The sequence below is a fragment of the Streptomyces sp. NPDC060049 genome (assembly GCF_042736715.1).
In the GTDB taxonomy this organism is placed as follows: domain Bacteria; phylum Actinomycetota; class Actinomycetes; order Streptomycetales; family Streptomycetaceae; genus Streptomyces.
In genome coordinates, this window is sequence record NZ_JBHWVV010000023.1 from 1 (window position 1) to 57,671 (window position 57,671).

General features: G+C 68.7%; 43 protein-coding genes and 9 pseudogenes. 30 read left to right on the top strand and 22 right to left on the bottom strand.

Annotated elements, in window-relative coordinates; translation table 11 throughout:
- Nucleotides 1-1,029 precede the first annotated feature (1,029 nt).
- Nucleotides 1,030-1,299, bottom strand: a complete 270-nt coding sequence (locus tag ACFWBY_RS31990; RefSeq protein WP_385344620.1) for a DUF6233 domain-containing protein — start codon at nt 1,297-1,299, stop codon at nt 1,030-1,032.
- Nucleotides 1,300-1,515: 216 nt separating this feature from the next.
- Here ACFWBY_RS31990 and ACFWBY_RS31995 point away from each other — a divergent pair, with 216 nt between their 5' ends.
- Entirely contained in the window at nt 1,516-1,809 is a 294-nt protein-coding gene (locus ACFWBY_RS31995; protein ID WP_385344623.1) for a hypothetical protein, read from the top strand.
- Nucleotides 1,810-1,828: 19 nt separating this feature from the next.
- Here ACFWBY_RS31995 and ACFWBY_RS32000 read toward each other — a convergent pair whose 3' ends face one another.
- Together ACFWBY_RS32000 and ACFWBY_RS32005 are read right to left on the bottom strand one after the other, a co-directional pair.
- Nucleotides 1,829-2,947, bottom strand: a complete 1,119-nt coding sequence (locus ACFWBY_RS32000) for an IS630 family transposase (protein ID WP_385344626.1) — start codon at nt 2,945-2,947, stop codon at nt 1,829-1,831.
- A gap of 143 nt (nt 2,948-3,090) precedes the next feature.
- Nucleotides 3,091-3,588: a hypothetical protein gene (locus ACFWBY_RS32005; protein ID WP_385344629.1), complete on the bottom strand. Its 498-nt coding sequence runs from the start codon at nt 3,586-3,588 to the stop codon at nt 3,091-3,093.
- 1,288 nt (nt 3,589-4,876) lie between these two features.
- Between ACFWBY_RS32005 and ACFWBY_RS32010 the strand changes: the two genes are divergently transcribed.
- Complete coding sequence (locus tag ACFWBY_RS32010) at nt 4,877-5,110, top strand: hypothetical protein (RefSeq protein WP_385344647.1); 234 nt, start codon at nt 4,877-4,879, stop codon at nt 5,108-5,110.
- Nucleotides 5,111-5,485: 375 nt separating this feature from the next.
- Here the strand turns inward: ACFWBY_RS32010 and ACFWBY_RS32015 are convergent.
- The 3 genes and pseudogenes from ACFWBY_RS32015 to ACFWBY_RS32025 form a co-directional block, all read right to left on the bottom strand.
- Nucleotides 5,486-5,755: pseudogene (locus ACFWBY_RS32015) on the bottom strand (transposase); the annotation flags it as partial.
- An 81-nt stretch (nt 5,756-5,836) separates the two neighbouring features.
- Nucleotides 5,837-6,268, bottom strand: a complete 432-nt coding sequence (locus ACFWBY_RS32020; protein ID WP_385344631.1) for a hypothetical protein — start codon at nt 6,266-6,268, stop codon at nt 5,837-5,839.
- A 452-nt stretch (nt 6,269-6,720) separates the two neighbouring features.
- Nucleotides 6,721-7,710, bottom strand: a complete 990-nt coding sequence (locus tag ACFWBY_RS32025) for an NAD(P)H-dependent oxidoreductase (RefSeq protein WP_385344633.1) — start codon at nt 7,708-7,710, stop codon at nt 6,721-6,723.
- Between the two features lie 169 nt (nt 7,711-7,879).
- On the opposite strand from ACFWBY_RS32025, the gene sigJ reads away from it, so the two are divergent.
- Nucleotides 7,880-8,827, top strand: coding sequence for an RNA polymerase sigma factor SigJ (gene sigJ / locus ACFWBY_RS32030; RefSeq protein ID WP_385344636.1), 948 nt, complete (start codon nt 7,880-7,882; stop codon nt 8,825-8,827).
- A 379-nt stretch (nt 8,828-9,206) separates the two neighbouring features.
- Here the strand turns inward: sigJ and ACFWBY_RS32035 are convergent, their stop codons facing one another.
- Complete coding sequence (locus tag ACFWBY_RS32035) at nt 9,207-9,380, bottom strand: CsbD family protein (RefSeq protein ID WP_385344639.1); 174 nt, start codon at nt 9,378-9,380, stop codon at nt 9,207-9,209.
- 323 nt (nt 9,381-9,703) lie between these two features.
- Between ACFWBY_RS32035 and ACFWBY_RS32040 the strand changes: the two genes are divergently transcribed.
- Together ACFWBY_RS32040 and ACFWBY_RS32045 are read left to right on the top strand one after the other, a co-directional pair.
- On the top strand, nt 9,704-9,889 hold the full coding sequence (locus ACFWBY_RS32040) for a hydrophobic protein (RefSeq protein WP_385344644.1): 186 nt from the start codon (nt 9,704-9,706) through the stop codon (nt 9,887-9,889).
- A 374-nt stretch (nt 9,890-10,263) separates the two neighbouring features.
- On the top strand, nt 10,264-10,617 hold the full coding sequence (locus ACFWBY_RS32045; protein ID WP_385409733.1) for a PRC-barrel domain-containing protein: 354 nt from the start codon (nt 10,264-10,266) through the stop codon (nt 10,615-10,617).
- Nucleotides 10,618-10,818: 201 nt separating this feature from the next.
- Here ACFWBY_RS32045 and ACFWBY_RS32050 read toward each other — a convergent pair whose 3' ends face one another.
- Together ACFWBY_RS32050 and ACFWBY_RS32055 are read right to left on the bottom strand one after the other, a co-directional pair.
- Nucleotides 10,819-11,190, bottom strand: coding sequence for an STAS domain-containing protein (locus tag ACFWBY_RS32050; RefSeq protein ID WP_385334113.1), 372 nt, complete (start codon nt 11,188-11,190; stop codon nt 10,819-10,821).
- Entirely contained in the window at nt 11,187-12,536 is a 1,350-nt protein-coding gene (locus ACFWBY_RS32055) for a PP2C family protein-serine/threonine phosphatase (RefSeq protein WP_385334115.1), read from the bottom strand. The genes ACFWBY_RS32050 and ACFWBY_RS32055 overlap by 4 nt, the downstream gene beginning before the upstream one ends.
- Nucleotides 12,537-12,774: 238 nt before the next feature.
- Here ACFWBY_RS32055 and ACFWBY_RS32060 point away from each other — a divergent pair.
- Nucleotides 12,775-12,873 (top strand): annotated as a pseudogene (locus ACFWBY_RS32060) (FKBP-type peptidyl-prolyl cis-trans isomerase); the annotation flags it as partial.
- Nucleotides 12,874-12,997: 124 nt separating this feature from the next.
- Here ACFWBY_RS32060 and ACFWBY_RS32065 read toward each other — a convergent pair.
- Together ACFWBY_RS32065 and ACFWBY_RS32070 are read right to left on the bottom strand one after the other, a co-directional pair.
- Nucleotides 12,998-13,207, bottom strand: coding sequence for a three-helix bundle dimerization domain-containing protein (locus tag ACFWBY_RS32065; protein ID WP_385334117.1), 210 nt, complete (start codon nt 13,205-13,207; stop codon nt 12,998-13,000).
- 733 nt (nt 13,208-13,940) lie between these two features.
- Nucleotides 13,941-14,313, bottom strand: a pseudogene (locus ACFWBY_RS32070) (ATP-binding protein).
- Between the two features lie 2,486 nt (nt 14,314-16,799).
- On the opposite strand from ACFWBY_RS32070, the gene ACFWBY_RS32075 reads away from it, so the two are divergent.
- Together ACFWBY_RS32075 and ACFWBY_RS32080 are read left to right on the top strand one after the other, a co-directional pair.
- Nucleotides 16,800-17,216: a hypothetical protein gene (locus tag ACFWBY_RS32075; RefSeq protein WP_385334119.1), complete on the top strand. Its 417-nt coding sequence runs from the start codon at nt 16,800-16,802 to the stop codon at nt 17,214-17,216.
- A 41-nt stretch (nt 17,217-17,257) separates the two neighbouring features.
- Nucleotides 17,258-18,007 (top strand): hypothetical protein, encoded by a 750-nt coding sequence (locus ACFWBY_RS32080; RefSeq protein WP_385334268.1) that lies wholly within the window; start codon nt 17,258-17,260, stop codon nt 18,005-18,007.
- A 149-nt stretch (nt 18,008-18,156) separates the two neighbouring features.
- Here ACFWBY_RS32080 and ACFWBY_RS32085 read toward each other — a convergent pair.
- Nucleotides 18,157-18,318 (bottom strand): annotated as a pseudogene (locus ACFWBY_RS32085) (DUF4259 domain-containing protein); the annotation flags it as partial.
- A gap of 229 nt (nt 18,319-18,547) precedes the next feature.
- Here ACFWBY_RS32085 and ACFWBY_RS32090 point away from each other — a divergent pair.
- The 6 genes and pseudogenes from ACFWBY_RS32090 to ACFWBY_RS32115 all read left to right on the top strand — a co-directional run bounded on the left by ACFWBY_RS32090 (nt 18,548) and on the right by ACFWBY_RS32115 (nt 21,943).
- Nucleotides 18,548-19,102, top strand: a complete 555-nt coding sequence (locus ACFWBY_RS32090; protein WP_385334121.1) for a hypothetical protein — start codon at nt 18,548-18,550, stop codon at nt 19,100-19,102.
- 39 nt (nt 19,103-19,141) lie between these two features.
- A complete protein-coding gene (locus ACFWBY_RS32095) occupies nt 19,142-19,351 on the top strand; it encodes a hypothetical protein (RefSeq protein WP_385334123.1) in 210 nt (69 codons plus the stop codon).
- A 257-nt stretch (nt 19,352-19,608) separates the two neighbouring features.
- Nucleotides 19,609-19,794 (top strand): annotated as a pseudogene (locus ACFWBY_RS32100) (DUF1206 domain-containing protein); the annotation flags it as partial.
- 50 nt (nt 19,795-19,844) lie between these two features.
- Nucleotides 19,845-20,579: an ArsR/SmtB family transcription factor gene (locus tag ACFWBY_RS32105; RefSeq protein WP_385334125.1), complete on the top strand. Its 735-nt coding sequence runs from the start codon at nt 19,845-19,847 to the stop codon at nt 20,577-20,579.
- A gap of 80 nt (nt 20,580-20,659) precedes the next feature.
- Entirely contained in the window at nt 20,660-21,601 is a 942-nt protein-coding gene (locus ACFWBY_RS32110; protein WP_385334127.1) for a DMT family transporter, read from the top strand.
- Between the two features lie 75 nt (nt 21,602-21,676).
- Nucleotides 21,677-21,943 (top strand): hypothetical protein, encoded by a 267-nt coding sequence (locus ACFWBY_RS32115; RefSeq protein WP_385334129.1) that lies wholly within the window; start codon nt 21,677-21,679, stop codon nt 21,941-21,943.
- Nucleotides 21,944-22,073: 130 nt separating this feature from the next.
- On the opposite strand, the gene ACFWBY_RS32120 is transcribed toward ACFWBY_RS32115, so the two are convergent.
- Complete coding sequence (locus tag ACFWBY_RS32120) at nt 22,074-22,253, bottom strand: hypothetical protein (RefSeq protein WP_037893985.1); 180 nt, start codon at nt 22,251-22,253, stop codon at nt 22,074-22,076.
- Nucleotides 22,254-22,632: 379 nt separating this feature from the next.
- On the opposite strand from ACFWBY_RS32120, the pseudogene ACFWBY_RS32125 reads away from it, so the two are divergent.
- From ACFWBY_RS32125 to ACFWBY_RS32145, 5 genes and pseudogenes are all read left to right on the top strand, one after another.
- A pseudogene (locus ACFWBY_RS32125) lies at nt 22,633-22,797 on the top strand (helicase associated domain-containing protein); the annotation flags it as partial.
- Between the two features lie 224 nt (nt 22,798-23,021).
- Nucleotides 23,022-23,960 (top strand): acyl-ACP desaturase, encoded by a 939-nt coding sequence (locus ACFWBY_RS32130; protein WP_385334131.1) that lies wholly within the window; start codon nt 23,022-23,024, stop codon nt 23,958-23,960.
- Between the two features lie 62 nt (nt 23,961-24,022).
- Entirely contained in the window at nt 24,023-24,280 is a 258-nt protein-coding gene (locus ACFWBY_RS32135; RefSeq protein ID WP_385334133.1) for a phosphopantetheine-binding protein, read from the top strand.
- On the top strand, nt 24,270-25,493 hold the full coding sequence (locus ACFWBY_RS32140; protein ID WP_385334135.1) for a beta-ketoacyl-[acyl-carrier-protein] synthase family protein: 1,224 nt from the start codon (nt 24,270-24,272) through the stop codon (nt 25,491-25,493). Before ACFWBY_RS32135 ends, ACFWBY_RS32140 begins: the two co-directional genes overlap by 11 nt.
- Nucleotides 25,494-25,725: 232 nt before the next feature.
- Nucleotides 25,726-26,676 carry an acyl-ACP desaturase gene (locus ACFWBY_RS32145; protein WP_385334137.1) on the top strand — a complete coding sequence of 317 codons (951 nt, stop codon included), beginning with the start codon at nt 25,726-25,728 and terminating at the stop codon, nt 26,674-26,676.
- 614 nt (nt 26,677-27,290) lie between these two features.
- On the opposite strand, the gene ACFWBY_RS32150 is transcribed toward ACFWBY_RS32145, so the two are convergent.
- On the bottom strand, nt 27,291-28,625 hold the full coding sequence (locus tag ACFWBY_RS32150; protein ID WP_385334139.1) for a WS/DGAT domain-containing protein: 1,335 nt from the start codon (nt 28,623-28,625) through the stop codon (nt 27,291-27,293).
- 175 nt (nt 28,626-28,800) lie between these two features.
- Entirely contained in the window at nt 28,801-30,279 is a 1,479-nt protein-coding gene (locus tag ACFWBY_RS32155; RefSeq protein WP_385334141.1) for a pyridoxal-dependent decarboxylase, read from the bottom strand.
- Between the two features lie 32 nt (nt 30,280-30,311).
- On the opposite strand from ACFWBY_RS32155, the gene ACFWBY_RS32160 reads away from it, so the two are divergent.
- Nucleotides 30,312-31,238, top strand: a complete 927-nt coding sequence (locus ACFWBY_RS32160) for a hypothetical protein (RefSeq protein WP_385334143.1) — start codon at nt 30,312-30,314, stop codon at nt 31,236-31,238.
- Nucleotides 31,239-31,355: 117 nt separating this feature from the next.
- A complete protein-coding gene (locus ACFWBY_RS32165) occupies nt 31,356-33,527 on the top strand; it encodes an MMPL family transporter (protein WP_385334145.1) in 2,172 nt (723 codons plus the stop codon).
- Nucleotides 33,528-34,504: 977 nt separating this feature from the next.
- On the opposite strand, the pseudogene ACFWBY_RS32170 reads toward ACFWBY_RS32165, so the two are convergent.
- The 3 genes and pseudogenes from ACFWBY_RS32170 to ACFWBY_RS32180 form a co-directional block, all read right to left on the bottom strand.
- A pseudogene (locus tag ACFWBY_RS32170) lies at nt 34,505-34,696 on the bottom strand (hypothetical protein); the annotation flags it as partial.
- A gap of 34 nt (nt 34,697-34,730) precedes the next feature.
- Nucleotides 34,731-35,542, bottom strand: a pseudogene (locus ACFWBY_RS32175) (IS5 family transposase); the annotation flags it as partial.
- Between the two features lie 234 nt (nt 35,543-35,776).
- Nucleotides 35,777-36,967 carry an IS701 family transposase gene (locus ACFWBY_RS32180; protein WP_385334262.1) on the bottom strand — a complete coding sequence of 397 codons (1,191 nt, stop codon included), beginning with the start codon at nt 36,965-36,967 and terminating at the stop codon, nt 35,777-35,779.
- Between the two features lie 754 nt (nt 36,968-37,721).
- On the opposite strand from ACFWBY_RS32180, the gene ACFWBY_RS32185 reads away from it, so the two are divergent.
- On the top strand, nt 37,722-39,260 hold the full coding sequence (locus ACFWBY_RS32185; RefSeq protein WP_385334148.1) for an RICIN domain-containing protein: 1,539 nt from the start codon (nt 37,722-37,724) through the stop codon (nt 39,258-39,260).
- A 52-nt stretch (nt 39,261-39,312) separates the two neighbouring features.
- Here the strand turns inward: ACFWBY_RS32185 and ACFWBY_RS32190 are convergent, their stop codons facing one another.
- Together ACFWBY_RS32190 and ACFWBY_RS32195 are read right to left on the bottom strand one after the other, a co-directional pair.
- Entirely contained in the window at nt 39,313-39,843 is a 531-nt protein-coding gene (locus ACFWBY_RS32190; RefSeq protein ID WP_385334150.1) for a hypothetical protein, read from the bottom strand.
- A 33-nt stretch (nt 39,844-39,876) separates the two neighbouring features.
- Nucleotides 39,877-40,974, bottom strand: a complete 1,098-nt coding sequence (locus tag ACFWBY_RS32195) for a hypothetical protein (protein ID WP_385334152.1) — start codon at nt 40,972-40,974, stop codon at nt 39,877-39,879.
- A gap of 352 nt (nt 40,975-41,326) precedes the next feature.
- On the opposite strand from ACFWBY_RS32195, the gene ACFWBY_RS32200 reads away from it, so the two are divergent.
- Both ACFWBY_RS32200 and ACFWBY_RS32205 read left to right on the top strand, forming a co-directional pair.
- Nucleotides 41,327-42,046, top strand: a complete 720-nt coding sequence (locus ACFWBY_RS32200) for a hypothetical protein (protein ID WP_385334154.1) — start codon at nt 41,327-41,329, stop codon at nt 42,044-42,046.
- A gap of 61 nt (nt 42,047-42,107) precedes the next feature.
- Nucleotides 42,108-43,793: an FG-GAP-like repeat-containing protein gene (locus ACFWBY_RS32205; protein WP_385334155.1), complete on the top strand. Its 1,686-nt coding sequence runs from the start codon at nt 42,108-42,110 to the stop codon at nt 43,791-43,793.
- A 198-nt stretch (nt 43,794-43,991) separates the two neighbouring features.
- On the opposite strand, the pseudogene ACFWBY_RS32210 reads toward ACFWBY_RS32205, so the two are convergent.
- Together ACFWBY_RS32210 and ACFWBY_RS32215 are read right to left on the bottom strand one after the other, a co-directional pair.
- Nucleotides 43,992-44,312 (bottom strand): annotated as a pseudogene (locus ACFWBY_RS32210) (hypothetical protein); the annotation flags it as partial.
- 183 nt (nt 44,313-44,495) lie between these two features.
- Entirely contained in the window at nt 44,496-45,623 is a 1,128-nt protein-coding gene (locus tag ACFWBY_RS32215; protein WP_385334157.1) for a hypothetical protein, read from the bottom strand.
- 487 nt (nt 45,624-46,110) lie between these two features.
- Here ACFWBY_RS32215 and ACFWBY_RS32220 point away from each other — a divergent pair, with 487 nt between their 5' ends.
- The 6 genes from ACFWBY_RS32220 to ACFWBY_RS32245 all read left to right on the top strand — a co-directional run bounded on the left by ACFWBY_RS32220 (nt 46,111) and on the right by ACFWBY_RS32245 (nt 57,658).
- Nucleotides 46,111-47,583: a tyrosine-type recombinase/integrase gene (locus ACFWBY_RS32220; protein WP_385334159.1), complete on the top strand. Its 1,473-nt coding sequence runs from the start codon at nt 46,111-46,113 to the stop codon at nt 47,581-47,583.
- On the top strand, nt 47,580-49,394 hold the full coding sequence (locus ACFWBY_RS32225; RefSeq protein WP_385334161.1) for a hypothetical protein: 1,815 nt from the start codon (nt 47,580-47,582) through the stop codon (nt 49,392-49,394). The genes ACFWBY_RS32220 and ACFWBY_RS32225 overlap by 4 nt, the downstream gene beginning before the upstream one ends.
- Entirely contained in the window at nt 49,391-51,547 is a 2,157-nt protein-coding gene (locus ACFWBY_RS32230) for a hypothetical protein (RefSeq protein WP_385334162.1), read from the top strand. Before ACFWBY_RS32225 ends, ACFWBY_RS32230 begins: the two co-directional genes overlap by 4 nt.
- Nucleotides 51,544-52,029: a hypothetical protein gene (locus tag ACFWBY_RS32235; RefSeq protein WP_385334165.1), complete on the top strand. Its 486-nt coding sequence runs from the start codon at nt 51,544-51,546 to the stop codon at nt 52,027-52,029. Before ACFWBY_RS32230 ends, ACFWBY_RS32235 begins: the two co-directional genes overlap by 4 nt.
- A gap of 705 nt (nt 52,030-52,734) precedes the next feature.
- The gene (locus tag ACFWBY_RS32240) at nt 52,735-55,278 is read left to right on the top strand and encodes a DUF6603 domain-containing protein (RefSeq protein ID WP_385334167.1); all 2,544 of its coding nucleotides are present in this window, start codon (nt 52,735-52,737) and stop codon (nt 55,276-55,278) included.
- Nucleotides 55,279-55,390: 112 nt separating this feature from the next.
- Nucleotides 55,391-57,658, top strand: a complete 2,268-nt coding sequence (locus tag ACFWBY_RS32245; RefSeq protein WP_385334169.1) for a hypothetical protein — start codon at nt 55,391-55,393, stop codon at nt 57,656-57,658.
- Nucleotides 57,659-57,671: the final 13 nt, after the last annotated feature.

Consider the following 57,671-nt stretch of genomic DNA (forward strand, 5'->3'; position numbering starts at 1 on the left):
CACTTAGATAAACACGGGCGGCGCCCCAAAGCCTTCTGTGCGGCGCCGCCATTGTTTATCTCACGTCATAGCCCCACAGGCTTCAGCAGCGGTCGAAGGGCAGAAATTTCACCCGTTTCGAGGGCATCGAGGTGCTGGCCGAACTGGGCGTGTTCGGGGTGTTCGGCGTCAGTCCTACCGGGAGCGCTGCCGACGCCTGGAGGTGCTCTTCGCGGCGCGGGGACTGTCGGCGCCGTGGACGCTGTGCCCGATGACCACGGACGTGGCCAAGGCGCGGGAGTGGTCGAGGACTGGACCAACGTGTCAGGGGTTGAGGGGATCCTCGTGAAAAACATGGACCCGCGCTACCGGCCTGGAGTCCGCGACCGTGCCTGGACCAAGATCAGACGTAGGAACACCACCGAAGCGATCATCGGCGCGATCACCGGGACCCTCGTACGGCCTCAGCTCCTTGTCCTCGGCCGCCACGATGCGACCGGCCGCTTCCGCCCCGTCGGCCGCACCGTCCCACTGCGCCCCGACGCGGCCACACGCTTGCCGAGCATTTCACCCCAGCCGGCCCTGGCCATCCGTGGACCGGTGCGAAGTTCTCCTCGGCCTGGGGCACTCGCGACGCCTCGACACCACCCTGGTCCGGCCGGACCTCGTCGCGGAGATCAGCGCCGACACCTCCGTCGACCGCGGCGGCGTTACCGGCACCCGATCCGGTTGTGCGCCTGCGCCTGGACGCGACCGTCGATGACGTACCCCGGTTCGGCGGGGCCCCGGCTGCAGCTGCGGGGTGACCGATGGCGGCGCTCGGATGGTGAGGCTGCCGGGGGAGTGGAGATGACCCTGCCTCACGGGCGGTGGAGCAGGGCCGTCTTGCGCAGGCCGCCGCGGAAGATGGGCCAGGGGTCCACGCCGTACCGCTCAACGCCTGCGTCCGGCTCCGGGACACGGGTCGGGGCGCGGCCCCCGTCGCGGCCTTCTGGTGGCCAGGGCCGCACCCCTTACCTGCGAACGTACCCGCCGCCTGGAGGCCAGCGGTCAGCCGGTCATGCCGAGTGCGTTCCCGGGCCTGCAGTAGGGGCAGGGCTCTACGCTTTCGGAGAGCATCCGGCGGGCCTCCTTACGGCCGAGGGGCTTGCCGCCGCTCATCGCGCAATCCCCGACGTGGACGCGCAGAGCCTTCGGTCCGGCCCCGGTCCGGATGGATTCGAGCTTCCAGTCCGGCGGCGGAGGCGGGGGCCGGCGGACCGCCTCGGCGGCCAGCTCCGCCTCCAGCTCCGCCCGCGGCACCGCGGGCGAGCTCGACACCAAACAAGCCGCTACCGCCCTGGGTCTCGACGAAGACGCCGCCCGCAGATTGATGGCCCGCTGTGGACGCTGGAGCCCCTACCGCTGACCGGATACGCCGGGCTAGTGCTGTGACCGGAAAGGTTCGCCGGTTCCGCTGAGGAGTCACTTGCGTACTCTGCTGGGGCAGGAGGGTCGGTTGGTGATGGAGGAACAGTGACAGCACAGGCTGCACCGGTGGCACGGCTACGCGTTCGGAACAACGGTGCCGAGCTGTTGGAGTTGGTCCTGGAGTGCTACGGGAGTGACCACTGGCTCCGTCCCGGTGAGACCTTTGTCGTCTGGACGGTCGGCTCCACCGAAGGCGATCCCTGGCCGGGGACGACACTCGGCAACGAGCCCTTCCAGGTGGACTACCGGCCAGGTTCTGTAACCGTGCATTTCAACGGGGTCCACGGATATGTCACGGATGTCGCCGGCGACGAGATCGACTGCGGGCACCGGCGCCCGGCCGACGTCGAGACTGAGTGACCCTGGCGTCTGTGAAGGGTCAGGCCGCCATCAGCGGCCGTCCGCCCCATCGGAGCCCTTTCTCGCATCGGATGCGGGCGCGTTCGCGTCGTTGTGCTGCGAGGACGTCGGGGTGGCGGGCGTTCTTGTTGCGCCAGCGCAGGTAGGCGTGCAGGGCCCTGGTCTGGACGGTGTGGTTGGGATGGTTCGAGTTGGCCAGGGTGAACTGCCGTAGTGGTCCGAAGTGCGCCTCGATGGGGTTGGCCCAGGAGGCGTAGGTCGGAGTGAAGCACAGCTCGACCTTGTTGTGGGTGGCCCACCTGCGGACTCTCCAGTTGAGGTGGGCGGAGAGGTTGTCGAGGATCACGTAGATCGGGGCGCCGTCCGGGCGGGCCGCGCGGATCGTTCTCAGGGCGGCCCAGGTGTGGTCGATGCCTTTGCGGAGCCGATTGGTTCCCCACATCTGGTCGTCGCCAACGGAGTAGCAGCCGTGGAAGTAAGTGATTCCGTGGGTGCGCCGGTAGGTGGCCGGCAAGCGGTCGGGCCGGGTCTGCTCGGCCCAGCAGGAGCCCGCGGTGGGGCGGATTCCCAACGGTCCGAACTCGTCGAACGCGAAAGTGCGGTCCGGCCGCTCATTGATCGCGTACTCGATCCGGGCCAGCTTGACGTCGAAGTCCACATCAGGGGACTCCTTCCGGGTCTTCGTGCGCTGGAAGGAGATCCCACGGCGGCCGAGTAAGCACCGCAGGGCCTCCCGGCCGATGAGGACGGGGCGGGCACGGTTGCGTCGCAGGTGATCGGCGAGCTTGCGGATCGACCAGCGGGTGAAGGGCTTGCCCAGGACGGTCGGGCGGGTGGTGGCCGTCCGGACGACGAAGTCCTCGTCGTCACGATCGAGAAGGCGGGGACGGCCTCCCGCCCAGCGAGGGTCCAGGCATGCGAGCCCGATCTCGTTGAACTTGTGGATCACGTCGCGCACGGTGTCCTCGTCCGCCTGGACCAGGCGGGCTATGACCGGGACCGTGCTCCCGCCGGCCGAAGCCAGGAGCATCATTGCCCGCCGGAACCGAACCGAACTCGTGCTACCCCGCCGGACGATGTGTTGGAGTTTCTGGCCCTCCTGCTCGGTCAGCCCGCGAACCCGGACCGGTTTCGCCATCCCGCCTCCCCACTGGTCCGGGAAAGCATTTCCAAACGGCACCACAAGCAACCCGGCGAACGTTCCCGGTCACAGCACTAGCCAGAGGCCCGGCTTGTCGATGTCGAGCCAGGTGACGTGCTCGCTGTACCCGTCGTCGTCGATCACGCACTCGACTCTGGGGCTGATCCTTGAAGAGGCTCGCTAGGGCGCTGTGCGTGGATGCGGCGCACGTGCTTCACCGTCACCGCCGTCGGGAGACCGGCCAGGAGGAGGGACAGCCCCACCGGGAGCACCCCCGCCCACACCGTTGGTGAGACGTACGCGGTGCCGGACGTACCGTCCACCAGCCACGCACGGACCGGTTGCGAATCGATGTCGCCCTCGACGGGGACGCCGAACGACGAGCCGCCGTCGTCCGGGGTGAAGGCGCCCGAACAGGACGTCGACGTTCCCGCATTGGCCACGGTGTTGTCGTACGTCCGGCAGCCGGCTTCGGTCACGGTCCCGGGCTCGCCCCACAGCGCCGCCCGCAGCTCTCCGGTGAAGTTCGTCAGCACGACGTAGGCCAGAAACAGCCCGACCAGACAGGCCAGCGCCAGCCACGGCGCGGGTCCGACCTGCTCCGGTTGCCCGTCCAGAACGTCCCCACCCTCGCTCATCCCCACCCTCGCTCATCCCCACCCTCGGATCGCCGACGGACCTCCATGGTGACCGATCCGAAGCACCCTCGGAAGCCCTCCATGGCGTGCTGGTGGGCTCGCACCATCGTCGAGTCGACCGACACCAGCCAGTCGATTTCGCCGGCCGCGTCCTTCTCCGCCCGGACCGCCCGCGGCATCCGCGAGAACGTGGCTGTCGGGACGTTTCGGCAACGCGGCGAGGTGCCACGCCAGACGCCGCAGCCCCGGCGATGATCCGCCGGACAGGTCCTAGACTAGGTGCGAACTCGCATCACCGCTGGTCACAGATCCGCCTGTAGTAAGCGCCGTACATGGCGAATCCCGCCAACTGAAGCGCTCAGTCACACCGGGGCGCGGCTAGGGTCGGTGCAGCCCGTGCCGATATGGCGTGCACGGGCCAGGCCCCGTGCCCGCACGTCGGGGGCAGTACGACCGGGCCGCCCCACTCTCCTCCCTCCGCCCGGTTGCGCGGCGGTGCGTCGAGTGCAATACCGCGCCGGGGGAGTCGTGCGCGGCGGCTTTGTTGGCGAGAGTCGGTTTCGACCTACGCAGCCATGCCGTGTCATGCCGTCGGCCGCGGTGGTCGTACGGAGCGGTGCGCTACGTCTTTGAGTTGGTAAGGGCCTTGAGAGCTTGCAGGCGTCGCAGGCGGTCGCGATGGGGTCGGTGGCGATCATGAAGCGCGCCTCCTCGGTGGTGAGGGTTCCGCCCTTGCCGCCTGAGTTGGCCCAGCAGTCTGGTTGGTGGAACCGCACTGCGAGACCGGTTCCCGGGGTGCCTGCGGCTCCCCGTACGCGCTCGCAGAGCCACCCGGGTGGGTTTGCTGGTGCGGGGGTTGGCGCAGGCGACACGGGGGCGTTCGGGGCCGCCAGGGGCGGGCTGGAGGGCGCCCGCCGGCGGAGCATTGGGACAGCGTCGCACGAAGCGCCGGGTACGGGCCGCACGCGGGTGGCTGGCACGTCTAGCTCGATCAATTCAGGGGTCAGGTCCACTCCGGTGCTCGCCGCGCGGCTGATCCACCCGCGCAGGGCTACTCGGTAGACCCACTGGCCCGTATCGGTCTGCCATCTGCGCACGAGCCGCCCCGCCACCTCGCCCGTCAGGCAGCAGCACGCGGACCGGCGGGAGTCTGCTGGTCTGGGGTGGGTGGGGTGCGGCCTGGCCGCGCGGTGCCTGACCTGCCATTCCTCTGTGTTCGCTCAACTGTTCGAGACTGGCAAGCCTGGTAGTCGAGTAACCCGGCAGGATTCAAGATCGTTGGCTGGGCATGAACAACACCAAGCGGGTACTTGCTGCTGTCGCCCTTGCGGGGGCCGCCCTGTCGTTCACGGGAACCGCAATGGCTGATCAGAGTGACAGCCTGGGCGATATCGGAAGCGTCGCACGGGACGAGTCGTTCAACCTCAACTCGCAGACCTTCGGTGACTCGGTGAACAACGGGATCGGAAACGTGATCAACGCGATCGCCGACCTCGAAGGGACAGGTGACCAGCTCACCTAGAGGCCGTTCCTCCTCGGACCAGACCATGCCCGCCCCGTTACAGAGCGTTGTCACTGTGCCGGGGCGGAGCTGCGCCCGTTCCGGGTCGGCCCAGCCGGCCCCTTGGGATGGATGACTTGCCGGGCCGGGTTCGTCTGGTCCGGTGGACCCTGGAAGGGTGAGACCCGTGAGGAAGGCTCCAGGGTGACGCTGAGACCACCGGTAGAGCCGATGCTGGCGCAGGCCGTGGAGTCGGTGCCGGCGCTCGTGCGCGATCTTGCCTTTGAGTAGAAGTTCGACGGGCACCGCGCGCTGCTGTTCACCCCTGCCGAGGCGGCGAATGAAGACGCTCCGGGCTGTTTCCGTGTGGTACTTCCCGCCCGGGTAGACCAGCCACTTCTTGCCGCCGTCGAAGCCCCTGCTCGCGGCTGGCACCGAGGCGGCGCCTTTCACCGACTGGGCGTCGATGATGCCCGCCGTCGGCTCCCGGTCGCGGCCGGCCGCTTCACGGATCCGGTCCCGCAGCCGGTCGTGGAACTCAGCCGTCCAGCCTTTGTCGCGCCAACGTCGGAAGAACGCGTAGACGCGGTCCCACGCGGGGAAGTCCGCTGGCATCGACCGCCAGGTGATACCGCCCGCGACCAGGTAGCGGACCGCGACGACCACCCCAGTCGGGCGAAAGCTCGGTGTCGGGCTCCGTGATCGGGTCTTCACGAGACCGTGGTGCGCGCGTACTTGGTCTGGGAGTCAGCCGGCGTCCCGGAGCTGGGTGAGGCGTTCGGCGGCCACGGCCGGTCCGTAGACGTCGATGAGGCGGGCGACGGCGCGGATGGCGTAGGTGGCGATCCACTGGTTGTCGTCGAGGTGGTGGCGGGGGTCGGATCCCTCGTCGGCGAGGGCGATGACGGTGTCCGCTACGGGTCCGTTCATGGTGACGTGCTGGAGCCAGGTCCGTCCGGCGGGTCCGAGGACGGCCGGGCGGTTGAGGGAGAAGTTGGGGCGGGCGAGGACGGCGTCGTGGAGCAGTCCGCAGAGCTGCTGGCGGGCGTAGGCCTGGGTGGTCGGGCAGGCGGTGCTGTCGGCCGTGGCGGAGGCGATGGCCTCGGCGTCGTGGGTGAGGTGGGCCAGCATCAGGTCCAGGGCGGCGTTATCACCGGCGATCTGCTGTGTACTGATCATGCCGGTACAACGATGCGACTCCTGCTCTAGGGGCGCTCACGTTGCGGGTGGCGCCGACGCACTGCTTTGACGCGCGGGCGCCTGAGGCGCTCCCGCCCCGGGTGGGGCGGGAGCCGGCCCGCGGCGGTCAGGTGACGTCGAGGCCGCAGCCTGTGCATACCAGGACCTCGGCGGGGCCGGTGCCGATCCACTCGCCGGGGGCGGTGTCGGAGACCGGGCAGGTGGCGGGGGACTGGGCCCACTTGCGGCCGGGGAGGATGAGGACCTGGCGGCCAGGAGCGTTGAGGCTGCCGCCGTGGGTCTCGATGGGGATCGACAGGTCCCAGATGCGGCCGTCGATCGCGGCGGGTGTGGTCTGGACGGGCTCGAGTCTCGAGTACTGACTCCACCGGAGCCGCGCACCTGCCCTGCCCTGCCCCGACCCGGGCGGGGCGGCGCAGGGCCCGTTGATGTCATGGTTCGAGGTCGACGACCCCCTTGCCTCCCAGGATGTCCAGTGGCACGGAGACCTGGTCGTGCGTGATCAGCCATTCGCCGTCGATCTTCCGGAAGCAGAAGGTGACCCGGACCCACATGCCGCCCGCCGCCGTCCCGTCGGGCAGCGTGCCGCTGAGGCGGCCGAAGCCGTGTGTGAACGCCACGTCTTCGCCCACCGTGGGCATCAGGTCGCGCACCTCGTAGGTCACTTCCTGGAAGAAGGTGAACACGTTCGCCCAGTTCTTGAGTTTCGCGTCGATCCCCACGTGCTGGAGCGGCGGATCGATGTCGAAGGACACGACGTCCGTCGAGTAGAGCCGCCTCAGACCCTCGAAATCCTTGGCCTGGAGCGCGTCGATGATCCCGTCGATGTGGCGGCCGATCGCGGCTTCGTCAGTCTCGCGCTGTGTGGGGGTGGCTGTCCGTCCTCCCGTGCTCTGGGCGACGACGTGATCCAGCAGTGTGTCGAGGGCGCTGACGTGGTGGGCGCCCGGCTTGAGTGTCGCGTGGTCCTCGAAGTCGGTGTGCAGGGACAGCGAGACCTGCGGGGTCACTGCACCCATCTGGAGGAGCTCACACAGTGCCCGCAGCTGCCGGGCCGCATGGGCGCCGCCGCCAGCGCCGTAGGAGACGAACCCAACGGCCTTGTGGGTCCACTCCGCGTACAGGTAGTCGATCGCGTTCTTGAGCACCCCGGGGATAGAGGCGTTGTACTCGGGGGTGACCATGACGAATCCGTCGAAGCGGGCGATGGTGTCAGCCCATGTCCGGGTGTGCCCGTGCTGGTACCGCCCAGCGAGCGCGGGCAGCGGCTCGTCCAGATGCGGCAGCGGGTGGTCGAGCAGGTCGATCACCTCGAATGCGGCGTCGCCGCGGCGGGCCGCCCGCTCGTGGATCCACCGGGCGACCTGGTCGCCCTTGCGGCCGGGGCGGGTGCTGCCGATGAGTATTCCGATCCTGGTCATCGCTGTCTCCTGATGTGTCAAACCCGGTTTCTCCGGGCCGGTGGCGTCTCTGAGCGGTATGACGACACGACCCCGCGGAACGTCAGGGAGAGTCGAAGACCTGACAATCCGACGTGCTGTCTCGTCGGACCGCCGAGGGACGATCCGAGATCAGGGAGCCACCGGAACCATGACCGATCACGCGAAGTCACGGCACGACGAGTCCGACGCAGGCTTGGACGGGATCATCAGCGAGCGGCGGCGGCTGATCGGTCTCGCCTACCGGCTCCTCGGTTCCCTTGCCGAGGCCGAGGACGCGGTCCAGGAGACCTACACCCGCTGGTACGCCATGTCCCGACAGCAGCAGGACGCCATCGAGTCCCCCGGCGCCTGGCTGACGACGGTCGCCACCCGCGTGTGCCTGGACCTCCTCGGCTCGGCGCGGGTCCGGCGCGAGCGTTACATGGGCGAATGGATCCCAGAGCCGCTGCCCGAGCAGACCGACTGGATCAGCGGGCGCCCAGGCACCGCCGCGACCGATCCCGCGGACCCGGCCGACCGGGTCACACTCGACGAGTCGGTGAGCATGGCGTTTCTCGTCGCCCTCGAATCCATGACCCCGGCTCAGCGCGTCGCACTCATCCTGCACGATGTCTTCGGCTACCCGTTCGCCGAGATCGCCGGGATCACCGGCCGTACCCCGGCGGCATGCCGCGAACTGGCCTCCTCCGCCCGGCGCCGCGTCCGCGCCTCCCTGCCTCCAGCGGCCCCGGCAGCCCACCAGGCGGGCCTCGTCAGGGACTTCAAGCAGGCGTGGCACGCGCAGGACATCAACGCCCTCGTCAGACTCCTCGCCCCCGGCGCGACGTTCACGGCGGACGGCGGCGGCGTGGTCGCCGCCGCGCTCCACCCGATTGAGGGCGGCGAAAGGATCGCGCGCTACCTTACCGACCTCGCCGTCCGGGCGTCCGGCGGCCTGACGGTCCTGGAGCGCACGGTCAACGGCCGGGCCGGTCTGGTGATCGAGCACGAAGGCGTCACCGTGGCCGTGTACGCGTTCGACGTCGCGGACGACCGGATCACGCACATCTGGGCAGTGCGCAACCCTGACAAACTCCGCCCGTGGACGGCGGGCTGACCGGCTGGACTTCGATAGCGTGGCACCTCAAGTGCGTCCGCATCATCCGCCGCAGCATTCGCGGCTCCCGTGCGTGTGAGGAGCCGCAGGCGGGATGGTCAGAGGCCGGTTCCGCCGCGGCCGTAGTACTGGCCGAGCGGTGCTTGTCCTTGTCGTACTCGGGGGAGTCCCTGATCTGGCCGCGTCGATGTGAAGGAGAAGGAGATCCAGGCCTGATCCCGGCGCGCGTGCACGCCGTCGCCCGTCATGGCGAGCGGACCGTCATCGCAAGTTGAGCGGATGCGATGCACTCGGGGAGAAGACGTGGGTGGGCCCCCGACCTGGGGGAGTAGGTCGGGGGCCCAAAGGAGGGTGGGACGGCGTTGGCCGCTCGACCGGGCTACTGGCGGAAGGAGTCCTTGACGTCTTCCTTGGCCTGGCGGCCCTTGCCCTTGGCCTTGTCGGCGTGGCCTTCGGCGGTCATCCGCTCGTTGCCGACGGCCCGGCCGAGAGTTTCCTTGGCCTTGCCCTTGGCCTGCTCGGCGTGAGCCTTGCTCTTCTCCGTGCCCGACATCGGGACCTCCTCGTGACGTACCGGATTGGTCGTGACGACCCTCCTGCTCGCGATCGGTACCGGCAAACCCCGTACCGGGTACCGACTTCGCCGAGCCGGCCTTCCGACAACCAGACCGGCACCGTGCCAGGCGAAGGCCGCCGTCGGCGCCCGCCTGATCACGTACGATCTGGTTACCGGTCGACTCCTCCACCGGTAGTCGGCCCCTACGGCAAGAACCGCTGAGTTCCGGGCGGGGGCGTCGATGCGACGCACATGTCTTCCCGCCTGCACCGATAAGAAACAGTAAGTTTTGTATGCATGGCCGAGGGATGGTCGGGCAGATGGCTGCTCGGAGGTTGATAAATATGGTTCCCCTGCTTCTTGTTCTTCTGCTGGTTCTAGTTCTCGCTGGTGCTGGTTTTGCGGTAAAGATTCTCTGGTGGGTCGCTATCGCGGTCCTGATCCTGTGGCTGATCGGTTTCGTCGCTCGTCCGAAGGGCAGCAGCGGCCGGTGGTATCGCTGGTAGCCGATCTATAGAACCGCAGTTCAGATGTGATGTGGCGGTGGTCTGCCACCCCCGGTCGTGGGTGGCAGACCACCGCCATGTTGGCATGTGCGGGGTGCTGGTTTTGCGGTACCGGGTGAAACCGGATATCGGGGGTATTGGTGATGATGCCGGGACGGTCGCCGTGACGCAGCAGGGGACCTGCTCACCTCCAATGATCGACGGCCGTCTCGGTCCCGCTCGCGCCAAGGTGTGTAGGGGACGAAATGCGGGGCAGGCGGTGGTCAGGCCGGAAATGAGAGTTCCGGCCGTGAACGCAGTACGGAAAAAGGGAAAACCGGTCGGGAATTCATGTCCCCTCCGTCTCCCATTTGGCCGAAGGAGTTGTTTTTCGCATGACTGAGAACTTTTGGGGTTACCGCGAGACCGCCGGCCGTTCGGCCGGCGCGGATCTGACGGGGTACAAGGTCGAGGCGAGCGACGGTTCCATCGGCAAGGTCGACAAGCACTCGGATGAGGTCGGCTCCTCATACATCGTGGTCGACACCGGTCCGTGGATCTTCGGCAAGGAAGTCCTCCTGCCTGCGGGCACGATCAGCCGGATCGACGCGAACGACGAGAAGATCTATGTCGACCGGACGAAGGAGCAGATCAAGAACGCTCCGGAGTTCGACAAGGACAAGCACCTCGGTGACGCGGACTACCACCGCCAGGTCGGCGGCTACTACGACGGCCCGCACCGCCTGTAACCGACGGACACGGCTGTACGAGGCGGGGGCGGCAACCAGTTGGTTGCCGCCCCCGCCTCTGCCATGCCATGGAGCCGCTGCCCAGGGTGCGCCTTTACACGTAGTCGGCCCGAAGTGGCCGCTCTCCCCTCGGGCGCGCGCTCAGGAACGCGGCGCCGTCCTTCGTCCGGCGGGTGGGGGACTGCCGGTCGCCATTGGAGGTTATGCGGTGGCCGTGTCCTGGCTGCGGGGGTGTGCGGTGAGGGCGTGGGCGGCGGTGGGGTGGGCGGGCAGCAGGCTGTCGAGGCCGGTCAGGTGGAGTAGCCGCTGGAGGCGGTCGGGGACGGCGGCCAGGACCAGGGTGCCGCCGGCGGCCTTGGCGCAGCGGAAGATGCCGACGAGGGCGTTGAAGCCGGAGGAGTCGCAGAAGGTGACGGCCTGGAGGTCCAGGATCAGGTGGCGGTAGCCTTTTTCGATCAGGGCCAGTGCCTGGGTGCGCAGGTGGGGGGCGGTGGCTATGTCGAGTTCCCCGGCGACGTGGGCCAGGGCGAGGTCGCCTTCGGTGTGCTGTGCGGTGAGGCGGAAGTCGGTCATGGTCGGCTCTCCGTCTCGCCGGCGGGGGCGATGCTGTGGGCAGTGGCGGATGCGGTGAGGCCGGCTCCGGCGTCGGCCAGGGGGACGGACAGGGCCAGGAGGGCGACGTCGTCTCCGGCGCCGTGGGGCATGGTGTCGAGGAGGTCGACGGTGTCTTCTATGACCGCCGTCGCGCTGACGGGTGCGGTGCGGGCGGCCAGGAAGCGCGTCAGGCCCCCGTCACCGATCATGTCTCCGCCCAGGGTGCGGGCCTCGGTCAGTCCGTCGGTGTAGAGGAGCAGTCCTTCGCCCGGGGCGAGGTGGAAGGTGTGGGAGGCGAAGCGGGCCTCGGCGAGCGCGCCGATGAGCATGCCTCCCTTGGGCTGCACCGGTTCCACCATCCCGGGGCCGCGCAGGTGGTAGGCCGGGGGGTGCCCGCCGGTGGCCACCATGACAGTGAACCCGTCCTTCTCGTGCGGTTCCAGGACGCCGAACACGGCGGTGCAGAACCGGGTGCCGACGGCCGGGTCGAGGAGCAGCGCAGTGTTCAGGGAGGTGAGGACTTTGTCGGGGTCCGGGTCGATCTGCGCGGCGGCGCGCAGGGTGTAGCGGGTCAGGGAGGTGACGGCGGCCGCTTCGGGGCCCTTGCCGCATACGTCTCCGAGGAAGAACGCCCACCTGGTGCCGTCGAGGGGGAAGACGTCGTAGAAGTCGCCGCCTACATCCTGCGGGGAGGCGGTGGCGTAGTGGCAGGCCAGCTCTAGCCCCGGCACCACCGGCAGCGCCGGCGGCAGCAGGGTGCGCTGGAGGGTGGAGGCGAACGCCTGGATGGCGGCCATATCGCGCTCCGCCTGCTCGCGGGCCTCCTCCTGCTCGACGCGCCGCTCCTGCTCGATGCGCAGGGCGTTCAAGGCCGCCAGACGCATCTCCATCTCGTCGAGCACGATGGCGGCCAGGTCGGCGAGGGTGGCGGTGTCGTCCTCGGTGATCAGGCGGGGCTGGGTGTCGAGGATGTTGACGGTGCCCAGCCGGTGCCCGTCGTGCGTGATGATCGGGGCGGCGGCGTAGAAGCGGACCGCCATCGGCCCGGTGACCAGGCCGTTGTTGAAGGCGACGGGGTCGGTGAGCGTGTCAGGGATCACCAGCGTCTCGTCAGCCAGGACCGCCGATCCGCACAGGCCCGGCTCCCGGTTGATCTCGCTGACGCCGTCCAGGCCGTGGGCGGCCTTGAACCAGATCCGGTCCTCGTCCACGATCGTCACACTCGCCACCGGCACTTTGAACAGCCGGGCAGCCATCGCCGCGACGCGGTCGAACGCGCCGTCGGGCGGGGTGTCGAGGATGTCGTAGCGGCGCACGGCGTCCATCCGGGCCGCTTCTTCTACCGCACTGAGCGTCCGCCGGCTCGGCGTGTCCGCCGAGCCGGTCGCGTGTCGCGCTTGCGGCATCGTCTTCCTCTCCTTTGCCGCGCCGGCCTCGGTGGCCGACGACGGCGGCAGCCTAGACCAGCTTCCCGGCGTCAAGAAGCCAGGGCGAACCGATCCGAGTACACGCGCGAAGGGTCTGCCACTGCAAGGACCCCAGCTGGCGGGATGCTCCATCTTCGCCAACTGGAACCGCGGCGAGACGTTCAGCTTCGAACTGGGAGCCGGCCCGATCGACAAGGGCTGGGACATGGGCGTGGAGGGCATGAAGGTGTGCGGTGATCACCGCTGATCCGCCGGCATGAGGGCCGCCACCATCTGGCGGCGGCCCTCAGGCGGTGGGTGAAACCGGCCGGCTGGCCGGGCGCCCGGCGCACTGCGGGGAACCTGTCCCTGTGCGCTGATTACGGGCGGCCGTGGGAGCCCTTCTCGAGCAGGTCCCCGGCCCTGCGCTCCAGCAGCACCGGCAGATACGTACGCACCCGGGCGTACCGGAGCTCGTCGTATGCAGTCTGCACGGCGCCGTCGACTGCTTCCGTACCAAGGCCGGGGTGGGTCTTCAGCAGACGCTCGGCGACGTGGCGGACTATGAGGGCGTCCTCGGTTTCCATCATTCGCACCTTCTATCCCACAAATCAGGGTCTCCACGGCCCGCTGGTCTGACACGGCCTGATCCAGCAGGCTCACCTCACATCCGTACGCCGCTCTTCCCCGTCCGGCCACCTGCCCGGCTGCACTGCGTCCAGGCGGTCGCGGGCCCCCGTGAGGCACAGTCTGTGCGGAGAACGGTGTGGTGTCGGGGTCGAGGCCAACCCGGCGCAGGAACTTGAGGACGCCGTTCTGGGTTAGCGGCTGATATGTGGGGGAGTTGCCCGGTATGACGCGAAACTCTTCTCCCCTGGGGAGCGAGAATCGTCGGGAGGGTCAACGGCCGACTCGCGGCATACCCGCCGCATCCCTGCTCGGGTTCACCGCGATCGCTCTTCTCCTCGCATCCCTTTCCATGATCACGTATGGGTTCGCCATGCTCTTCGGGGAGGACGGGATCTAACACCTCACCCCCCCTGCAGGCAATGTCGCGCCCAGCCGCTCCACCGGGTGCCGGCCCATCCGTTCCGGTGCGTGAACCCACCCGTCGAGCACGTAACACCGTCGCCTTTCTGACCATCGGGTTGCCGGTCGCGTCGTGGCTGACGTCATGAAGGTGGAGCCGACGGGTATCGACCGGCTCGGCCTCGGCCGCGCCTTGGCCCAGTACGAACGCGCCCGATGGCGTCCGGGCGGGTCTTACGGCCTTGGAGGGAGCGACGGGTCACCCGGCTGGTGGCGGGTCGCGGTGCCTTGGTGCTAACGAGCGAGGATGGCGCTGACAGTCTTGCCGCCGGGGGGGTAACCGCGGTGGTGCGGGCGAGGGGCTGACCATGGGCCAGTCGAAGCCTCCGGTTCCGCCGTTCAGGTCGGGGGTCCGCATGCGCGGGGTTCGCGGGCTGCTGTCGTGGACGGCCACCTCGATGCTGTTGGGGTGTGCGGGCAGGTCCAGGGTGCAGGTTCCGCCGCCGTGGCGCAGGGCGTTGGCGACGAGCTCGGAGACGACTATGACCACGGTTTCAGCGGCCTCGGCTGAGAGTGCCGTCAGGAGGTCTGCGAGGAAGTGCTGGGCGCTGCCGCGAGCTCCGGCGACGGATGTGGTGGAGCGGGCGGTTGAGACGGTGACGCTCATCTGCCGGGACCGGTGTGGCGGGCGCGCGCATTGCTGGAGGAACTGTTCACCGACCACTCCCTGACGGCGCCGTGGACGTTGTGTCCGATGACGGCGGACCTGGCCAAGGCGCGTGAGTGGCTGGAGTCCTGGACGGAGGTGTCCGGGGTCGAAGGCTTGGTCGTTAAGCCTCTGACCAGCCGTTATCTGACCGGATATAGAGGTTGGACCAAGTCCGCCACAGGGACACCACAGAGGCGATCATCGGCGCGATCACGGGCACCCTGACCCGCCCCGGGCTCCTCGTCCTCGGCCGCAACGACGCGGCGGGCAGACTGCGCGCGGTGGGCCGGACAGTCCCGCTGCGCCCGGAGGTGTCCCGACAGGTTGGCGAGCACCTCGCCGCTGCCGGCCCCGGCCACCCCTTCGAGGGCGTGCGGTTCACGGCGGCGTGGGGGAGCCGTGACGTCCTGGATGTGGTGTTGGTCCGTCCGGATCTGGTGGCGGAGGTCAGCGCTGATCGGGCCGTTGATGGGCGTTTTCCGGCACCCGCTCCGCTTCAAGCGGCTGCGCATGGACGTGACCGCGGACGATGTCCCGCGGTTCGGGCAAGGGCCGGCTGCGGCGGCCGGCTGACCGCCGACAGAGCCGCCCTCCCCGCGCCGCGGACGGGTCTCCCAGGGGTCGTCCCGATTTCCCCGCTTTGTGTCCCCCACGGGGAAGCTGCGGGTACAGGCGCCGGACTGGCCGAGCACCGGGCAGGACACCCCTTGGAGGGACACGTCCCTGCTGGCGAGTTGGGTCGCCAGGGACGCTCGTATCCGGTCGTCCTCGCTTTCCGGATTCCTCGGAGTTCCTCGGGATACCTCGGCGAGGCTCACCCGTTCTCACCGGAACTCACCGGTACCTGCCTGGCTGAGACGGAACCGGGCCACTTCGCCCCCCCCGGGCGGCCGCCGTGCAGACTCCCGTCAGGCGAACGGAACCAGCCATCTCAGTCACGAGTTTCAATCTCACCACCGGACACCAAAGGACACTCAAGGAAACGAGAGGACACTCGATCAGAACAGATCGCTACACCCTGCGCGCGAACTGCGGGGATGCGACCTTGGCGGGTTCTGTCAGCGGCACTCGATACGGCAGGCCTCGCGCCCTACTCTCGACACACCGGGCCTGATTCGGCCCACTCCGTACCCCCGCATACCGCCCCGGAAGGGATCGTCGACATGTCCGAAATCCCGCCCGCGCGAGTTGGCGGCGACCAGACGCCGCGATCCGGCCAACTTGGGCGCCGGCGACCTAGCGGTTCCTAGAGGTCATTCGCGGTTCCTAGCGGTTGCTCGCTCTTCCGGAACCTTGCACTGCCTTTCACCTGCAACAACGCGTCGCTGTCGGCTTTTGCGCCAGGCCCGCGCCAGCATCGGCGAGCGGTTCTACGCTCCCACCACACCCCCGGCTCTCGGGGACGTACTCCCTCAACGTGCCTTCGACGAAGGAGGATTTGTCATGTCCGCATGGCCTCGAATCGCCTGTCCCGCCTGCCGTCGCTCCGTCGCTGTGAGCCCGGACACGCGCCACCTAGCCCGCCACGACCCGCCGGGACCCCAGAACCGCCGCCACGGCCTCCCACTGATCTCCTGCATCGCCTCGGGACGCCTCATCCCTGCGGGCTCGGACTTGTTGCTTCCCTGTGGGAAGACGCCGAGCCGGAGGCCGACGAGAAACTGCTGCTGTTCTGATCGCCCGGGAAAGCTTCCCTCCTCGTCGTTCTGGTCGCCGCGCTTCATCGGGCCAGCCAGTTCACCCGTGCCAAGGCGGGTGGTCGTGGCAGGGCGCCGGCTGCACCGGGGGTCATGCGACGTCCTGTCTTCTGGTCGGCTTGCCCTGGTGATCAGCGTGGCGTCGCTCCGTCCAACCGCTCACTGCCCTCCGCAGGAGTGAATCCGGCCCTCGCGTACGGGTAGGCGGCTTATGCGGTGTGCTCCCAACTTGCCCCAAAATCACGACTATTGACAGCAATCGGCATCTATCGGCATCTTTCCGGCACGGCACGGCACGGCACGGCACGGCACGGCACGGCACGGCACGGCACGGCACGGCACGGCACGGCACGGCTCGATCGTCGGGTCGTCGATGTGTGATCGGAGTGCGGTTCATGGTGCGTTCGGTGCGGGAGCAGTGCGACGAGAACCAGGCCGCGGGCCAGCTGCGGGTGCCCCTGGCGGCGTGGCGGTGGCGGTCGGCTCGGGCCTGGTCCCGCCGCCGGACGCCGGCCCGGGGTTGTGGCCGCGGGCGGTGGTGGAGGCTGCCGACCCGGAGCAGGTGCGGGCGGCGCTGCGGGGCCCGATTGGCGCCGGGGTGGCGGCGGACCGGCTGACGGAGGCTCTGGGGGCGCCATTGCGGTGCCGTCCGCGGGTGACCGCCTCGGCGGTCGGCCACCTCGCCGGAGCCGGCCTGCTGGTCCGCCTCGGCGGGACGCCGAGTTCCCCGACGTCCACCCGGACCAGGTGGCCGCCCTCGCGCGCCGCCGGGACCTGCCCGCCCTGCTCGACCGGCACGTGCCTCTGGGCCCGGACCAGTCCGCGGTGCGCTTGGGCGTCCGCCGCGTCGACTTCGACCAGGTCGTCAGGCTCGGTTGGATCGCCTCGGCCGGATCGGTGGAGATCGACTACAAGCGGCAGGGCGGTGTCACCGTGGTCCAGTTGTACTGCGCCGAGGACGTCGCCCTACTCCCTGTCGTCCGTCCCCTGGTCGACTGGCGGGCGGTGTACGCCGTCCCTGCGGGCCGCCGTTCCCCGCTCGCCGTCCTCGACCCGGTTGTTCCGGGCCGGGACAGGGTGTTGCTGGGGGAGGTGGGGCGGACAGGTGATCGAGATCAGGTTCAGAAGGCACGTGGCGTTCCCCCTTCGATGCGGAATGCATGACACCGGCTGACAGAGTCCCTGTCGATCGCCAGAGTATTCGGATGATCGCCACCGTCGTAGCCATCGTAGGAGCCGTTGTCACCATCTGCTCTCTCGTCATCAGCTACCTGGCCCACCGGCACCAGGTCCAGCGCGCCGCAGTCCTTGACCAGCGCGAAGCCCGTTTACAGGCCCAGGAAGAACGCCTTGAGAGCCGGGCCCGAGCAGTCGACCGCAGGAACGACCTCACCCAAGCGTCGATGATCGAAACAAACATCACGGTCGTGCCTTCCGGCATTCACGAAGGATCGGCAACCCCACACCTGAACATCGCAAACCCCAGCAACCAGCCCATCCTCGACCTACGCATCACTTACGGCGGCCACCACATCACCGATGCGCCAAGAGGCCTCGGTCCTGGTGGCCAACACTCCATCCCCCTACCTGTCACGACGACACCCAGCGAGGACCCCACCGGGTTCCTACCGCAACTCGTCATCGACTTCACCGACGCATCGGGAACCAGATGGCGCAAGGAGGGAGGCGTCGGCCTTCAGCAAGCCACATCCAGTCGCAACGGTGAGCAACTCTGGCTTCCCCGCGAGCCACCCGTAGTGGGCCCTGTCATCATGCCCGCCCGCCTCGATGATCAGCCGCGGTCCGCCCGACGCCGCGCATGCGCCCCACGCGCCGCATACCCTGAACGCGCGCCCGCCCCTGGCCCTCCGGCTCCACGCAGCAGGGCATCTCTTCTACCCACCGTCCTTGTACTGATTGCCGTACTTGCAATCGCTGTCTGGTGGCTTGCCTGACAACCATAGGTTCCCGAACCCGTCCGCGGAGTGGCCGCAGCACCTTGAGGACGGTCAGCCGGAAACCTCAGCCGAGCCCTTCTGACCTGGGGGCTGACGGGCCGGCCCCCGGGGCACTGGGCGGCGACGAGGGCTGCGGCGGCTACCGCTTCGACCGCCAGATGCTGGTCGAGGGGGTCGTCGGCGTCGAGGACGTGGACGAGGGCGTCCCGCACGAGGCCAGGCCGGTCGGCCTCGGCGATCTCGTCGAGGGAACTGCAGAAGTCCGCGGCTGTGTCGTTGTCGGAGGGGCCGACGTCCCAGGTGCCCATGGGTCTCCTTGAGATGGGGTGCTCCGGAATAGTGCCAGGCGGAACCGACAACGCCGGGCTGGGGGGCGGCGCGGAGGGTCATGCCGGTGGTTGGTGATTCGTGCTGCAGTGCGGGTGTGCGATCTCTCGCCTCGGGGACGGTGGTGACGCTTGTGGCGCGGATCGGCGGGTGCGGGGGCAGCACGTTCGGCCGGGCTGTGTTGTCGGAGGGGTGGGTTACTCTCCGGCCATGGATCTGCCGTACAACACCAGGCCTTCGGCGCAGGAGATTGTCGCGGCTGTGCCTGGACTGGCACCGTATGCACGGCCGGCCGTGGTGCTGGCCCCTGAACCGGGGGAGCCAACGGTCGACCAGAGTTCCGTGGGCGGGCCGTTGCTCTGGCCGGCCGATGAGCCCTGGCCGCATTGCGATGTTCCGGACGAGAAGTCCGATTCTGGGACGCCGCCGACGGCGATGCTGGCGGTGGCACAGGTGTACCGGCGGGACGCCCCCGGCGACTGGTGGCCCGAGGGTGTGGATGTGTTTCAGCTGTTGTGGTGCCCGAACGTGCACTGGGATCCCCCGACTCCGCACGCCGACGTCAGCCCGGTTGCTGAGATCCGCTGGCGGAACAGCGCCGACGTCACTCAAGTTCTTGGGTCGCCTCCACTACCCGTACGGCAAGAGGAACCGGATTACGGCTACACCCCGGTGGGGTGCACGCTAACCCCGGTGCCCCTTGTCGATTTTCCCTACCCGCAGGCCTTGCCAGACCAGGAACTTATCGAGTCTGTACAGAAGTAGGCAGAGGCTGCTGGGGACGGAGGCGATGTCATCACCCGGGTGGCTGGGATCAAGCTCGGCGGGTGGCCCACCTGGCATCTGACCGACCCGTACGACGTCTTGTGCCCCACATGCAGCGCCCCGTGCCGTCTGGTGTTCACCGTGGCCAGCGACGAGACCACCGGGATCACGGTTGGCAGGTGGGGCGACTTCCGGGTCTTTGCCTGTCCAGCCAGCGATGAGCACGGCTACGTCTTCGACCAGCACTGATCTACCTGACCGGCCAGGCTCCGAAAAGCGATGTCTCTGAGATCGGAGTCTCGGGCCCAGTGGGCCTCGCAGGATCGTTGCGAGCTACGCACTTTCACTGGTCGTCGACAAGCGGTGTCGGGAGTCATTGAATCTGCGCAGCGGACATGCTGCTGAACTGGTGTATGCAGTTTGGGTGAGCGGGTTTCTGGCTGGTTGGCTCACTGAATCTGTACAGGCTTGGAACGTTCCGGCCGTGTGACCTGCGGGTTTTCTGCAAGCGGCTGGCCGCGGCGGGCCGGACCGTGTTCTACGGGGGCGTCGCCTACTCCGTCCTGTCCTTCACGGCGGGCGGCTCGACGAGCGGGGGTGACCAGCAGTCCAGGGACGTCACCACGAAGGCCCTCGAGCTGCCGGCGGGGCAGTGGCTCGTGGGCGCGGCCGGGGCCGGTATCGCCATCGCGCGCCATCGCGTGATTCGCTGTTCACCGAAATTCTGAGCCATGCTGGGAGCATGAACGAGCTGGATTCCGAGACGCCTGCCGACGGGCGCGCCCCCGCCGCGCTCCTTGCCGCCCTCGCCGCGGCCCTCGCCGACGAAACACGGGCCGCCATCTGCATGACGCTGCTGGAGGGGCGCGCCTGGACGGCGGGCGAGCTGGCCCGGATCACCGCAGTCGCGCCGTCCACCATCAGCGGCCACCTCTCCCGGCTGCTCGAGGCGGGCATCTGCGTGATCGAGCGGCAGGGCCGCCACAGTTACGTGCGGATCGCCGACGCCGCGACCGCCCGCCTCGTCGACGAACTCGCCTCGTACGCGATCCCCGACCGGGATGCGGCGCACTCGGTACCCGTGGTCACCGCACCGGACCCGCTGGTTCGCGCCCGTACCTGCTACGACCACTTCGCGGGGCGGTTGGGCCTGGCGGTGACCGACGCTATGGAGCAGCTTGGCCTGCTCCGCACCGAGGGCGCCTTCGAGCTGACGGGGGCGGGTCGGGCCTGGTACACCGAGGCCGGGATCAGCCTCGCCCAGGAGGGACGCAGGCCGCCAGCGAGTTCCTGCCTGGACTGGACCGAGCGGCGTCGCCACCTGGGCGGCGTCGCCGGGGCACGGCTGTGCGCACGGGCGCTGGGTGAAAAGTGGGTGGTGCGACCGGCAGGCGGCGGGCGGGCGCTGGAGGTGACCGGGGCCGGGGAGCGGGTCTTCGGCGACCTGCTGGGCCTCGCTCCGGATGCGTGGAGCTGAGCCCGGGGCGGCGTACGCGTCCGTCGGACCCCGATAAATATTTCGGTGAGTACCGAAGTGTTTTTCCATAGGGTGGGGGCATGACGTTTCGCTCGAGTCCGATCCCGCCCGGTGTCCTCACGGTCGGCGCCATCTCCTTCACTGTGCTCGCCTGGGCCTCCGCCTTCGTCTCCATCCGCAGTGCGGGCTCCGCCTATTCGCCCGGGGCCCTGGCCCTGGGCCGGTTGCTGGCCGCCTCGCTGGTGCTCGCCGTCCTCCTCCTGGTCCGCCGTCAGGGTCTGCCGCCCCGCGAGGCCTGGCGCGGAATCCTGGTCTCCGGGGTGGTGTGGTTCTGCGGCTACACGGTGGCGTTGAACTGGGGTGAACGTCTGGTCGACGCGGGTACGGCGTCCCTGCTCGTGAACACGGGGCCGATCCTCATGGCACTTCTCGCGGCCCGCCTCCTCGGCGAGGCGCTGCCGCAGCGCCTGTTGGCGGGCATGGCCGTCTCCTTCGCCGGAGCCGTGGTCGTGGGCCTGTCCATGTCGTCCGGTGACGGTGGCACCACCTCAGTGCTCGGGGTCGCACTCTGCCTGCTCGCAGCCGTGGCCTACGCGACCGGCGTCATCGCGCAGAAGCCCGCACTCTCCTACGGCACACCCCTGCAAATCACCGCCTACAGCTGCCTGACGGGAGCCGTGGTCTGCCTGCCCTTCGCGGGGCAGCTTGCCGCGGAACTGCCGAAGGCCCCGGCGTCCGCCACGCTGAACATGGTCTACCTGGGCGTGGTCCCGACCGCCCTCGCCTTCACCACGTGGACCTACGCCTTGGCGCGCATGCCCGCCGGCAGGCTGGGCGCGACGACCTATGCCGTCCCGGCCATCGTCGTCCTGCTGAGCTGGATCCTCTTGGGTGAAATACCCGCCTGGCTGACCCTGCTCGGCGGCGTGCTCTGCCTGGCCGGAGTGGCCTTGTCCCGGTACGGTCCGCGCCCCGCGCGGACCGCCGCCAGCGGCAGCCGACTTCCCGCGGGCCGGACATGAAGAGAGCTCAGCCCTTCCCTCCAGAAGAGCCGCACCGGCGAAGATCAACCACTCGCGATTCAGGCACTCACGGCAGTGAAGCATCGCGAGGAGATGCCGCCCGCGGTCCTGGCCCCGCGCCGCCGCTGCCGCCGGCACCGTAGGACACGCCGTTCGACACGATTGCCGCACCCGGCCCAGTGGCTGCCGCCGTCGCCGGACACGTTGTGCCGGTACGGCACGGAGTGGACCGCAACCAAGCTCCGCTGGGGCCTGGCGGTCGACGAGGCGGAGCGGGACAGGCTGCAGGACATCGCGGCCGGTTGCGGCGGTACCGCGGTGGAGTTCACCCCGGCTGCGTAGTGCAGGACGGGCGATGCCGCTCGACCTGCGCTGAGCGCATCGGCGGCGCCCGGCGAGGGAGGCCCCCGCCGGGTCCGTGGGAGTGCGCGGGCGCCAGTGCCGGTGACAGCGGCGACGCTTCTCCCGATGCTCAGCGACGTCGGCTACGGGTCGCCCAGGTGCCGCCGATGCCGGCCACGTGAAGAGCGAGCAGCATGAGGCCGAGGATCATGAAATTGCCGGACGAGAATACGTGGTTCGTCGAGATCTCCGCCGCGTTGATCAAGAAACTGATGAAGAACAGCACGGCGGCCGCAATGCCGAGCATCATTACTCCTTCCAGAAGGTGTCATCCGTATGCCCGGCAGCTCCGACTGCATGCAGGCTCGTTGCACCCTCGTCGACCCACTGGTCCCCATGCTCGCCAGATCGTGCCCGCTCCCGGCCCAGCTGGTCAGAGGGTGGGGCCGAGCTGCGGCTCCAGCCAGTCCGCGGCAGCGCGCCGGTAGCGGCGATCAGAGGGATGCGAAAGCCGGTGTGAATGGGTGCGGCGGTGGCAGTGGATGGGCGTCAGCAAGGACGGGAGGGTCGTCCCTGCTCCTGCTGCGCAGCGGTAGTGATCATGGCTGTCACGAGGTGACCGAGCTGCTGTCGTCAGGCGCCGATCGCGAGGATGGCCGGCTGTCATGGGCGTGCCTGTTCACACTGACCGGCCGGTGCCAAGGGGCCATGGCGAAGTGATCGCGGTCGACGGCGAGGCGGAGCCGGTGACCGTGAAACTCGGCGTGTGGGTCTCGAACAGTAAGTCGAGGCGCGCCAAGCTCACTGCCGAGCAGCTGGACGCGCTGCGGGAGCTGGGTATGGAGTGGGCGTGACGCCACCAGGCGCAGGTCGTTGATCGGGCCGGACACATCAGTGCACGAAAGGGACCATGAGCCCTTGGCCTCTGATGGTGCCGCCGCCCCGCGGAAGTGGCACGTCGCGAGGGTGTGTTGGCGCCAGCACATCAAACGGGTGAATGATCGTTTCCGGTTCCCGCCGTATGCGTTTGCAGTCTGCGGACAGGCATGTCCCTGCTTATGAAGAAGGGCACAGGTGGATGACCGAGGCTGTGGCCGAGACGGAGCGCGTCCTGCGGGAGTTGGAGCCGGCGGTGGAGCGACTCCTCGAGCGGCACCTGGCCACCGCCCGTGACTGGTTCCCGCACCAGTACGTGCCGTGGAGCGCAGCACACGACTACGACGGCCCACTGGACGGCACGGCCTGGTCACCGGAGCAGACAGCACTGCCCCAGGCCGTACAGGACGTGCTGGTGGTCAATCTACTGACCGAGGACAACCTGCCCAGCTACCACTTCGAGATCGCCACCCGATTCGGGCGGGACGGCGCCTGGGGCACCTGGGTACATCGGTGGACGGCCGAGGAGGACCGGCATGCCTCGGTCCTGCGTGCCTACGTCCACGCCCGCCGCGTCGTGGACCCCATCGCCCTTGAAAATCTGCGGATGCGGCACGTCGGCACCGGCTACCACTCCGGTGCGACAACGCCCCTGCATGCGCTGGCCTACGTCACTGTCCAGGAACTGGCGACTCGGCAGGCCCACCGGAACGCCGGGGCAGCTTGTGGGGACCGGGCCGGCGAGCAGCTGATGGCGCGGATTGCGGCCGATGAGAACCTGCACATGCTCTTTTACCGGGACTTGTTCGCTGACGCGCTCGCCTTGTATCCCGGCGCGGCGCTCGCCGCCCTGGCCGATGTCCTCGAACACTTCGAGATGCCCGGTGCGATGATCCCTGGTTTCCGGAGGCGTGCGGCGCGCATCGCGGCATCCGGCATCTACAACCTGGATGTCCACCTCGAGCATGTGGTGGCCCCCCTTGTGCGGGCGCTGAAGGTCACCTCTCTCGTCGGCATCCGAGCGGTCGGCGAGCAGGCGCAGGAACGCTTGGGTGCGCATGTGAAGCAGCTCACCGTACGGGCGGCCCGAGCTCGGGAACTGTTCGAGCGCATGGAGGCCATGAGTCGTTCATCCGAATGAGGACCGGCGGTGACTGCCGCGAACCACGTACAGATAGAAGACCCTTGCAGGAGGAACCAGACATGACCCAAGCCGCATACAACGCCCTTCCCGAGCAGCTTGTGGCCCTTATCAACGAGCAGCTGGGCGGCGAGGCACAGGCCCGGCAACTCACGCCGGACCTCACCTTCGAGAGTCTCGGCATGGACTCCCTGGCCCTGATGGAACTGGTCGTGGCGGCGGAGGAGCGGTTTGGGATCGTGCCCTCCGAAGAGGCAATGGACCTGGCCCCGTCTGCCACCCTCGCCGCCGCCGCCCGTGCCTTCGCCGATGCCCGCTGACGTCGCCATCACAGGGCTCGGGCTCGTCACCCCGGCCGGGCACACGCTTGACGAGAACTGGGCGGCCCTGTGCCGGGGCCGATCGCTGGCCGCCCGGGACCCCGAACTCGTCGGCCTGCCCGTCGACTTCTCCTGCCAGGTGACCGGCCTCGACGCTGCGGCGGGACTCGGCCCGCCGCTGGCCCGGCGGGTGGGACGGTTCATCCAGTTCGCGCTTCTCGCCGCCCGCCGGGCAGTCACCGACGCCGGTCTGCCCACGGACGTCGGACTCGACGAACGGGTCGGGGTCGTGCTCGGCGTCGGATCGAACTGCCTGAGCACATACATCACCGAGTTCGGCCATCTCGGCGCGGACCGGCCGGTGCGCGTCTCGCCGCTCGCGCTGCCGCGCAGCGTGCCGAGCATGGCTGCCGGTGAGGTCGCCATGGACCTCGGCGCCCAAGGCCCCAACTTCACCACCGCGAGCGCCTGCGCCTCGGGGGCGACCGCGATCGGAGTGGCGCGCGATCTGCTGCGATCGGGAACCTGCGACATTGTGCTCGCGGGCGGCAGTGAATCGGGCCGGTCCCGGATGACGGCCACCTGCTTCACCCGGATGCGCGCGCTGTCGCCGCGCCGCGACGAACCCGAGCTGGCCAGCAGGCCGTTCGACGCGGCTCGGGACGGATTCGTCCTCGGTGAGGGCGCTGCCGTCCTCGTATTGGAACGGGCCGCCGACGCACGCGCCCGGCAGGTCGAGGTGCTGGCCCTGCTGCGCGGTTACGGTGCGGGGTCCGATGCCTACCATCCCGTCGCCCCGCATCCACAGGGCGACGGCGCCGTCCGCGCAATCGTGGCCGCCCTCCAGGACGCGGGGTGCAGCCCTCACGACATCGGACACGTACAGGCCCACGGCACCTCCACCCCGCTTGGCGACGAGGCGGAAGCCGCAGCCCTGGCGCGCGTCTTCGGCGACACCACGCCTCCAGTCACAGCGTCCAAAGGGGTGATCGGACACTCCCTGGGGGCGGCGGGCGCGATCCAGGCTGCGTACACGGTCCTCGCGCTACGCCACGGCACGGTCCCGCCCACCGCGAACTTCCAGCAGCAAGACAGCAAGCACATGCTGGACATCGTGGCCGGACCGCCTCGTCCGGTCACCACCAACACGGCCGTCAGCTGCGCCTTCGGTTTCGGCGGCCAGAACGCGGTCCTGCTGCTCAGCAGCACATAGCCAACCGCAGCACCGCCGCATCGTACGGCCATCGAGCTGAACCTGACCCGGTGTTGACGGTTTTGCCACAGGCCCCGAGGACCGCGCCGGACGTCGCCGACATCGAACGGGTGAATCCAGGAGCCACCACCCGCAGGTGTAGCCGTCCGTGGAGGACCGAGCATCACGTGACACCCCTGTCGGAGGGCCGGACCAGCGGTGCTCCGCAGGCCGAAACTCCTTGGAGTAAGCCATGGACCGTTATCAGGCACCTCGCCGTGACATCAGCCTGCTGCGCGAGCTCGAGCCAGTGGTGGCGAAGGCGGTGGACGCCCACTTGGAGAGCGCGGATGACTGGTATCCCCATGAGTACACCCCCTGGAGTCGGGGCGCCGATTTCGACGGCGTGTTGGGCGGGACACCCTGGGAGCCGGAACAGGGCACTCTCGGCAAGGCAGCCCGGGATGGCCTGGTGCATAACCTCCTCAGCGAGGACAACCTGCCGAGTTACCACCGGGTGATCGCCGAGCTCTTCACCCGGGACGGAGCCTGGGGAACCTGGGTCAATCGCTGGACAGTCGAAGAAGGCCGCCACAGTATCGCCATTCGGGACTACCTCGTGGTCACCCGCGCGGTTGATCCTGTCGCCCTCGAGAACGACCGAACCGCCCACGTCCAAAACGGCTGGGGCATGGACTACGGCGACGATGTCGTCGCTTCCCTGGTCTATGTGACCCTCCAGGAACTCGGCACCCGCGTCTCCTACCGCAACATCAAGCTTCAGTGCGGCGACGCGGCCTGCGAGGCAATGCTCAACCGCATCGCCAAGGACGAGAACCGGCACATGCTCTTCTACCGCACGGTCCTGTCGGCAGCGATGGATCTGCATCCTGACCGAACCGTACGGGCTGTGGCAGATGTCGCCGCTTCCATCCGTGCGCCCGGCCAAGGCGCCCCCGGCTATGCACGGCTGGCTCAGTCGATGGCCCGCTCCGGTATCTACAGTCCCGTCACCCACTACGAAGAGGTCTTGCAGCCCATCGTGCGCTTCCTGGGCATCTTCGACGCCAGTGGGCTGCGCCCGGACGGCGAACAGGCACGAGAGGAACTCGCGGCCCTGCTTGAGCACTCCGCTGGCCAGGCCGCGCGGTTCACCCGCATCTTCGAATCCTCAGCCCCATCCAATCCAGCCTCGGTTCACTGAACAGGGCTGCAGATCCGCGCCGCTTTCCGCGGAGACGTCAGTGGTCGCCCCCTCGAGTCCCCGTAGGGGCGGCGAGGGGGCGCAGGCAATCTGGACCGCAGCCTGTGGTGGTCCAGATTGCCGTGAACCCATGGCGCGGCGAACCAGCCGTGGGGAAGTTTGTGCCAGGGCGCGCAGGGAATTTGGCGTCACCGCCGGACGACCTGGCCTCTCAGTCGCTGGCCGGGCGGGCTGAACAGCGAGATACTGGTTGCCCTGGTGTCCGGCCTGACAAGACCGGTGTGTGGCCGGTGAATCCGCACCCCGGCCGCCCCTGGGTGCCAGGTGCCGGCCCCTTCGCCGCGCGAGTCGGGGCCGATCCGTCAACGGGATGGCGGGCCCTCCGTTGTCCCGAGCGGATGGGCGGCGTGGCGTCCACGGCGGGACGGGCAGACTCGCGTCATGGGAGGGCGGTGCGGCGACAGGAGGGTGACGGTCGCGCCGAGGTCCTTGGCCGCCTCCTCGACTTCGCGGGTGAGGAAGTCGATCTGCCGGCCGAGCGCGGGCAGCCCGGTCTGATCCGACTCGGCAGCAGGCCGTCTGCCCAGCGCGTCCAGGAACCTGTACTGATCCGGTTACGCGTCTTGTTCGGCAGAACTTGTCGTGACGGGTTCTGCATTGTCGGGTGCGGGATCTGTGATCGTGCTGGGCATGGAGGCTGTGACAGGGCGGGGCTGTGTGAAGGCGCCTTCAAGCGCGTCGAGCTCGGCGAGCCAGCGGGCGGGGAGTTCGTCGATGTCGGGCAGGCTGGAGTCGGCGACGACGGCCAGGTGCGCGGTTTCGGCGTATTCACCCAGGCAGACCGACAGGTGGTGTCCTGCGGGCAGGAACATCAGCGGCAACATGGCGCGGGTCCTGCGGCCATTGAGTCGAAGGGGCCGCGCGGGGCCGGGGACGTGGGTGGCCACCATGGTGGTGCGCCGCGGGTGCAGGATTCGTGCCAGGGCTCTGCCATGCCAGCGCGTGGGCAGGACGTCGAACAGAACATCCGCGTCGGGATCGCGGTGGCTGATCCGGATGTTTCTGGTGGCCAGGCGTGTGGCGGCCAGGCGTTCGGCGGCGGTGGGCAGGTGGCAGGGCAGGATGACGGGGACACCGCGGTGGAAGTTGCCCAGCGCGGCGCTCGTGTCGCCGCGCCGGGTGTTGAGGGGGACCGTCACCCGTACGGTGCCTGTGCCTTTGTGGGGCAGCCAGGGCCGCAGGGCGCCGGCGAGGGCGGCCAGGTAGACGTCGTTGAGACTGACACCCCCTTCCCGGGCGATGGCCTTCATACGGGGCAGGGGGGTGTGGACCCACATGCGCCTGGGTGGGCCGGTCGGGGCTTGAACGCGGTCGGGGCCAAGGCTGATGGCGTTCGCGGGCAGCGCGATGCCGGCGACCGCGCGTACCAGGGCGCGCACGCGTGCGCTCGTCCAGGAGGGTGGGGGCACGGGGGGTGTGCGGCGGCGCGGGAGGCCGGGTTCCCGCATCGCGGCGAGCGTGATCCCGATCAGGGACATGCCGTCGAGGAGGCCGTGGTGGGCGCGAAGGAGCAGGGCGAACTCGTTGTCACGGTGGCCGTGGAGCAGGGTCATGCCCCAGGTGACGTCCCTGAGCGGCTGCGCGCACACGCGCTCGATCGCCGCGTGCAGCGCGAGGTCACCGCCCTGCGCCGTCAGCGCGACCTCCTCGAGGTGATCGGCTGGCACGGTCGGGCCTACCGCGTTCGCGCCCCGTGGGCGGGCCCGGCCGCGCAGCAGCGGGTGGGCCGCCCGCATCAAGTCGATCAACGCGTGCAGTTCGACGGTCGAAGGGGCGGGGCCGGCGACCACGGCCGCCCCGCCGATCTCCACGTTCGTGTGCGGGTGCGCGGCCGCGTAGTCGAACCAGCGTTCGCCCGCCGCGGTCGCGTCGTCATGGTCGTCGTGCACAGGGTTCTCCGCTGAATGTCGTTCGCGTGGCGAAGGCTGGGGCGATGGGTTTGTGTCCATGAGGCGCGTCACGTTGTGGGAGACGACATCGACGGAGCGCCGGTGCGGCCGGATCTCACCTGCTGCCGTTCACGGTCTGCCGCTCCCTATGGGCGCTGTCCGGGCGGGTACCTGGTTACCGGGCGACGACCGGGGTCGTCGGCGACGATTCGGATGACGCGGGCTGGTTGTCGGGGATCGCGGCCGCGATCTCGCGCACCAGCGCCCAGGCGTTGCGTACGGAGGCCTGGGACGCCAGGCGCGAGCCCAGGGCAGCCCGCAGGATGTAGCGGCCGTCCACGGTGGTGGGCGTCACCAGGATCTGGTGGGTGGCGTCGAGATCGCTGCGCAGGCGCTCGGTGCGGGCGTTGTCACCGGTGAGGCGGAAACACACCAGTCCGAGTGAGTGCGAGACCAGTTCGAAGCCGGGGCTGTCCCGGACCAGGTCGGCGAGCAGCGCGGCGTGGGAGAGCTGTTCGCGGATGTGTGCGCGCAGGCCCTCGACGCCGTGGGTGCGCAGGACGAACCACAGTTTCAGGGCGCGGAAGGGGTGCATGAGTGGCACCTGCCAGTCGCGGAAGTCGGTGACGTCGCCGGAGTCGCTGGCCTGGTTGCGCAGGAAAGGCGGGCGGATGTCCATGGCGGCGGTGAGGCTGTGGCGGTCGGCCACCCACATGGCGTCGCAGGGCGGTCCCGTGAGCAGCCACTTGTGGCAGTTCACGGCGTAGGAGTCGGCGTGCTCGACGCCCTCGTTGATCCAGCGGTTCTCTGGGCAGACGGCGGCCGAGCCGGCGTAGGCGGCGTCCACGTGCAGCCAGGCTCCGAACTCGCGGCACACCGCGGCGACGGCGGCGACGGGGTCGATGGCGCAGGTGCCGGTGGTGCCGACGGAGGTGACCACGATCGCGGGTACCAGACCTGCGGCGCGATCGGCTGCCAGTTGCTCACGTAGGGCGCGGGGGTCCATCTCGCAGGTGCCCGCGAGGGTGGGGATCTGGGTCGGTTCTCCCAGGCCGGCGATGCGTGAGGCCTTGGGGACGCAGGAGTTCGCCTGGGCAGTGCAGTACAGGCGGTAGCGGCCCTCGGTGCCGTGTTCGCGCCAGCGCCCGCCTGAGGCCCGGTATAGGGCGGCGGCTACGGCCACCAGGACCGCTGAGGACGCGGAGTCCTGCAGGACCCCGCCGCCGTCCCCGGTGCTGAGGAATCGCTCCGGCAGGCCTAGCGCGACCGCGAGGTGGTCCAGGACCGTCTCCTCGAGTTCGGTGGCGGCCGGGCCCGTCGACCACATCATGTGCTGGACCGCCAGGCCGGAGGCCAACAGCTCGCCGACCACCGACGCGGGGCTGGTCTGGGTCGGGTAGTAGCCAAGGAACGAAGGGTGCTGCCAGTGGACGAGCCCCGGGATCACCACACGCCGTACATCGGCCAGGACATCCCGGATCGGCTCGCCGTGCACCGGTGCACAGTCCGGCAGCATCGCGCGTACGTCCCCGGGGCGAAGGTCTGGCGTCACCGGCAGGCGTTCCTCGCGCAGGTCCTCCCAGTAGTCCTCAAGGATCGCGGCAACCTCGCCGATTGCGCTGCGAAACGAATCATCACCAAGAGTCACTGACATGCCGGGTAACGTACCGCATAAAAACTAGTGAAATGACCCAGATGACAAGCGAATCCGTGCTGTGGCTCGCCCCGCCCCAGCACCTGCCCCACGACTTGGCGACCCTGCGGGAGGCCGTGAACCGACCCGACCGCCACCACACACCCCCCGACCACCGCCGGCTCCCCGAACGCGACCCCCGCGAAGCCGCCTTCGACGAATACTTCGCGGTCTCACGGTGCGCCTGCACCCCCGCACCCTTGTTGATCGACGCCCTCGACGACACCCTGGCCACAGTGCGGGCCTTCTCACGGAACCCGGACGGATCTTTAACGGAGCCCGACCTCGATCTCGCCGCGCACGCGGCCGGCCTGACCCCGCGAGCCGGCCTCTCCGAGCCCCGGACGCAGGCCACGGTGGGCCAACGCTGGATTCAGGGGCACCGGCTGTTCTTCGCCCTCACCCAGGCGACCGTCCTCGCCCTGAGGCACGCTCTTCGCGCCCCCTCGCCCGCAGGTTCCGCCCTCGGCCTGGAAAGCGCCGCTCACTTCCTGCGCGCCAGCGCGTCCGCCCTGCGCATCACCGCGTCTTTCGACGCACAGGCCTACCACGACACTGTCCGGCCCTCGATGGCCCCACCGCAGGCTCCCCGTGGATTCTCCGGCCTGTGGTCGGCCGATCACCGTGTCCTGGTGCAGAGTCTGCGCGAGTGGGGCCTGGCCGCACCGGCCAGGTCTTCTATCCTGCGACCCGCCCACAGACGCCTGCTCGAAGTCCTGACAGATGTTCACCACGCCCACGTCGGCGTCTGCTCGCGCTTCGTCGGCTCCGGCCCCTCCCTGCTCCGCGGCGCGGAACCGGGGGTGCAGGTCCTGGACCGCCTGTGCCAGCGGCGCCGCACCGCTCTGGACGCCGCGCCCGCCGACAAGCCGGCCCAACTGCCCGACGCCCGGAATGAAAACCTCACCCTTCGCCACTGAACCCTCACGTGACGCGCCCGGAGCGGGCGGGAAAAGCCGGCTCGGCTCGGTGCCGCTAGGTCATCTTTCCCGTCAGCAGCAACATCACTTGTGTGCGCCTTGATCGTTAGTGCGGGTATGCCAGTACGCAGCGGGGATGGGACAGCGAGAGGGGCATGCTCGGGCTCCCGGGCCTGGGGGGTGGTGGTGTGCGCAGCGGTTGCGCTGGTCACGGCGCTCCTGAGTCTCCCAGCGGTATCCGGCGCTTTCGGCGCAGGAGGGACCATCGCCACAGGCACCGAGTCAGCCAGGGCTCAGACCCAGGCTGAACTGCTGGGAGTCGGCACCCCGGATCTGGTGCTCGCCGTGACGATGCGCGACGGGGGCGCACGGCCGGCGGTTGCAGCGGGTTCCGGGGTCGTTGCCCGTGTGCTGGCAGACGAGCCGGCTGTGCGTACGGTGCAGTCGGCCGCCACGGGAGATCCATGGCTGATCTCGCGGGACGGACGCACCGGACTGGTGACGGTCTCGCTGTCGGGCAGCGACGCGGACCGCAAGGAAGCGGCGTTGCGTCTGGTGCCCAAGGCGCGGGCGGCGGTGCCGGGGATGCGGGTGGACGCGAGCGGGGTCTCATGGGCGACGGCCGAGATCGACCAGCAGGCCGAGGCCGATCTACTGAAGGCGGAACTCTGGGCTGCGCCGCTCATCATGCTTCTCCTCTTGCTGACCTACGGTTCGTGGGCTGCGGCCGCGCTGCCCCTCGTGGTCGCGATGCTGGCCGTCGTCTGCTGTGTGCCCTTGCTCGGTCTGCTGGCCCACGTGAGTGATGTGTCCGCGTTCGCGGTCAACGCGGCCGCGGCTATCGGCTTCGGTCTGTCGATCGACTTCACCTTGTTCGTCCTCGCCCGCTACCGCGAGGAGCACGCGAAGGGGATGACGCGCGCCCGGGCACTGGACGTGGCGCTCAATACATCAGGTCGCTGCGTGTTCTGTTCGGCAGCAGTGATCTCTGCATGCCTGGTGGCGGTGGCCGCCATCCCCGTCCCGCTGCTGCGCGCGCTGGCCCTCGCGGGAGTTGCGGTGACGTTGCTGGCGGCGCTGGCCGCGTTGACGGTGCTGCCGGCCGCGTTGACGCTGCTGGGTGATCGCGTCGATGGCGCCGACCCGCTGCGCAGGCTGCGCCGGGCTCCGGTCGGAGTAGCCAGCCGGTTCTGGCGGGAGCTCGCCCGCCGTGTCACTGCCTGGCCTGTGGCGGCGGGCGTGGGGGCGCTCGCGGTGCTGGTCGTGATGGCTTGGCCCGCAACGGGTCTGCGGTTGGGCGCGATCGACGAGCGGACGCTGCCGCCGACGGCCTCAGCCGCCGCTGCGGCAACGGACCTGCGCGGGCGCTTCGAAGTGCCTCCGGAACGAGTCCAGGTGGTGGTCCTTGAACGGCCGGGCGCGGGTCTGGGAAACTACACGGCCGCCGTGGCCCGGTTGCCACAGGTAGGTGCGGTGCGCGTCGTGTCCACTTCTACGGCGGGTCGGCCTGGACAGGCGGAGCAGGAGCAGCGCCCGGCGGTGGTGCTGGTGGCGGCAACGGTGGGACCCGACACGCCCCAGGCCGCGCGCCTGGTCGATGGGCTACGCAAGACTCCCGCGCCGGGTCCGGCCCTGGTAGGCGGTCGGGCCGCGCAGATCACCGACACCACAGACGCGGTGCGCGGCGCGCTGCCCGGGGTTGCAGTGGCGATGTGTGTGTTCCTGCTGGCCGCGCTCACCGCCTTCACCCGCAGTGCCATGGCACCCCTGAAAGCACTCGCGGTGGCCGTCATCAGCTTGGCTGCCGTTCTCGGCTTGATCGTGGGGACCTTCCAGTACGGACACGGGGCGGACGTGCTGGGCGGGTTCACGGTCACCGGTTCCCTCGACGCAAGTCTGCTGCTGTTCACCCTGGCCGTCGCGTTCGGCCTGTCCATCGACTACGAGGTCTTCCTCCTCGGCAGAATCAGGGAGGAGTTCGACCGCGGCCTGAACAACCAGGCGGCCATCGTCACAGGCGTTTCCCGCACCGGCCGGCTGATGACCTCCGCCGCAGCGGCCCTCGCCATCTCCACCGCTGCCATCACGACCTCCCACGTCACCATCCTCAAACTCATGGGCGCGGGCATCGCCTCCGCAGCGATCCTCGACGCGATCCTGGTCCGCGGAATCCTCGTCCCCGCAGTCATGGCACTTCTCGGCCCCGCCAACTGGTGGAAACCCGCACCCCTCGGCCGGCGACGTCGCCCCAGCCCGCGCACCACGACAACTGAACCCGCAGCGAGCTGACCGCCCAGCTGCCCGGCCACCACCCCCACCCCACTTCACGACCGCCTGATCATCGCAGTGCGCGATCCGCAGACGCTGCGCGTCTACTAACAAGGCCAATCCCAGCCAACAGGGATATAACCGATGGGAGATTCAAGGCCCCGGTTACGGCGCCGCGTCCCTGGCCGTTGTCGAAGGCCAGCTCTACGCCTACTACGTGTAACCCCTGAAGCAGACCTCACCCCCCGGGCGCGGCGGCGCGGCATCGCTGCCACACGCGACCAGTGAGGTACGGTGCCAGTAGCCGAGTACAGCAGGTCGCCTCGCGGCCTGCCGGGCAGCCGGTCAGCCGATACCCAGCGGAAAGGTGGGGTGTTCAGGTGCGGTGCACCTCGGGTTTGCCGCGAGGGTGCTCCAAGAACCTTCGAACCCGTCGGTTAGCGGTTAGCGGTTAGCGCATGTCGACCAGAGCCATGCCGCCGATGGGCACCCCGGGTTCGTGTTGCCTGGCGCCCTGGGCGCGAACGTGCAAAACCGGGACGGGCGCCGACTACAGGAGACTGCGCCGCCTGGCAGCCGCACCGTTCACAGCCCGCCGCATCAGCGCCCTCGAGGACCGGGTGCGGGCCGTCGCCGAGCGAGGACGAACTCGTCGCCCTCACCTTCCAACTGCGGTGGGCCGGCATCGAAAAACGTCACCCACGCCATCAGCCACGGCACCCTCCACCTCCTGCGACACCCCCACCTCGCCGACAGGCTGCGCAGAAGGCCCCAGGAGCTGGAAGGTGCGGTCGAGGAGCTGCTGGGGCGCACCATGCCCACCGTGTCCGTACGCCGGTTCGCCCGCGAGGATTTCGTGATCGGGGGCAGGCGAATCCGGGCCGGGGAAACGGATGGCGGATCATGACTTGAGCCGTGCAGGTCAGGAGCGCGCGGAGAGTTCTTGTTGGCGGATCTTGAGGGAACTGATTGGCGGCCACCAACGGGCGGGAAGGAGCTCATGCCAAGGTGACGCGCATGCCGCCCCCGGCCAGCACGTCGAGGACCTCGGAGAAAAGGTCGTACGGCTGGCCGTCTGCATTCAGGGTCTGGGACAGGTGCTCGCGTGCGGTCGCGGCGTTCCGCCAGAGCAGGGTGCCGGGGGTGGCGTAGCCGAGCGTGCCGCCCAGACAGTCGTCCAGGGCGGCTAGGTCCTGTCTCTTTGGTCAGTTTCGGGTCCGGATTGAGGATGCCTGCGAGGTGGAGTGCGGCCTGGTAGGCGATGGCGAGTTTGTCGGTTCGTGTGGCCAGGCCGCGCCACTGCTTGAGGCGGTTGATGCAGCGCTCGACTGTGTTGCGCTGTTTGTAGGCCTCGCGGTCGAAGCCGGGCGGGCGGCCGCCGTGACGGCCTCGCCGTTGGCGGTGGCGGATCTGGTCGGACGGTTGCGGGATGACCGCGCGGATTCCCCGGCGCTGCAGATGGGCCCGGATGGCGCGTGAGGAGTAGGCGCGGTCGGCCAGAACAGCGTTGGGCCTGGTCCGGGGCCTGCCCGGTCCGGTGCGGGGCACGCGGATAGGGTCCATCGCCGTCGCGAAGGCAGGTGCGTCACCGGCCTGGCCTGCGGTGACGGTGAAGGCCAGGGGCCGGGCCCGGCCGTCGGCCGCCAGGTGGACCTTGGTGCTCAGGCCTCCGCGGGAGCGGCCGAGTGCGTGATCGACCGGCTCCTGGCGTCCCGCCGCCCCTTTTTGAGTGCTCCGGCGGCGTGCTGGTGGGCCCGGACGACGGTCGAGTCGACGGAGACGGTCCAGTCGATGTCGTCGGCGGCGTCCGCCGCGGCCAGGACGGAAGTCAGGATCCGTTCCCGGGTGCCGTCGACGGCCCATCGGACCAGCCGTTTGTGAGCGGTCTGGAACGGACCGAGCTCGCCTGGCAGGTCACGCCAGGGCGAGTTGGTGCGGTACTTCCAGGCGATGGCCTCCAGGGTGCGGCGGTGGTCGGCCCACCGTCGTCCACGAACCGGATCGGCCGGCATCAGCGGCTCGATCCGGTCCCACATCGCATCAGTGATCACTAATCGGACAGACACATCCGGTCAACTGACCAACCCATCAAAGAGACACGCGCTAGTACTGCAACGGTCTTTGCTCTGACAGGTTGGCGGTCTCTGATGGCGTGTGGCCGCGTCGTTTGTAGTGGCTGATGCGGGCCTGGAACTGTCGTCTGCGGCGCCAGTGTGACCAGTGCAGGACGTGGTCGACGGGTGCTGGTCGGCGGTGGGTGAGGCGGGTGATCAGCCGTCGGAGTTCGGGGAGGGTGAGGGGTATGAGCTGGGAGGATCCGTTTCTGCTTTCCCCGTGTCCGCTTCGCGGGCCTTCAGGACGGTGAGGCAGGCGTGGGCGGCCATGGCGAGGGTGATGTGGCGGTGCCAGCCGGGGTATCGGCGGACTTGGTAGTCGTCCAGGCCGCATTCCTGTTTCGCGGTCTGGAAGCATTCCTCGACGGCCCAGCGGCTGCCCGCGACGTGAATGAGTTCGTCGAGAATGGTCTCGGCCGGGCAGTAGGCGATGTAGTAGAAGATCTGGTCGGGCCGGCTCACGCTTCGGCGGGCGATGACCCAGTGCCGGCGATCCTCGCGGTGCCAGGGCCTGACCTCCACCCTGGCCCAGTCGTAGACGCGCGGGCCGTGGGCGCCGTTCCCGCAGGAACGGCGCTTCCACTTCTGCCTCGCAAGGCCGCTGAACAGGTCGTGAACCCGGTGGTCCATGGCCCACCGGGTGACGACGGTGTCGTGGCGGGTGGTGGCCATGACGTGGAAGACGTCCGCCCGCTCGAGCTCGGTCCGCCAGCCTTTGGAGAAGCCGTAGGCGGCATCCGCGGTCACCCACCGAAACGGAATCCTCTCCGCGATCGCCCGGCGGACCATGGCCTTGGCGATGGCCGCTTTCGTCTCGAAGGTGACCGTGTCCTCGATGCCCGCGGCCCGGCAGCGTTCCCGGTCGTCGATCCATGACGTGGGCAGATACAGGCGGCGGTCGATCAGCGTGCGGCCGCGGGCACCGGCATAGGCGAGGAAGACACCGACCTGGCAATTTTCCGTGCGTCCCGCCGTTCCCGAGTATTGGCGCTGGACGCCGGCCGAGCGGATGCCCTTCTTCAGGAACCCGGTGTCGTCCACGATCAGCACCGCACCCGGGTCACCGAGATACTCGACGACGTAGTCGCGGACGTCGTCGAGGACTTCATCGGCGTCCCAGTCGCACCGGTTCAGCAGCCGGTGCATGCGGTCCGGGCCCCCATGCCCAGCCTCTTCCGCGAGTGTCCAGCCGTTCTTCCGCTCCAGCGGAGATATCAGTCCCCGCATATACGCCAGCGCCGACTCACGCGGCTCCGACCGGGCAAACCGGTGCACGAACCGCTCGTGCACCTCACCCAGACCCGCCGACCATGCCCTCACATCACCAAGTACCCCACCCGTAACCAGACCAACGACCAACCTGGCCACCAGTCACACCAAACGCCGTTGCAGTACTAGGGCCGACGAGGGCACCACTCGCCCAAGTGCACTGGTTGCAGCCTCGCGCGCCCGCGGTTGTGAAGGACTGGTCGAAGCGCTGCGCCACCAGGAGGCCGAGCGGCTGCGTCCCCGTCGGCGTCGGCTTCGATCACGCCCGGTGCACGTTCGGTCGGCGCCAGCCACCGCGCTGCGAAGACTGCGTGTGGGAGATGGGATAACCCGTGTGGGCGAGTTCTTTCAGGTCATTCGGTGGACCGGCGGACGGCGCTAGAGGCAAGGAATGAGCGCGCCGCTCCATCACTAAACGTCTCCTTTAGGGCTGAGTCGTCGACTTAGATGATGCTTGCGCCGTTTGCCTGACCTGCTGGACTGCCAGCATCCCCCTTGCAGGGAGTCTTCTCGCAAGGGGAATCGCGGCTTGGACGGGCGGAAGGGAGCTGGCCGAATTTTCACGCTTGGTGATGGCGTGTCGTGGCGAGCCGTTCGCTGCCACCGCCTCCCAGAGCGCTTCGGGCTGATCCAAGCCGCCGCGGCGGTCGAGCGGTTTCCGCGTCAGGGTGTTGGCGGGGGCTGCTACCGATCCGGTGTGATCTCGCCAACGTGCCCCACAGGAAACACACGCAAGTGATTTCGTCGCCCCGACATTCCTGCGACTTCCTGCAGTCAACCTCCGGCCGTCCGTAGTGGGCGGTCGGTAATGGTGAACGGTGAAGGGAAGACCATGAGCACTGCCCCCACGGCAGCCACGGGTGACGAGCACTTCGACCCTCCGATCAGCACGGTCGCGGGGACCGGGGTCGCGGGGCCGCCCCAAGGGGAGAATGTGCGCGCTGTCTCAGCTCAGTTGAGCAATCCGATCGGACTCGCCGTGGACAGTTCCGGCACCGTTTACATCGCCGACTACGGCAACCATCGGGTCCGGAAGATCACGACTGACGGAAAGATCAGTACGGTCGCGGGGACCGGGGTCGCGGGACCCGGGGGAGACGGCGGCCTCGCCGTTTCGGCCCAGCTGCAATACCCGCGTGGGGTGGCGGTGGACAGTGCGGGCGACCTCTACATCGCCGATTCCAGCAACAACCGGGTCCGGAAGGTCACCATGGCCGACGGGAAGATCAGCACGGTCGCCGGCACGGGCACCGCGGCATTCGGTGGTGACGGTGACCTCGCCACCTCCGCGCGGCTGAGCTACCCGTCGGGAGTGGCGGTGGACAGTGCGGGCGACCTCTACATCGCTGACTACAGCAACAACCGGGTCCGGAAGGTCACCATGGCCGACGGGAAGATCAAAACAGTCGCGGGCACGAGCGCCGCGACTTATGGCGGTGACGGCGTCCCGGCAACCTCGGCCCCCTTGCAGTACCCGCACGGAGTGGCGGTGGACAGTGCGGGCGACCTCTACATCGCCGATTCCGGCAACAACCGGGTCCGGAAGATCACGTGGTCCGATGGGAAGATCAGCACGGTCGCCGGCACGAGCGCCGCGACCTTCGGCACTGACGGTGTCCCGGCAATCTCGGCCCCGTTGTACACCCCCATGGCCGTGGTGGTGGACAGCACTGACACCCTCTACATCGCCGACTGCAACAACCACCGGGTTCGGAAGGTGACGGCCGACAAGAAGATCAGCACGGTCGCGGGCACGGGCGCCGCGACTTATGGCGGTGACGGCGTCCCGGCAACCTCGGCCCCGTTGAACTCCCCGTGCGGGCTCGCCGTGGACTGTGTCGACACCCTCTACATCGCGGACCTGAGCAATAACCGGGTCCGGAGGGTCACGTCGGCGAGGATTGCCGGGCTGCCCGATTCGGGCACGGTGGCTTCCTGGGCCAACGTCCGCAGCAAGTTGCGGATGGGGGTCGTACGTGAGTCGACCAAGGACGGGGCCGAGGTACACCAGACCCTCGCCGCCTCCCGGGATCACCAGCAGTGGCGGCTCATCGCGGCGGGCCATGACGACGGCGACATTCTGTACAGGATCGAGAACGTGCGCAGCGGCAAGGTGCTGGAGGTCGTCGGAGCGGGAACGGCGGACGGGGCAGTGGTGACGCAGCGTGCCCACGGGGGTGCTGACGCGCGCCACCAGCAGTGGAAGCTGATCCCGGTGGGCTCGGTGACCGACAGCCCGCGAGTGTTCGAGATCGCGAACCGAAACAGCGGTCTGCTTCTGTACGTCGACACCAACGCCCGCACCGTGATCAGGCAGCACGGGTCGCAGGGCGACCAACGCAACCGGCAGTGGCAGTTGCTCCCCGTGTGACACACGCGTGGGTCAGGGGCCGCGTCGCCCCTGACCCACGCGAAGCCGGGCCCTACTCGGACTTGGAACGGGGGGGCTCCTCGGAACGAGGGGGTTTCTCGGCGCTCGCCGGGGGGGCCTTGCCGGGCTCCTCGGCCTTGGGTGCTTCGGGAGCCTTGGGGGCTTTGGTGTACTCGCTCTTGTTCGGCTTGCTCGCCAGGTCCGGGTTCTTCTGAAGGCCCTCGTGCTTCTCCACCGTCTCACGCGCCTTCCGCATGCCGTCCGACGCCGCCGTGGACACCGAGCCGGGATCTTGGGCGTACTCGGCCTGCTTACCGGCCGATCGCTGGGTGGTCTGGATGAAGGAGCCGAGGAAGCCCAGCATGGCCCGTGCTTCGGGTGACTGCTCGCGTACCACCTTCGCCTGAAAGGAAGCCCCATGAATGGTGCTGCTGTCCAGGCTCGTGCTTTTGTCGTCGTACGCGTCGGTTTCGACGTCCTCGAAGTCGTCGACACTCGCCGGTCGGGGCTTGTCTTCGTTGGTGTTCACCGAGAAGAGTTTCGCGCTGTCGCCCGCGGATTTGAAGATGTTGCCGAACACCATGGTCGTCACCCTTTGTCGTCGTCGTGTGCCCGGTCAGGGCTGCTTGTACAAGGCTCGCGGGTCGTCGATCAGGTCCTCGCCGTCGAACATCGTGTGGTGGACGTCCAGGGAAGAGACGACCTCGGCCAGCCCCTTCATACGGAAGCCGCCGCGGGCCAGGTCGATATCACCGATGTCGCGGGCGACCAGCTTGTCGAGACCGGGGTAGTTGCCGGGCTGCGGGGGAGACAGGACCGCCACCGGCACGGCGTACATCACCGCGATCAGCCCGGTGAAGGTCACCGGGATCTCGTAGCGGAACTGCTTGAGGCAACGCCGCTGGGTGGCGAGGGTCTCCACGCGGGAGCCGGGCGGGACCTGGCCGGAGATCTGCGATTTCGAGGCCCAGCTGGTGTTCAGGGAGCCACCGACGGAGCCCGAGATGCCCAGCAGCAACGAGGCGTTGAGCGCCGCGGTGCCGGTGGCGCTGCCCGTGGTCGTGAACGCCACCGAGTTCGTCACCGCGTTCGTAGCGGAGTTCGTCGCCGCGTTCCTCACACCCGTCTCGGTGGCGTTGGCATTGTCCACCCCCACGCTGTCCTTGCTGTTTTTGTTCGTCATCGTGTTGGCGTTCTTGTTCGCCATCTCGTTCTGGAGCTGCGTCTGGAGCTGCGTCTGCAGGTCCATCTTGAGCTGGTTCTGCAGCTGGAGCTGGAGCTGCGCGGTGACGCTGCCGCCGAAGGTGAGTTTGGCCTCCCCGGAAAGCGACCAGGTGACCCCGTTCGACACGGTGAAATCGACCGAGTCGGTGAACGTCATCGCGGACGCCTGGCTGCGGTTGACGTAGGTGCGGCAGGAGAACGTGTCGGGTGGGGACTGGCTGATGTCGCACCGCTCTTCGATCAGCGGCTCCCCGAGGTTCATGTACGCGAGCCAGCCACGCTCGAACGCGGTCCCGGGAAAGGTGCCGAAGCTCGACTTGTTCACGGAGAACCCGACGGGCTTGTGCCGCACGCCGTAGCCGTCGACGTAGACCAGATTGGGGTGGTCCAGGATGGACTCCCAGATCTCCGCGATGTTGAGCTCCCGCAGGTTCTTCTTCGTCAGCGGCTGACGCTTGGCCCGCCCCAGGATGTACGCGTTGGAAGACATTCCCCGCCCTCGACTAATCCGGCCGAATTCCACTAGATGAAATGCAAACAAAAATCTGCCTGCCCAGAAAGGCGAAGCTAACATGCGCTCCGCCGCCCGGGAAGGCATCTCCGTACCATGCGCTCAATCGAGTGATAAATGCTCGACAGCTTCCTCAACTCTTCTATTTCATGGGTACCTTGAGGCTTGTCGATCACTCGACCGGTGGATTCCCGAATCAACCCGCCTACGGGTGGGTTATTCGTGTCAGTCAATCCAGTCGTTTTCGAGTGTGCGGAAATGCCGCGCGACAGGCCACTGCATTGAGCGTCCGATGCGTTTTCAATAATTCAGAACAGGTGAGGTTTCCGCGATGTACACCCAGGAACGCACGGCGATGTCGAATCTGGTGGTCGGCGGCCCGGTGGCGGTAAACAGCTACGACAACGCGATCGTGGCCGCGCTGGTGGAGAATCGGCCGGTCATGCTCGTCCACGCCTTCAACGGCGGCTACCTGCGACCCGCAGAGCTGAAGGAGGACGACCACAAGAACGGCGTCAAGCTGTCCACAGCGCTCGACTCCGCCACCAAGGAGGCCAAGGGCCACCTCTGGCACATCACTCCCGCCGGCTTCTTCGGGCAGCGACCGCTGTACTTCATCGAGAGCGCGGCGGGCCAGGTCACGCCCAAGCTCGCCAGTGCGGGCCAAGCCGACGCCGGGCGCGGCGACGACGGGGCGCCCAAGCCACAGCGCAGGCGCATCACCGTCCACCAAAAGGCTCCCGAGAGCACGGCCGACACCGTTCAGGTCGGCCTGCCCGACAAGGTGGACGCCCTGTGGCGCGGGAAGAACGGCGCGCCCGAGGACACCCAGCTCTGGGTCGTCACGGTGACGCCGTGGGGCGGGATCACCTTTGTGCCGATCACCCACCCCGATGCCATCCTCGGGTTCAAGGACCACGCGGTAGGGGCCGACAGCGAGGTGCGTCTCACCTACAACTGGGGCGGGGACTTCACCGGCACGGTCATCAACACGTTCTACCCGCGGCTGCCCAACGAGTGGAGCGTGCCGTACCACCACGTCTTCACGTGATCCGCAGCAGCCGCGCACCCGTCCCGAGCCCACGCCCCAACCGCCTGGAAGAGGCACCACAATGCCCGTGCCCACGCAAGAATTGAAACTGGAGATCGTCAACGCCGCCACGGGGAAGACCCTCGGCGCCAAGGCCGCGCCGGGCGCGGACGGGGCGCTCGTCGTCCGCGACTTCCCCGAAGGCGGGCCGAGCCCGGAGCAGTGGCACCTCACCCCCGTACAGGCCGCGCAGGGCGGACAAGCACAGGGAGAACAGGCGTATGTGATCCGCAACGCGGCCAATGACAAGGTGCTCGACAACCCCGCCGCCGCAGATAGCGGCGTCAGGCAGTGGAACGCCACCGCCGGCAGGAAGGCCCAGCACTGGCACCTCGTCCCCGTTGAGGGTGAAGCGGGCGTGTACTTCATCGAGGCCGCGACCGACAGCGCCGTTCTCGACCTCGCCGACCCCGCCAATCCCGACGTGGACGACGTGGAGGGCACCCGGGTCGTCCTGCGCGAGCACGACGACAGCGCGGAGAGCCAGCGGTGGCGGTTCGTCGCGGCCGAGCCCGAGCGCGTCAGCGACCCCGTGCTGCCCTGGGCCTCCCTGGATCACTGGAACGGCCGCCGGTCCTGGCGTTTGAGCCGCCCTAACGCGCTGCGGCCGGCACACGGCGCCACGCCCTGCTTCAGCGACATGCTGCTGGTCCTCGAGAAGTTCGGCAGCGACCAGGACGCCGGCGGGTGGAAGAGTTACAAGGCCAACCACTGTCCCAGCGGGCAACCGAGCTGGTGGGCCGGGCTCGGTGACCGGTTCCTCGCCGACACCACGAAAGCAGGGCGAAAGGACATCGTCGGGCTCAAGCCTGCGAAGGGGGCTGTGACGTCGTCCGGCAGGGGCGACGGAACGTTCGACGACGACGAACGCGTCCTGCACCAGTCCGCGCCCTCCTCGCATCCCGCGGACCGGTGGACCCTCGTCGACCTGACGGGCGACGGCAAGCCCGACGTCGTCGTGCTTGCCACCGACGGTGTCCAGGTATCCCCCCAGAACGAGGACGGGACGTTCCCGCCTGCGGGCGGCGAGCCGGTCCTCAAGGCGTTCGGGCACGGCCAGCAGGCCGGCGGGTGGCTTGCCGACAAGCATCCCCGCTTCCTCGCCGCCACCACCAGCAACGGCCGGCTCGACATCGTCGGCTTCCACGACGACGGCGTCTGGATCTCCCTCCAGAACGAGGACGGCACGTTCGCCGACCCTCTGTACGTCCTCGACGACTTCGGCGTCGACCAGGGGTGGAGCTCGGTCGAGGAACACCCCCGGTTCCTGCTCAGCACCACCGATGGCGGGGCGGTGGACATCGTCGGGTTCGGCCCGCAGGGCGTCGTCGTCGCACGCGGACGCGGCGACGGCACGTTCGAGCGCGCCAAGCTCGTCCTGAACGACTTCGGGCACGCCCAGGGGTGGACGAGTAAGAAGCACCTTCGCTTCCTCGCCGACGTCACCGGCGACGGCAACCCGGACATCGTCGGCTTCGGCAACGAAGGGGTCTGGGTATCGCACAACCGCGGCGACGGCCGGTTCGAGCAGGCCCAGCTGGTGTGCCGCGGCTTCGGCTACAACGAGAACGCAGGCGGCTGGCGGGTCGACCGCCACCCCCGCTTCCTCGCCGACATCACCGGCGACAAACGCGTCGACATCGTCGGCTTCGGCGGCTCGGGCGTGTACGTGGCCCGCAACCTCTACCGGCGCTTCCAAACCCGATAACCGTCGGCAAACCTCTTCAGCCGGACCACGGTGACCTGCCGGAACCCGTCACCCCGACCCGACGTGCGGCCCGGTGCGCCCTCGCCTGCCAGGCCGCACGTCGAGCAGCCGCAGTAATCCGGCTACTGCGCTGACAGTGAGAGACGGCTCGGTCTTGCCTCAGGCCGCTCAGCGTCAGCCCGCGGGGAAGGGCTCCGCTCAGGGTGCTGATGCTGACGTCTGGGTGGTCGAGGTCGACCGCGGGCTTCCGGCTGACCAGCCCTGGCGCACAGCTTCGAGGGGCTTGGCCCGTGTGACGGTGATACGCCTGTACACGATGCCGGTCACGTGCCCGGCTTGAGACACGAGACACATGGACACACATTCTGCTTGCATAACGCACGTCGGGCAGAAGCCGCGCTTTGCTTCGCCTTCGAAGGTCTCGTACCAGGTTGGCTCGCCGCCCTCACCAGTCCAGGTGACCGTCTCGAATCCCACCCACCACATCACTGGTGTGCCGCCGAGCTTTTGACAGTGGCGGCAGACACAGGTTTCCCTGTCAAGTCCTTGTGTTCAGGGTTCAGGGTCGCGCCGAAGGTAGCCTCTGGGTGACCTACCACCGCGCCACTCGGGGAGCGGCCCTGCTCGCTGGCACAGCTGACTCATCTCGCCAAAGTAGGTCAGAGCCGCATTAGTTCGCAGGAATTCCGGCCGTGCAGCTTCCTAATCGAAGACGTTGAGCACGCGTCCCCGGATCTTGCGTTGCTCGAGCTTGAGGTGTGACAGGCGAAGTTCACCGATGGCAGTGGTCCTGGCGAGTTTGCGGGTCTCCCAGAACATCTTCATCCACTCCGGATGGGTGACTTCCCAGAGATAGATGGCGAGGTTTTCCCTGAGCAGTTTGGTGAGCTTCTTGCCGTTGAGGATGCGTTCGCGGACGTCGATGTTCTGGCGGGGGCCGAGGCACTGGACGGCGGTGAGGAGATCCTCGCTGTCCAGATGGTCCGGCGGGATCTCTCCAGCTTCTTGGAGGGCGTCTGCGAGCTCTCGGACCTGCTGAGGTGCGGGAAGGTCCTTGGCGGAGTGGAGGGCCAGCATGGCGGCCACTGAGTCGGTGCTGGTGGGCCGCATGACGCGGCCTTCGAAACGGACTCGCTGCGCCCATTCGGCGGCTTCGATCTGCCGTAGCTGTCCGGTGAGCTCGGCGATGTTCTCGTCCGCCAAGGCGGCGGCGCCGGCGGGCGTGCCAGGGCGGGTGTCGCCGTCGTAGTGAGTCCAGGAGGGATTTCCTGCTCCCCAGGAGAGTGCCCGCGTGGTGACCATGGTCTGCCAGAGGCGGGCAACGGTCAGCGCGTCCTCGCGCGGGTCGTTGTCGCCCCGCTCGGGAGAGATGCCGTGCATGCCGCCGCCCGGCCGAAGCCCGGGGGCGGAAGACGGCTGGGCCGGCTTGGCGCGCGGATCGCGGAGGTTCGCCTTCGCCAGCGCGGCCAGACCGCAGCCGGTGGGGTAGCGCTTGCCGCGAATGCGATGAGCGAAAGCGAGCGTGTCGACGGTCCGCTTGAGCAGGGAGTCTGGGACGTCGGTGACCATGGCGGCCGCGCGAAGATCGGCGGTGAGGATGCCGTGGCCGATGACTAGCCGCTTTCCGTGCAGAGCGTTGATCAAGCGGCTGGCAGGGCGGGGTCCTTCGATCAGTTCTTGTCCCGTGACGCGGAGTTCGGCCCCGCTCCATTCGGCATGGACGAGCCCGGCCCGGCCGATCACCCAGCCCTCTGGCGGCGCGGGGGCAACCCCGCGTCCGTGAGCACGAGAGCCGCGATCGAAGTCGACGTCGCAGAAGGTCAGTGCCAAGGGGCGCCCCTGTCCCTGTCCCTGCTGATGCTGACGGCGACGACGTGATGCCTTGCCCAAGGGATGCCCCGTTCCTCCAGAAAGTGTGACGCAGTGCGATCACATCGTGACAGCAGCCACTGACAGTCCTATCTGACCTGGGGGAAGCAGCAGGGGCGGCCTGCGTCCGCGGCACCGACCGGGGGCCTTCGAGGCCGCAGGTGACGTGGCCGAGCCGAGGGCAGACGGTCAACCGGCCGTGTTGTGCTCGGTTTCCGGCACCGGGGGCAGCCAGTGCACGGCGTTGTCGCGGAAGGACGCGTGGATCGGCACGAGGTCTGGGCCGCTGGTGTCGTCGAGGGCAGTGACGTTGATGCCGATCTCCGGGATGTCGCTGTCGATCGCCGCGACGCGGCTGCCGCAGGTTATCGCGGCACAATGAGGTGTCTCAAAGATCGCCAGATTATGCGGTCTTCCATGTGTCTCACCAATGAGTCAGGAGAGCGGCTTGTCCAGCGCCGTGGAGGAAGCATCTGCCGAGGCGGTGGTTGACAGCCATCGGACCGTTGTGGAGTTCGCGGCGGTGGACTGCGCCGACGCACACGGAGTTCTGCGCCGGGCTGGCGTCGAGGAGAGGCAGCGCTTCATCCTCGGACCGGACGGCTCCTACGACTTGAATCTGAATCGGATGATCCGGGACCTGCCAAGTTGGGGTGTCCGCTCGACCAACGGTCAGCAGGCGTACTGCTCCGACTTGATGATCACCTGCCGGTTTCTCCACGAGGGCCGGGGCGGCAAGACGATCTGGGACATGGATGGTGCCGATCTACGTGCTCTCAAGCAGGCCCGGCTCTTCGCTGCCAACCCCGGCGACCGGATCGGCTACGGGACCTGGAACCGGCTGTTGGCCTCGCTCGACAAGTGGGTGCAGTGGTCGCTGGACGCAGAACTCCTGGCCGCGGAGCCGTTCCGGTACGTCGACAAGATGGTGATGACTCCGCAGGGCCCCGTCCAGGTCCGGGTGAACGCCGAGGCGGAGCTCGGCAAGAGCGATCGGCCGATCACGTTCCTGCCGTACGAGGACTATCTCCTGTGGCGGGATGTGGGGCTGCGTGGCTTCTTGCCGGACGGTGAGCGCGATCCGAAGTGGCGCGGGCGCAACGCCGAACGCAATGCGCTGTTCTCGGACTTGCTGGTCTGCACCGGGATGCGGCTGACGGAGGCGTCGTGCCTGCTGGTGCCCGAAGTGCCGCCGCTCGCCCACGGCCGCGGGGACTTCCATCTGTCGAAGTCGACGACCAAGAGGGAGAAGGCCCGCACCGTCTTCGCGCGCCGACGAGTGGTGCGGGATCTGCACCACTACCTCGCCATCGAGCGCGATGAGGTGGTCCAGCGAACACGCGAGGCCCGCGGCTACACCTGGGCAGACGGGCACAGAGTACTGCGTTCGAGCCGACAAGCGCTGCTGATCGAGGGCAGTCGGCGAGCTCGGACCTATGCCGACATGGGCTACGAGGACCGCTTGCGGCTGGTATCGGTGGACGCGCACGGCCGTGAGGCCGGTCCGCTCTGGCTGTGGCTGGGAGAAGACGGGCAGCCGCTGAAGAGCTCCACTTGGCAGTCAGCGTTCCGGCGGGCGAATAAGCGGTGCGCGAGCTTCGGCCTCGACTTCGACGTGCACCCGCACACTCTGCGGCATACATTCGCCGTGCACATGTTGGGGCTATTGCTGCGCCAGACGATCCGGGCGATGGGAATGGCCGAGGACCGCCGCTTCACGCTGGCCCAGATCAAGCGGATGCTGATCGGTAATCCGATGCGCAAACTGCAGCTGCTGCTCGGGCATACCCGGGAGCACACGGTCTACCTCTACCTGGATGTCCTGGACGAGGCCCAGGAGATCGTTCTCGCAGCGCTGGCCGAGTGGGACGAGCAAGCGGCGGCACTGGACAGCATCGAGTTCGCGGAAGGTGACCTGTGAGCCCGAAGCGCGTGCGGTTCTCGGCGACGGCGACCCCGCCGACGGGGGATCCGGTGTCGAGCCTCGGGCCGGTGGTGTTCTCCGTGCCGTTGCTCGTGCTGGGCACGGAGATGGTGGTGGACCTGTCCGGTCTTGGACATCCTCGCCTGGTCCGGCCGCTGGCGAGTGCCATGATCGAGGAACTCGGTACCAAGGGCGGGGTGAGGCAGCGGGCGCGGCTGCAGGAGGCTGTGCAGACCGTCCGTGATTTCGTCGCCTTCACCGCAGCTGCCCTTGAGGGTCACGGAGAGATCGCCCTGGACGACCTGGAGCCGGGCCTGCTCGACGCGTACAAGCAGGTCCTGCTCGGACAAAACGACGCAGAAAGCCAGCGGGTGGATGTGCTCGCGCTGTTGCTACGGATTCTGCGAAAGGTGGACGAAGCCCAGCCCGGCCAGTTCGAACTGGAGTTTGCCAACCGCATCAACGCCAGGCGCAGTTCCGAAGAGACCACCGCCTCGAAACCACTGAACGCATACCCGTTCCCGGTATATGAAGCGATGGAGGCCGCAGCCCTGGCCGGGGTCGGAAAGATCCGCGAGCGAATACTGGAAGGCGAACGGCTGGCCGAGAAGGGCCACGATCCCGAGGCGCACGGATGGGACCGGCTGGAGAACATCTGCTGGTACCTGGCGAACCGAGGCCCGCTCACCCCGGGCCACCTCGCCATCCGCGGGGTCGCCGACCACGGCGGCATGAAAGCGCTGAACTCACGTCTGTTCCTGACGCCCGGGGACATGGTTCGATTCCAGGTCCTCCTGGCCTGCCAGACAGGCCTGGAGCCCGAGGCCATCAGGGAACTGCTGGCCACCTGCCTGGTCAGCCCCGCTCGTGGCTACGTCACCGTCAGCTACCTCAAGCGCCGTTCCCGAGCCGAACAGAACAAGTCGCTCCGGGTGCGCGACAGCGGCACACTGCACACACCGGGCGGCGTCATCCGCCTTGCCCTCCGGCTGACCCAACGGGCACGGGACATGACCGGAGCGGGAGAACTGTGGGTGCTCCCCTCAGGGACTACGGGCGTGCTGGCACCTCGATTCACTCGGACCGTCGCGGTGGACACGTTTCCGCGACGGGCGTTCATGGCGGAGAACAAGATCGATGCGATGAAGGACCATGACGGCGGGAGCGTCTCGCTGGACCTGCGCCGGATCCGCAAGACGTTCAAGTCCCGGCAGTACCTCCGCGCGGGCGGGATCCTGCCCGACTTCGTCAGCGGGCACTCGCCCGGCGTCGCGGCCCGACACTACGCGGACATCGCCGCCCACGACGAGATCCACGACCAGGCCGTGGAGGCAGGACTCGCTGAGGCGCTGGCAGTCACGTTGCCACCGCCCGTAGTGCTGGGCGAAGACGGCAGCCGGCTGGACGACGGGCAGGAGGAGCTGTCGTCCCAGGTCGTGCAGGACGTGTTGTCCGGCGCGACGGACGTGTGGCTGTCCTCGTGCATGAACTTCTTCGCCTCGCCGTACGCCGCGAAGAAGGGGGCTGCATGCCCGGTCCCGCCATGGGTGTGCCTGGAGTGCCCGAACGCGGTATTCACCACCCGCCACCTGCCGGCGGTGCTGTCCATGCTGGACACCATCGAGCGCCAGCGCGAGGAGTTCTCGGTCCCCGAGTGGCAAGCCCGGTTCGGCCTGGCCCACGAGCGCATCACCACCGGGGTCCTGAACCGGTTCAGCACACGCCAGGTCACGACCGCTCGTGCGATCGCCGAGGCCGGCGGTCCTCGGTTCGTCCTGCCCTCCTCGTTCTTGGAGACGATCCAGTGACGCTGACGTTCGCGACCTCGCTCGCGGTGCGGATCCGGCCCGCCCCGGATGACTTCGTGCTGCCCGAGAAGTACACCAGAGGCAAGGCGAGCCGGGGTCCCCGGTTCCGCGACGATGTCTGGGACCTGCGGGAGTTCCTGCCGCGGACAACCCGGCGCGGCCGGGTGAACTTCCTCGTCTTCGAGGAGGGCCTCCAGCGGCACACAGCGAAGGAGTACGCGTTCGCACTCCTTCGGGAGACGCCGGGCAACCAGCTTCGCCCGGCCAAGCCCACCGGGCTCCCCCAGGCGATCCACACCCTGGCCCGGGTCTGGAGGCACCTGCGCGCGATCGGGGTCGACCGGCTGCAGGACGTGCGCCGCGAGCACTTGGAAGCTTTGCTCCCGCTCCTGCGGCCGTCGGGTCCCAACATGGTCGAGGACCAGGTCACCACACTCAAGCGGCTGGCCGAGTTCGGCCCCTACCTCTCCTACGACCGGCTGACGCTCAGGCCCTGGCCCTACCGCACCGCTCGGCAGATCTCCGGCCTGGCGAACAGCGATGAGAACACCACTCCTCGCATTCCCGAGGACATCATGCGGCCCATCCTGGCCGCGGCAATCTTCTACGTTCAGTGCGCCAGCCGTGACCTACTGGCCGCCCGCGACGACCTTGCCAGCCTGATGGAGGCCGCGAAGGCTGAGCCCCAGCCGCTGCCGTTCGGTAGGAGCGGCAGCCCGACGCGGGAAAAGGTCGAGCGGTTCATCACCCAGCGGCGAGCAGAGGGCCGCGGCCTGCCTGCCCTCCCGCTGGAGCACATCCACACCGTGCCCGGAGTGACGGTCGTCGACGGTGTGGTCCAGGCCCCGAACCTGGCCATGATCAGGCATTTGAGCGGCACCCGATCCATCCACCACCTGCGTCACCTCCTCGTGGTGGCCGGGAACGAGTTGGGCTGGGAACAGGGGGGCCTGCCCACCGCCCGAGCATTGTGGCCGGCGACTGGCTGCCCCTGGCGGGACGGACTGAGCGCCACCTCGGTGAACGCGGAGATCGTTCATCTGCGCGTCGCGTGCTGGGTCGTCATCGCCTACCTCTCGGGCATGCGCGACATGGAAGTGCGGGAACTGGGACGCGACTGCGCGTTCACCGAAGTCGGCGCCGACGGCCGAACCCGGTACAAAATCCGTGGACGTGTCTACAAGAACCGCAGGCTCTCCGGCGACGAGGCCGACTGGGTGGTGTTGGGCGTCGTCCACGAGGCCGTCGAGGTGCTGAGGCTCATCAACGATGATCCCACCCACCTGTTCGGATACCGACAGCTTTCGGGATACGCCTTGCTGTCCAACATCCCCCTACGGCTCAATAACTTCCGTGATCACCTGAACGCCTTGTTCAGCACGGTGGAGGGCCCCTACATCCCACTTCTGGCGCAGGAGGACCTCGGTCTCGGAGCCGAGGCAGAGCCCGTCGACACCGGTAAGGACGACGAAGCCACGGACGAGGACCCTTTGGCCTGGTCGTTCGACACCCGGCAGTTCCGGCGCACGCTGTCGTGGCACATCGCCAACCAGCCGTTCGGGGTCGTCGCCGGAACCCGGCAGTACAAACACGCCAGTCACGCAATCTTCGAGGGATACGCCGGAACCTCAGCCTCCGGATTTGCCGACGAGGTCGCCGCCGACAAGGCCGTCGCCCGGTTGGACTACGTCGAGGACCTCTACCACGACTGGAACGAAGGAGGCCGGTCCGCCGGCGGCGGGGTCAAGCGGGTCGAGGCCGAATTCGACCGCATCCGGGCCGAACTCGGCGACCTACCAGGAGCCGTTGCCAGCCCGGAACGGCTCCGGACGATGCTGCGGCACCTGACCCGCACCCTGCACCCCGGCGCACTGAACGACTGCTTCCACCACGCGGAGACCGCCGTTTGCGGCAAACGGGCCAAGACCATCCGGCAGCCCCTACCGATGCTCAACATGTGCGTGACCTGCCCCAACTCCCGTCGGTCGGCGGTCCATCTTCCCCGGATCCAGCTCACGCGAGACCTCGCCCGCGAGGAGTTCAAGGACACCAGGGGCCTTCCTCACCTCCAAGAAACCGCCATCCGTGAGTACCAAGCCACCCTCGATAGCTTGGTCATTGAACTCACCGACGAGGAAGGCAGCCGCCAGTGACCGGCCCGCGCACTACCCAGACTGTCTTCGCCCAGCTCTCCCGCGGATACGAGCTGACCGACATGGACCGCAACATCATGCGCGCGTTCGAGCGGCTGCTGGACGGCCGCCCGGAGATCACGGACGGCTCCGTCAACGTCGTGAACATCGCCGCCGAGGCGGGCATCTCCCGGGCGTCCTACTACCGCTCGCCCGTCGCCGGCGCCATCAAGGAAATCCTCACCGCCCCCGACGCCAAGCGTCCAGAGGTTGACGAGCTCAAGACCGAGGTGACCCGGCTGCGGAAGGAACTACGCGAGTTCCGCCGAGAGAAGGCCGGGGAGGTCCGTGAGCTGAAGACCACCGTCGCCACCTACGCGAACCAGATCCAGGTCCTGGCCTTGCGCAATGCGGAGCTGGAGGTCGACGCGGCCGCCCTCCGCGGCCAGATCGCCGATGCGACCGGTGGCACTGTCCGGCCGCTTCGGAAGCCGCCAGCCTGACCGGCACGGGCCGGGCGATCGTGCGAGCCGCTGACGGATGGTCGTCCGCAGATGGGGGCGCGTCGGGGCAGTCAAGTCCCGGTTCAAAGCGGTGTTCCCACTGCTTGGCGAAGCCCAGTCGCTCGGGAGCAAGGGGTTCATGGGTTCCTCGAGACGGTGGAGGGGGACAGGCCGAGCCTTGTGGCTCGCCCCGAAGGTGGCGTGGCCGAGGGCGGCGTCTGGGAAAGGTGTGGCGGGGTATGTCAGTCGTAGTACCGGGCGGGAAGGAAATGGGCGGAGCAACCGGCCATGACCTCCAGTCCCACACGCGGTGGATGACAGCGTTCTGGCATGCCAGCAGGATGGTCGGGGTCGGCACGGATGCTTTACCACTCGACCCACCAGGCTTGTCTTGTTCCCGGTCTCGCGCGTCAGCGCCCGGGACAACCACGGCACCTGGTCGATGGGCAGTCTCGGAGGTCCTGCGGCGGGGCGGGTAGAACGCTTCTGCACGCGCAGCGGCGCGGTTGTGCAGCTCCGCTCACACGCGCAATCCGCGCGCCGCCTTTCGGCCAATCTCACTACTCAGGGTCATTGTTTGTAAGCTCTACGTGCCCGTCTGGCTAGGATAGTCGCAGCGGACACGGCAGCTCATCGCCGATAGCAGGTCCGTTTCCGCCTTCCCCTTTTGCCGCGAGTAGAGGCTGGATCGCTGTGACAGCACGCGTGGAAGACCTTCGGAAGCTTCTCGACCAGGCGGCGGGCGGTGCGGTCGAGATCCCGGTGTCGGTGTTCGCCGACCCCGACGCCGCGGGGCTCGTCTTTCCGGGCGGTACGGTGCGAATCGACGGCGCGGTGGGCGGATCGCGGACCCTGTCGGTCGGCGGGCAGGCAAAGATCACCGCGTCCACGGCGCCGGTGGACCTCGCGTTCACCGTCGACGGCGAGTGGGTGACCGGAGCGGTGGCCACGGTCGACCTGGGCCAGGACTGCAGTCTGGTCCTGGTCGATGGCGCCCCGGACGGTACGGATCTGCCCGCCGGGGCCTGGGCGCTGACGGACGGCCGGGCGCTGCGGCTGACCCGGCGCATGCCCGCGCCGCCGACCGACCCCCAGCGTCTGGACGGCCTGGGCCGCGCCCTGCCCGCCGTGAAGCCCCGCGACGGAGCCGGCCGCGACGCAGCTGCCCGGCACCGGACACCCCGTGCGCTGGTCACCGATCACGGCATCCTCACTCCCCGTCCCGGGCCGCGTCTCCGAAAGGGCATGCGGGTCTTGGATGCGCCGTCGGTGCGCGGCTGGTCGCCGATCGGTACCCCGGGCGGCGAGAACGGGCTGAGCGTCGACTACTACAGCCCGCCGCTGCGGATTGCTGGTGCACTGACGGCGCTGCCGGCTTCCCCGCCGTACAAGACGGTGGTCGGCGGGGTGCTGCTGGTGGACACCGGCGCGTTCAACGGCTCGGCGATGGGCGCCTACGTGGTGCCCGGCTCCGGTGCGGATCCGTCGCTGTTCGCCTACGGTTCGCTGGGCAGCCAGGTCGGTTTCGGCCCGCCGCTGTTCCAGGTGCGCGGGATCTCGGCGGGGTTCGGGTGGAACAGCCGTGTGCGGGTGCCGGCCGCCGACGCTCTGGACGACTTCCCGTTCCTGATGGCCTTGGACAATCCGGGGGCGATCGGCGCCGGTGACGATGAGGTCGACCCCCTCGAGGTCCTCAGCAAGCTGATCGGCGGCTCACTTCCGTGGGTGCGGCCGCAGGAGGGCGACCTGTGGTTCGCGGCAGGTTTGGCCTTCGACTGCTTCGAGACGTTCAGCGGCCGCGCCATGGCGCTGGTGCAGACCGGCTCCGACCTGACGATCAGCCTGCTCGGTGCGGCCGGGATGCAGCTGCCCACCAAGAGCGACAAGAAGATCGCCCGGGTGGAGATCGGCATCGAGGCCACGTTGCGGCCGACGGCCGGGGAGCTGAGCATCGGGGCGGCGTTCACCGAGAAGACGTTCCTCATCGACCCGAACTGCAAGCTGCGCGGCGGCGTCGGCATGAAGTTCTGGTTCGGCAACCACAAGAACGCCGGCGACTTCGCGTTCATGCTCGGCGCGATCCCCGCGGGCCGGGAGCTGCCCGCCCGCTACCCCAAACAGCAGCCCGCCAGCATCACCTGGGGCGTCGGCTCCACCGTCAACATCACCGGCAACGCCTACGCCGCGTTCACACCCAAGTCCCTGATGGCCGGCGGTTCCCTGGACGTCGTCTTCCAGTCCGGGATGCTGCGCGCCTGGCTCACCGCCCGGGTGGACGCCCTGCTGGAGTGGAACCCCTTCTACTTCGACGTCGGCATGGGCATCCGGGTCGGGGTCTCGGCGACCATCAAGGTCTGGTTCGTCAAGATCAAGATCTCGATCGAGGTCGGCGTCAGTGTCCGCGTCTGGGGCCCGTCGGTCGGCGGCGAGGCCACCGTCCACCTGTGGTTCATCTCCTTCACCATCGGCTTCGGCGCCGGCCGCCGCAACCACACGCCGGCGCTGGACTGGGGCGGCTTCCAGGGCATGCTCCCTCCGCCGGAGAACATGGTCCGCACCACGGCGATCGCCGGCTACGCCGGCGAGGGCGCCCCGGCCACCCGCGGTGCGGTCAAGCCGTGGCTGGTCAGCAACGGCGGCTTCACGTTCACCGCCGACACCCAGGCCCCCGTCAGCAAGGTGTACCTGAACCAGGGCAGCGACACCATTGAAGCCGCCGCCGGTGATGCGGTGGACATCCTGCCCATGCATCTGCGGGGCAAGGGCAGCGAACTGCGCGTCTGGCTCACCTACAACGCCAAGCCCGCGACCCTGGCGTCCTGGGGCCGCACCATCCTGCGCGGCAACGTGCCCAACGGCCTGTGGGGCCAGCGCCCGGACGGGGCCGACGACGGGATCATCCCCGGCCGGATCCTCGGGATCCGGCTGACCTCGCCGCCGGTCGACCACGGCACCTCCACCGGGTTCCTCGACGAGAAGGCCATCTCCTTCGACCCCATCAACCCCGACGGCAAGCAGCCACTGTCCGGGGAGCCGGCCACGGGCCCGGTGCCGACGCGGCCCGGCGGGGTGATCGCAGCGATCCACAACGGCATCGACACCCCAGTCACCCGCGACAGCCGCGCCGCCCTGGCCCAGGCGCTCAAGGGGCTCGGCACGGACCTCGGCGTTCTCCACAGCGAGCTGCCCGCCTATGCCCACGCCGCCGGCACCGCGTTCACTGCCGAGCCGATGCTCGTCGCCGGCTGACCCGACGCGTACCACTGGGCCGCCTCATAGGTGGGGCGGCCCCGCCTCGCCACGCGCCTGCGCACGGTGCCCCGCCCCGCCCTCCGCCGCGTTCTGTCGAAAGGCACGCCCTGTGACCACCACGTCCGAACCCGCCTCTCCGCCGCGCCCCACCGAGCCGGCGGGCCAGCACCGCACACGGTTCTTCGACCACCGCATCCCCTCCCTCTACGCCGGTCGGTATCGGATCGACAACCGGCAGGTCCTCAAGGACGTCGACGGCACGGACCGGACCGTCGATGCCACCCCGCAACCTTTCGATGTCGTCCAGCCGCGCTTCAGCTTCGACCCGACGGGCATCAACGCGCAGTTCCCCGTGCCGGACGCGGTGGGCACCTACAGCCAGACTCTCGCCCACATCAACCTCGACGCCCCCGGCCTGCCGTGGGCCCGGCTGCTCGGTGAGGGCCAGCCGGGAGCCGTCCCGTGGATGGCCCTGCTGCTGTTCCGCGAGGACGAACTGCCCGAGGACCGGGACGCGGTGGGCCTGGTCAAGACGGGCACCGTGCGCGAGCTCCTGGAGGGGGCCCACGGCCTTGGAGCGGTGCCGGTCATCGCCTCGGGGAGCATGCGTCCTGACGAGTACGACGAGCAGTGCGCCTCCGTCCTCGTCCCGGCCGCGCTGTTCGACGCGGTGAAGCCGCTGCCGGTGGAGATGGGTTACCTCGCGCACCTGCGCGAGGGCGGACGCCCCGACGCCGACCACACCCGCGCCGGCGCGGACCCCGAGCCGGACGAGGGCGAACTCAACGCCGTCCTCGTGGCCAACCGCTTTCCCGCAGCCACCGGCGGGCGTCACGTCGTCCACCTCGTTTCCCTCGAAGGCCACGACCGGCACCTGACCGGACCGGCGCCCACCGACGGCGTACGCCTGGTCTCCCTCGCCTCCTGGTGCTTCACCACCGAACCCGACTCCGGCGTCGGCTTCGGCGACCTCGCACAGCGCCTGGCCGCCACCGACGGCGGCACCGGCGACGAGCCCCTCCCGCGTCCCGCGGACGAGCTGCGCCTACGGGTGCCGACCACGGCACCGGCCAACCCGGCCGGAGCGCAGAAGGAAGCCGTGGACCGGATGGCGTCCGGGGCCGTGGCCCTGCCGCAGCGCCTGGAGACCGGCGAGCGCACCCTCGCCTTCTACCGCGGCCCGCTCACCGCGCAGCCGGCCCAAACCCCGCCCCCGGCGGCCGCCACCCGCCTGGACTCACCCGGTGAGGCGCTGATCTACCTGCAGCGCTACGGCGTGTTCGACACCGCCTACGCCGCCGCGTTCACCACCGGCCGCACCCTGGCCCTCGCCAACGCCGAATTCCGCAACGCCCTCCTAGAGTTCCGCTCCGCGGCACGCTCCGCGGTTCGGCGTCTGGCCTCCCACCCGCAGCTCGCCCACGCCGCCGCGAGCACGCTGAACGGCCGTCACCTGACCGCGCCGCTCGCGTTCGAGGCATTCGATCGGCTCCTCACTGACGGCGGCGCACGCTCCGGCGGCGCCCGCCTCAACCAGGCCCTCGACCAAGCCGGCCCGCAGCTGCGCGCCGGCCGCCGCCGCACGGGTGTGCGCACCCGCCGCGGTCCGGGGGACGCGCGTGCCGTCCTGGCCCAGCCCGACCTCGCCGGCCTGCTCACCCAGGCCGCCCCGGACGACTTCAAGAAGGTCACCGACTGGCTGGACGCGCTGCGCCGCCTGGAACTGCTGAGCCTCTCCCACCTGGTCCCCGACCCCCGCGCGCTGCCGGCCGAGAGCATCCGCTTCGCCTACCTCGATCCCGCGTGGGTGCGGGCCGCGGTGGACGGGGCGCTGAGCGTCGGCGTCGGCCACGCCCTGGACGCCGACCTCAACGCTCTGGCGACCGACGGCGGTCCGGTGCCGAAGTGCGCTGTGCTCGTCAACTCCAGCCTGGTGGAGAACTGGCCCCAGACGATCGTCACCGCCTACAAGGGCACCGAAGTCGTCGAACCCGTACGGGAGGCCGTCTTCGGCTCTCAGATTCGCCTGGCGCTCTTCCCCGAGGTCATCGACCGCTTCGAGCTCGCCGAGCCCCCGCGGGGTCTGTGCTTCGGCATCGGTGACCGCGGCACCATCGAGCTCCGCGAGATCACCGGAGATCACATCGGCCACCCCATGGGCGAGTTCCCTCCGCCACCGCCTGCCGACGACAGCCGCTTCCGGCGCTTCCTGCGCCCGGGCGGGAGGGATGTCCTTAATGTCGACGGTACCGGCGACGCCTTGGTGCCCGCCCTGTCCAGCGCGCACGGGCTCACCGGTGGGCAGCGGATCTCCTCCGCGCAGTTCGCCCTGCAGATGATCAACGCGCCGCAGGCCCAGACCTTCTCCCGGCCCTGACTCCACGTCCCCG

Bases quoted from the DNA above. Each gene is read 5' to 3' on its own strand.
- ACFWBY_RS32005 (WP_385344629.1), bottom strand. From the start codon at position 3,588: ATGAGCGAGGGTGGGGACGTTCTGGACGGGCAACCGGAGCAGGTCGGA.
- ACFWBY_RS32165 (WP_385334145.1), top strand. From the start codon at position 31,356: ATGCCAGTACGCAGCGGGGATGGGACAGCGAGAGGGGCATGCTCGGGC.
- ACFWBY_RS32110 (WP_385334127.1), top strand. From the start codon at position 20,660: ATGACGTTTCGCTCGAGTCCGATCCCGCCCGGTGTCCTCACGGTCGGC.
- ACFWBY_RS32190 (WP_385334150.1), bottom strand. From the start codon at position 39,843: ATGGTGTTCGGCAACATCTTCAAATCCGCGGGCGACAGCGCGAAACTC.
- ACFWBY_RS32080 (WP_385334268.1), top strand. From the start codon at position 17,258: ATGATCGCCACCGTCGTAGCCATCGTAGGAGCCGTTGTCACCATCTGC.
- ACFWBY_RS32135 (WP_385334133.1), top strand. From the start codon at position 24,023: ATGACCCAAGCCGCATACAACGCCCTTCCCGAGCAGCTTGTGGCCCTT.
- ACFWBY_RS32145 (WP_385334137.1), top strand. From the start codon at position 25,726: ATGGACCGTTATCAGGCACCTCGCCGTGACATCAGCCTGCTGCGCGAG.
- ACFWBY_RS32120 (WP_037893985.1), bottom strand. From the start codon at position 22,253: ATGATGCTCGGCATTGCGGCCGCCGTGCTGTTCTTCATCAGTTTCTTG.
- ACFWBY_RS32050 (WP_385334113.1), bottom strand. From the start codon at position 11,190: ATGACCGACTTCCGCCTCACCGCACAGCACACCGAAGGCGACCTCGCC.
- ACFWBY_RS32035 (WP_385344639.1), bottom strand. From the start codon at position 9,380: ATGTCGGGCACGGAGAAGAGCAAGGCTCACGCCGAGCAGGCCAAGGGC.
- ACFWBY_RS32200 (WP_385334154.1), top strand. From the start codon at position 41,327: ATGTACACCCAGGAACGCACGGCGATGTCGAATCTGGTGGTCGGCGGC.
- ACFWBY_RS32000 (WP_385344626.1), bottom strand. From the start codon at position 2,947: ATGGCGAAACCGGTCCGGGTTCGCGGGCTGACCGAGCAGGAGGGCCAG.
- ACFWBY_RS32205 (WP_385334155.1), top strand. From the start codon at position 42,108: ATGCCCGTGCCCACGCAAGAATTGAAACTGGAGATCGTCAACGCCGCC.
- ACFWBY_RS32065 (WP_385334117.1), bottom strand. From the start codon at position 13,207: ATGATGGAAACCGAGGACGCCCTCATAGTCCGCCACGTCGCCGAGCGT.
- ACFWBY_RS32185 (WP_385334148.1), top strand. From the start codon at position 37,722: ATGAGCACTGCCCCCACGGCAGCCACGGGTGACGAGCACTTCGACCCT.
- ACFWBY_RS32155 (WP_385334141.1), bottom strand. From the start codon at position 30,279: ATGTCAGTGACTCTTGGTGATGATTCGTTTCGCAGCGCAATCGGCGAG.
- ACFWBY_RS32195 (WP_385334152.1), bottom strand. From the start codon at position 40,974: ATGTCTTCCAACGCGTACATCCTGGGGCGGGCCAAGCGTCAGCCGCTG.
- ACFWBY_RS32090 (WP_385334121.1), top strand. From the start codon at position 18,548: ATGGATCTGCCGTACAACACCAGGCCTTCGGCGCAGGAGATTGTCGCG.
- ACFWBY_RS32140 (WP_385334135.1), top strand. From the start codon at position 24,270: ATGCCCGCTGACGTCGCCATCACAGGGCTCGGGCTCGTCACCCCGGCC.
- ACFWBY_RS32010 (WP_385344647.1), top strand. From the start codon at position 4,877: ATGAACAACACCAAGCGGGTACTTGCTGCTGTCGCCCTTGCGGGGGCC.
- ACFWBY_RS32105 (WP_385334125.1), top strand. From the start codon at position 19,845: ATGAACGAGCTGGATTCCGAGACGCCTGCCGACGGGCGCGCCCCCGCC.
- ACFWBY_RS32055 (WP_385334115.1), bottom strand. From the start codon at position 12,536: ATGGACGCCGTGCGCCGCTACGACATCCTCGACACCCCGCCCGACGGC.
- ACFWBY_RS32160 (WP_385334143.1), top strand. From the start codon at position 30,312: ATGACCCAGATGACAAGCGAATCCGTGCTGTGGCTCGCCCCGCCCCAG.
- ACFWBY_RS32040 (WP_385344644.1), top strand. From the start codon at position 9,704: ATGGCTGCTCGGAGGTTGATAAATATGGTTCCCCTGCTTCTTGTTCTT.
- ACFWBY_RS32130 (WP_385334131.1), top strand. From the start codon at position 23,022: ATGACCGAGGCTGTGGCCGAGACGGAGCGCGTCCTGCGGGAGTTGGAG.
- ACFWBY_RS32045 (WP_385409733.1), top strand. From the start codon at position 10,264: ATGACTGAGAACTTTTGGGGTTACCGCGAGACCGCCGGCCGTTCGGCC.
- sigJ (WP_385344636.1), top strand. From the start codon at position 7,880: ATGACCGATCACGCGAAGTCACGGCACGACGAGTCCGACGCAGGCTTG.
- ACFWBY_RS32025 (WP_385344633.1), bottom strand. From the start codon at position 7,710: ATGACCAGGATCGGAATACTCATCGGCAGCACCCGCCCCGGCCGCAAG.
- ACFWBY_RS32020 (WP_385344631.1), bottom strand. From the start codon at position 6,268: ATGATCAGTACACAGCAGATCGCCGGTGATAACGCCGCCCTGGACCTG.